63 protein-coding genes and 2 pseudogenes (2 of these 65 cut by a window edge) are annotated in these 56,407 nt (G+C 41.6%); 42 read left to right on the top strand and 23 right to left on the bottom strand.

The window, feature by feature from the left end; genetic code table 11:
* On the top strand, positions 1–1,449 hold the 3' portion of the coding sequence (locus A5886_RS12695; protein WP_086275469.1) for a glucose PTS transporter subunit IIA. It extends 378 nt beyond the left edge of the window; 1,449 of the gene's 1,827 nt are visible here — the last part of the coding sequence; its start codon lies off the left edge, out of view; the stop codon is at positions 1,447–1,449.
* Between the two features lie 58 nt (positions 1,450–1,507).
* Here the strand turns inward: A5886_RS12695 and A5886_RS12690 are convergent, their stop codons facing one another.
* The 3 genes from A5886_RS12690 to A5886_RS12680 all read right to left on the bottom strand — a co-directional run bounded on the left by A5886_RS12690 (position 1,508) and on the right by A5886_RS12680 (position 3,612).
* Positions 1,508–2,278, bottom strand: a complete 771-nt coding sequence (locus A5886_RS12690; RefSeq protein ID WP_086275468.1) for an ABC transporter permease — start codon at positions 2,276–2,278, stop codon at positions 1,508–1,510.
* Positions 2,271–3,206, bottom strand: coding sequence for an ABC transporter ATP-binding protein (locus tag A5886_RS12685; protein ID WP_086275467.1), 936 nt, complete (start codon positions 3,204–3,206; stop codon positions 2,271–2,273). Before A5886_RS12685 ends, A5886_RS12690 begins: the two co-directional genes overlap by 8 nt.
* A gap of 160 nt (positions 3,207–3,366) precedes the next feature.
* The gene (locus A5886_RS12680) at positions 3,367–3,612 is read right to left on the bottom strand and encodes a helix-turn-helix domain-containing protein (RefSeq protein WP_086275466.1); all 246 of its coding nucleotides are present in this window, start codon (positions 3,610–3,612) and stop codon (positions 3,367–3,369) included.
* A gap of 191 nt (positions 3,613–3,803) precedes the next feature.
* Here A5886_RS12680 and A5886_RS12675 point away from each other — a divergent pair, with 191 nt between their 5' ends.
* Together A5886_RS12675 and A5886_RS12670 are read left to right on the top strand one after the other, a co-directional pair.
* Entirely contained in the window at positions 3,804–4,067 is a 264-nt protein-coding gene (locus tag A5886_RS12675; protein WP_086275465.1) for a hypothetical protein, read from the top strand.
* A 13-nt stretch (positions 4,068–4,080) separates the two neighbouring features.
* Positions 4,081–5,004 carry a LacI family DNA-binding transcriptional regulator gene (locus A5886_RS12670; RefSeq protein WP_086275464.1) on the top strand — a complete coding sequence of 308 codons (924 nt, stop codon included), beginning with the start codon at positions 4,081–4,083 and terminating at the stop codon, positions 5,002–5,004.
* Positions 5,005–5,070: 66 nt separating this feature from the next.
* Here the strand turns inward: A5886_RS12670 and A5886_RS12665 are convergent, their stop codons facing one another.
* Entirely contained in the window at positions 5,071–5,838 is a 768-nt protein-coding gene (locus A5886_RS12665) for a MerR family transcriptional regulator (RefSeq protein ID WP_086275463.1), read from the bottom strand.
* A 111-nt stretch (positions 5,839–5,949) separates the two neighbouring features.
* Here A5886_RS12665 and A5886_RS12660 point away from each other — a divergent pair, with 111 nt between their 5' ends.
* The 5 genes from A5886_RS12660 (at position 5,950) to A5886_RS12640 (ending at position 11,705) form a co-directional block, all read left to right on the top strand.
* Entirely contained in the window at positions 5,950–6,804 is an 855-nt protein-coding gene (locus tag A5886_RS12660) for an HAD-IIB family hydrolase (RefSeq protein ID WP_086275462.1), read from the top strand.
* Positions 6,805–6,817: 13 nt separating this feature from the next.
* Positions 6,818–7,168, top strand: a complete 351-nt coding sequence (locus A5886_RS12655) for a DUF1827 family protein (protein WP_086275461.1) — start codon at positions 6,818–6,820, stop codon at positions 7,166–7,168.
* Between the two features lie 126 nt (positions 7,169–7,294).
* Positions 7,295–8,761 carry a nicotinate phosphoribosyltransferase gene (locus tag A5886_RS12650; protein ID WP_086275460.1) on the top strand — a complete coding sequence of 489 codons (1,467 nt, stop codon included), beginning with the start codon at positions 7,295–7,297 and terminating at the stop codon, positions 8,759–8,761.
* A gap of 65 nt (positions 8,762–8,826) precedes the next feature.
* Positions 8,827–9,651, top strand: coding sequence for an NAD(+) synthase (gene nadE / locus A5886_RS12645; protein ID WP_086275459.1), 825 nt, complete (start codon positions 8,827–8,829; stop codon positions 9,649–9,651).
* A gap of 230 nt (positions 9,652–9,881) precedes the next feature.
* A complete protein-coding gene (locus A5886_RS12640; protein WP_086275458.1) occupies positions 9,882–11,705 on the top strand; it encodes an LTA synthase family protein in 1,824 nt (607 codons plus the stop codon).
* A gap of 46 nt (positions 11,706–11,751) precedes the next feature.
* Here the strand turns inward: A5886_RS12640 and A5886_RS12635 are convergent, their stop codons facing one another.
* Together A5886_RS12635 and nrdI are read right to left on the bottom strand one after the other, a co-directional pair.
* Positions 11,752–13,398, bottom strand: a complete 1,647-nt coding sequence (locus A5886_RS12635; RefSeq protein ID WP_086275457.1) for a MutS-related protein — start codon at positions 13,396–13,398, stop codon at positions 11,752–11,754.
* Between the two features lie 45 nt (positions 13,399–13,443).
* A complete protein-coding gene (gene nrdI / locus A5886_RS12630; protein WP_086275456.1) occupies positions 13,444–13,887 on the bottom strand; it encodes a class Ib ribonucleoside-diphosphate reductase assembly flavoprotein NrdI in 444 nt (147 codons plus the stop codon).
* 129 nt (positions 13,888–14,016) lie between these two features.
* Between nrdI and gloA2 the strand changes: the two genes are divergently transcribed.
* Entirely contained in the window at positions 14,017–14,394 is a 378-nt protein-coding gene (gene gloA2, locus A5886_RS12625; protein WP_086275455.1) for an SMU1112c/YaeR family gloxylase I-like metalloprotein, read from the top strand.
* Positions 14,395–14,492: 98 nt separating this feature from the next.
* Positions 14,493–15,059: a GNAT family N-acetyltransferase gene (locus A5886_RS12620; RefSeq protein WP_086275454.1), complete on the top strand. Its 567-nt coding sequence runs from the start codon at positions 14,493–14,495 to the stop codon at positions 15,057–15,059.
* Positions 15,060–15,063: 4 nt separating this feature from the next.
* Here the strand turns inward: A5886_RS12620 and A5886_RS12615 are convergent, their stop codons facing one another.
* Both A5886_RS12615 and A5886_RS12610 read right to left on the bottom strand, forming a co-directional pair.
* Positions 15,064–15,585 (bottom strand): LURP-one-related/scramblase family protein, encoded by a 522-nt coding sequence (locus A5886_RS12615; RefSeq protein WP_086275453.1) that lies wholly within the window; start codon positions 15,583–15,585, stop codon positions 15,064–15,066.
* A 39-nt stretch (positions 15,586–15,624) separates the two neighbouring features.
* Positions 15,625–16,494 carry a Cof-type HAD-IIB family hydrolase gene (locus tag A5886_RS12610; RefSeq protein WP_086275452.1) on the bottom strand — a complete coding sequence of 290 codons (870 nt, stop codon included), beginning with the start codon at positions 16,492–16,494 and terminating at the stop codon, positions 15,625–15,627.
* A gap of 128 nt (positions 16,495–16,622) precedes the next feature.
* Here A5886_RS12610 and A5886_RS12605 point away from each other — a divergent pair, with 128 nt between their 5' ends.
* From A5886_RS12605 to A5886_RS12575, 7 genes and pseudogenes are all read left to right on the top strand, one after another.
* Positions 16,623–17,288 carry a uracil-DNA glycosylase gene (locus tag A5886_RS12605; protein WP_086275451.1) on the top strand — a complete coding sequence of 222 codons (666 nt, stop codon included), beginning with the start codon at positions 16,623–16,625 and terminating at the stop codon, positions 17,286–17,288.
* Between the two features lie 163 nt (positions 17,289–17,451).
* Positions 17,452–18,435, top strand: coding sequence for a phosphate acetyltransferase (gene pta / locus A5886_RS12600; RefSeq protein ID WP_086275450.1), 984 nt, complete (start codon positions 17,452–17,454; stop codon positions 18,433–18,435).
* A gap of 132 nt (positions 18,436–18,567) precedes the next feature.
* Positions 18,568–19,038: a tRNA (adenosine(37)-N6)-threonylcarbamoyltransferase complex ATPase subunit type 1 TsaE gene (gene tsaE, locus A5886_RS12595; protein ID WP_086275449.1), complete on the top strand. Its 471-nt coding sequence runs from the start codon at positions 18,568–18,570 to the stop codon at positions 19,036–19,038.
* The gene (locus tag A5886_RS12590) at positions 19,031–19,549 is read left to right on the top strand and encodes a GNAT family N-acetyltransferase (RefSeq protein ID WP_086275448.1); all 519 of its coding nucleotides are present in this window, start codon (positions 19,031–19,033) and stop codon (positions 19,547–19,549) included. The genes tsaE and A5886_RS12590 overlap by 8 nt, the downstream gene beginning before the upstream one ends.
* Positions 19,550–19,571: 22 nt before the next feature.
* A complete protein-coding gene (locus A5886_RS12585; RefSeq protein ID WP_086275447.1) occupies positions 19,572–20,087 on the top strand; it encodes a GNAT family N-acetyltransferase in 516 nt (171 codons plus the stop codon).
* A gap of 165 nt (positions 20,088–20,252) precedes the next feature.
* The gene (locus A5886_RS12580) at positions 20,253–20,486 is read left to right on the top strand and encodes an AbrB/MazE/SpoVT family DNA-binding domain-containing protein (RefSeq protein WP_086275446.1); all 234 of its coding nucleotides are present in this window, start codon (positions 20,253–20,255) and stop codon (positions 20,484–20,486) included.
* Position 20,487: 1 nt separating this feature from the next.
* Positions 20,488–20,818: pseudogene (locus tag A5886_RS12575) on the top strand (type II toxin-antitoxin system PemK/MazF family toxin).
* A 109-nt stretch (positions 20,819–20,927) separates the two neighbouring features.
* Here the strand turns inward: A5886_RS12575 and A5886_RS12570 are convergent.
* Positions 20,928–21,461, bottom strand: a complete 534-nt coding sequence (locus A5886_RS12570) for a 3'-5' exonuclease (RefSeq protein ID WP_086275445.1) — start codon at positions 21,459–21,461, stop codon at positions 20,928–20,930.
* A gap of 135 nt (positions 21,462–21,596) precedes the next feature.
* Complete coding sequence (locus A5886_RS12565; protein ID WP_086275444.1) at positions 21,597–22,349, bottom strand: exodeoxyribonuclease III; 753 nt, start codon at positions 22,347–22,349, stop codon at positions 21,597–21,599.
* Positions 22,350–22,540: 191 nt separating this feature from the next.
* Between A5886_RS12565 and A5886_RS12560 the strand changes: the two genes are divergently transcribed.
* The 4 genes from A5886_RS12560 to A5886_RS12545 all read left to right on the top strand — a co-directional run bounded on the left by A5886_RS12560 (position 22,541) and on the right by A5886_RS12545 (position 25,476).
* Positions 22,541–22,816: an AbrB/MazE/SpoVT family DNA-binding domain-containing protein gene (locus A5886_RS12560; RefSeq protein ID WP_086275443.1), complete on the top strand. Its 276-nt coding sequence runs from the start codon at positions 22,541–22,543 to the stop codon at positions 22,814–22,816.
* A complete protein-coding gene (locus A5886_RS12555) occupies positions 22,810–23,160 on the top strand; it encodes a type II toxin-antitoxin system PemK/MazF family toxin (RefSeq protein ID WP_086275442.1) in 351 nt (116 codons plus the stop codon). Before A5886_RS12560 ends, A5886_RS12555 begins: the two co-directional genes overlap by 7 nt.
* Before the next feature lie 125 nt (positions 23,161–23,285).
* Complete coding sequence (gene murB / locus A5886_RS12550) at positions 23,286–24,170, top strand: UDP-N-acetylmuramate dehydrogenase (protein ID WP_086276057.1); 885 nt, start codon at positions 23,286–23,288, stop codon at positions 24,168–24,170.
* A 133-nt stretch (positions 24,171–24,303) separates the two neighbouring features.
* Positions 24,304–25,476 carry a hypothetical protein gene (locus A5886_RS12545; RefSeq protein WP_086275441.1) on the top strand — a complete coding sequence of 391 codons (1,173 nt, stop codon included), beginning with the start codon at positions 24,304–24,306 and terminating at the stop codon, positions 25,474–25,476.
* 47 nt (positions 25,477–25,523) lie between these two features.
* On the opposite strand, the gene A5886_RS12540 is transcribed toward A5886_RS12545, so the two are convergent.
* The 4 genes from A5886_RS12540 to A5886_RS12525 are packed head-to-tail and all read right to left on the bottom strand — an operon-like array spanning position 25,524 to position 28,488.
* Entirely contained in the window at positions 25,524–26,165 is a 642-nt protein-coding gene (locus A5886_RS12540; RefSeq protein ID WP_086275440.1) for an ECF transporter S component, read from the bottom strand.
* Position 26,166: 1 nt separating this feature from the next.
* Complete coding sequence (gene coaC, locus A5886_RS12535; protein WP_086275439.1) at positions 26,167–26,724, bottom strand: phosphopantothenoylcysteine decarboxylase; 558 nt, start codon at positions 26,722–26,724, stop codon at positions 26,167–26,169.
* A 13-nt stretch (positions 26,725–26,737) separates the two neighbouring features.
* A complete protein-coding gene (coaB, locus tag A5886_RS12530) occupies positions 26,738–27,502 on the bottom strand; it encodes a phosphopantothenate--cysteine ligase (RefSeq protein ID WP_086275438.1) in 765 nt (254 codons plus the stop codon).
* Positions 27,499–28,488: an acrylyl-CoA reductase family protein gene (locus A5886_RS12525; protein ID WP_086275437.1), complete on the bottom strand. Its 990-nt coding sequence runs from the start codon at positions 28,486–28,488 to the stop codon at positions 27,499–27,501. Before A5886_RS12525 ends, coaB begins: the two co-directional genes overlap by 4 nt.
* A gap of 346 nt (positions 28,489–28,834) precedes the next feature.
* Here A5886_RS12525 and A5886_RS12520 point away from each other — a divergent pair, with 346 nt between their 5' ends.
* The 7 genes from A5886_RS12520 to A5886_RS12490 all read left to right on the top strand — a co-directional run bounded on the left by A5886_RS12520 (position 28,835) and on the right by A5886_RS12490 (position 34,160).
* Positions 28,835–29,377, top strand: a complete 543-nt coding sequence (locus A5886_RS12520; RefSeq protein WP_086275436.1) for a helix-turn-helix domain-containing protein — start codon at positions 28,835–28,837, stop codon at positions 29,375–29,377.
* Between the two features lie 17 nt (positions 29,378–29,394).
* Positions 29,395–30,483, top strand: a complete 1,089-nt coding sequence (locus tag A5886_RS12515) for an ABC transporter ATP-binding protein (RefSeq protein WP_086275435.1) — start codon at positions 29,395–29,397, stop codon at positions 30,481–30,483.
* Between the two features lie 12 nt (positions 30,484–30,495).
* The gene (locus tag A5886_RS12510) at positions 30,496–31,305 is read left to right on the top strand and encodes an ABC transporter permease (protein ID WP_086275434.1); all 810 of its coding nucleotides are present in this window, start codon (positions 30,496–30,498) and stop codon (positions 31,303–31,305) included.
* The gene (locus tag A5886_RS12505; protein ID WP_086275433.1) at positions 31,302–32,144 is read left to right on the top strand and encodes an ABC transporter permease; all 843 of its coding nucleotides are present in this window, start codon (positions 31,302–31,304) and stop codon (positions 32,142–32,144) included. Before A5886_RS12510 ends, A5886_RS12505 begins: the two co-directional genes overlap by 4 nt.
* Positions 32,141–33,214 carry an ABC transporter substrate-binding protein gene (locus A5886_RS12500; protein WP_086275432.1) on the top strand — a complete coding sequence of 358 codons (1,074 nt, stop codon included), beginning with the start codon at positions 32,141–32,143 and terminating at the stop codon, positions 33,212–33,214. The genes A5886_RS12505 and A5886_RS12500 overlap by 4 nt, the downstream gene beginning before the upstream one ends.
* Positions 33,215–33,651: 437 nt before the next feature.
* Positions 33,652–33,840 (top strand): AbrB/MazE/SpoVT family DNA-binding domain-containing protein, encoded by a 189-nt coding sequence (locus tag A5886_RS12495; RefSeq protein WP_256926218.1) that lies wholly within the window; start codon positions 33,652–33,654, stop codon positions 33,838–33,840.
* Positions 33,834–34,160: a type II toxin-antitoxin system PemK/MazF family toxin gene (locus tag A5886_RS12490; protein WP_086275430.1), complete on the top strand. Its 327-nt coding sequence runs from the start codon at positions 33,834–33,836 to the stop codon at positions 34,158–34,160. Before A5886_RS12495 ends, A5886_RS12490 begins: the two co-directional genes overlap by 7 nt.
* Before the next feature lie 285 nt (positions 34,161–34,445).
* Here the strand turns inward: A5886_RS12490 and add are convergent, their stop codons facing one another.
* The 4 genes from add to A5886_RS12470 form a co-directional block, all read right to left on the bottom strand.
* On the bottom strand, positions 34,446–35,477 hold the full coding sequence (gene add / locus A5886_RS12485) for an adenosine deaminase (protein ID WP_086275429.1): 1,032 nt from the start codon (positions 35,475–35,477) through the stop codon (positions 34,446–34,448).
* A gap of 151 nt (positions 35,478–35,628) precedes the next feature.
* Positions 35,629–36,735, bottom strand: coding sequence for an alanine dehydrogenase (gene ald, locus A5886_RS12480; RefSeq protein ID WP_086275428.1), 1,107 nt, complete (start codon positions 36,733–36,735; stop codon positions 35,629–35,631).
* A gap of 136 nt (positions 36,736–36,871) precedes the next feature.
* Positions 36,872–37,600, bottom strand: a complete 729-nt coding sequence (locus A5886_RS12475) for a C39 family peptidase (RefSeq protein WP_086275427.1) — start codon at positions 37,598–37,600, stop codon at positions 36,872–36,874.
* Positions 37,601–37,682: 82 nt separating this feature from the next.
* The gene (locus tag A5886_RS12470) at positions 37,683–39,620 is read right to left on the bottom strand and encodes an ABC-F family ATP-binding cassette domain-containing protein (RefSeq protein WP_086275426.1); all 1,938 of its coding nucleotides are present in this window, start codon (positions 39,618–39,620) and stop codon (positions 37,683–37,685) included.
* A 218-nt stretch (positions 39,621–39,838) separates the two neighbouring features.
* Here A5886_RS12470 and A5886_RS12465 point away from each other — a divergent pair, with 218 nt between their 5' ends.
* Positions 39,839–40,513: a redox-sensing transcriptional repressor Rex gene (locus tag A5886_RS12465; RefSeq protein ID WP_086275425.1), complete on the top strand. Its 675-nt coding sequence runs from the start codon at positions 39,839–39,841 to the stop codon at positions 40,511–40,513.
* A 44-nt stretch (positions 40,514–40,557) separates the two neighbouring features.
* On the opposite strand, the gene A5886_RS12460 is transcribed toward A5886_RS12465, so the two are convergent.
* On the bottom strand, positions 40,558–40,932 hold the full coding sequence (locus tag A5886_RS12460; RefSeq protein ID WP_086275424.1) for a thioredoxin family protein: 375 nt from the start codon (positions 40,930–40,932) through the stop codon (positions 40,558–40,560).
* 214 nt (positions 40,933–41,146) lie between these two features.
* Between A5886_RS12460 and A5886_RS12455 the strand changes: the two genes are divergently transcribed.
* From A5886_RS12455 to A5886_RS12435, 5 genes are all read left to right on the top strand, one after another.
* A complete protein-coding gene (locus A5886_RS12455; RefSeq protein ID WP_086275423.1) occupies positions 41,147–42,064 on the top strand; it encodes a permease in 918 nt (305 codons plus the stop codon).
* A gap of 3 nt (positions 42,065–42,067) precedes the next feature.
* Positions 42,068–42,898: a TIGR03943 family putative permease subunit gene (locus A5886_RS12450; RefSeq protein WP_086275422.1), complete on the top strand. Its 831-nt coding sequence runs from the start codon at positions 42,068–42,070 to the stop codon at positions 42,896–42,898.
* 145 nt (positions 42,899–43,043) lie between these two features.
* The gene (locus A5886_RS12445) at positions 43,044–43,310 is read left to right on the top strand and encodes an IreB family regulatory phosphoprotein (protein WP_005228556.1); all 267 of its coding nucleotides are present in this window, start codon (positions 43,044–43,046) and stop codon (positions 43,308–43,310) included.
* Positions 43,310–43,744, top strand: coding sequence for a Holliday junction resolvase RuvX (ruvX, locus tag A5886_RS12440; RefSeq protein ID WP_086275421.1), 435 nt, complete (start codon positions 43,310–43,312; stop codon positions 43,742–43,744). The genes A5886_RS12445 and ruvX overlap by 1 nt, the downstream gene beginning before the upstream one ends.
* A gap of 21 nt (positions 43,745–43,765) precedes the next feature.
* Positions 43,766–44,083, top strand: a complete 318-nt coding sequence (locus A5886_RS12435) for a DUF1292 domain-containing protein (protein WP_086275420.1) — start codon at positions 43,766–43,768, stop codon at positions 44,081–44,083.
* Between the two features lie 82 nt (positions 44,084–44,165).
* On the opposite strand, the pseudogene A5886_RS12430 reads toward A5886_RS12435, so the two are convergent.
* Positions 44,166–45,456, bottom strand: a pseudogene (locus tag A5886_RS12430) (ISL3 family transposase).
* A 261-nt stretch (positions 45,457–45,717) separates the two neighbouring features.
* Positions 45,718–47,985 carry an ATP-binding cassette domain-containing protein gene (locus A5886_RS12425; protein ID WP_086275419.1) on the bottom strand — a complete coding sequence of 756 codons (2,268 nt, stop codon included), beginning with the start codon at positions 47,983–47,985 and terminating at the stop codon, positions 45,718–45,720.
* 168 nt (positions 47,986–48,153) lie between these two features.
* Here A5886_RS12425 and A5886_RS12420 point away from each other — a divergent pair, with 168 nt between their 5' ends.
* The 6 genes from A5886_RS12420 (at position 48,154) to A5886_RS12395 (ending at position 52,328) form a co-directional block, all read left to right on the top strand.
* The gene (locus A5886_RS12420; RefSeq protein ID WP_218776643.1) at positions 48,154–48,414 is read left to right on the top strand and encodes a transposase; all 261 of its coding nucleotides are present in this window, start codon (positions 48,154–48,156) and stop codon (positions 48,412–48,414) included.
* A gap of 80 nt (positions 48,415–48,494) precedes the next feature.
* Positions 48,495–49,025 carry an IS3 family transposase gene (locus A5886_RS12415; RefSeq protein ID WP_218776642.1) on the top strand — a complete coding sequence of 177 codons (531 nt, stop codon included), beginning with the start codon at positions 48,495–48,497 and terminating at the stop codon, positions 49,023–49,025.
* Positions 49,026–49,099: 74 nt separating this feature from the next.
* Positions 49,100–50,959 carry a heavy metal translocating P-type ATPase gene (locus tag A5886_RS12410; protein ID WP_086275417.1) on the top strand — a complete coding sequence of 620 codons (1,860 nt, stop codon included), beginning with the start codon at positions 49,100–49,102 and terminating at the stop codon, positions 50,957–50,959.
* Positions 50,960–51,078: 119 nt separating this feature from the next.
* A complete protein-coding gene (locus A5886_RS12405) occupies positions 51,079–51,363 on the top strand; it encodes an iron-sulfur cluster repair di-iron protein, ric (RefSeq protein WP_086275416.1) in 285 nt (94 codons plus the stop codon).
* A gap of 16 nt (positions 51,364–51,379) precedes the next feature.
* Complete coding sequence (locus A5886_RS12400; protein WP_086275415.1) at positions 51,380–51,616, top strand: heavy-metal-associated domain-containing protein; 237 nt, start codon at positions 51,380–51,382, stop codon at positions 51,614–51,616.
* Between the two features lie 52 nt (positions 51,617–51,668).
* Positions 51,669–52,328, top strand: coding sequence for a Crp/Fnr family transcriptional regulator (locus tag A5886_RS12395; protein ID WP_086275414.1), 660 nt, complete (start codon positions 51,669–51,671; stop codon positions 52,326–52,328).
* A 435-nt stretch (positions 52,329–52,763) separates the two neighbouring features.
* Here A5886_RS12395 and A5886_RS12390 read toward each other — a convergent pair whose 3' ends face one another.
* On the bottom strand, positions 52,764–54,059 hold the full coding sequence (locus tag A5886_RS12390) for an ISL3 family transposase (protein WP_086275413.1): 1,296 nt from the start codon (positions 54,057–54,059) through the stop codon (positions 52,764–52,766).
* A gap of 478 nt (positions 54,060–54,537) precedes the next feature.
* Here A5886_RS12390 and A5886_RS12385 point away from each other — a divergent pair, with 478 nt between their 5' ends.
* A complete protein-coding gene (locus A5886_RS12385; RefSeq protein ID WP_086275412.1) occupies positions 54,538–55,131 on the top strand; it encodes a hypothetical protein in 594 nt (197 codons plus the stop codon).
* A 185-nt stretch (positions 55,132–55,316) separates the two neighbouring features.
* Here the strand turns inward: A5886_RS12385 and A5886_RS12380 are convergent, their stop codons facing one another.
* Entirely contained in the window at positions 55,317–55,616 is a 300-nt protein-coding gene (locus A5886_RS12380; protein ID WP_086275411.1) for a DUF2316 family protein, read from the bottom strand.
* A gap of 219 nt (positions 55,617–55,835) precedes the next feature.
* Between A5886_RS12380 and A5886_RS12375 the strand changes: the two genes are divergently transcribed.
* Positions 55,836–56,407: the 5' portion of an alpha-hydroxy-acid oxidizing protein gene (locus A5886_RS12375; RefSeq protein WP_086275410.1), read on the top strand. 532 nt of this gene lie beyond the right edge of the window; 572 of the gene's 1,104 nt are visible here — the first part of the coding sequence; it begins with the start codon at positions 55,836–55,838; its stop codon lies off the right edge, out of view.

Below are 56,407 nucleotides of genomic sequence, written 5' to 3'. Positions count from 1 at the left end.
GGATTGGTTGCTTTGAACGTCATTTCAAATCAAACCGACACGTATTTAGTCATTGATATGATTGCCAGCGGTGTTTTTACATTCTTGCCATTTTTCGTTGCTGCTTCTGCTGCCCGTATTTTCAAAACCAATCAATATCTTGCGATTGCAATTGCTGCTACGCTGCAATTTCCAACCATGACAAATGCAGTAGCTGAAGGCAGCATATCTGCCTTCAGATTATTCGGTGTTTTACCAGTACCCATCTTTAATTACGCTGGAACCGTGATTCCAATCATCTTTGCCGTTTTAGCGCTTAGTTATATTTATCGTTGGGTCGACAAAATTTTACCTCAAGTATTAAGAACAGTTTTTACACCAACGATTTCCTTGTTTCTAGCAGGATTAGTCACATTGACGATCATTGGACCAATCAGTATTCACTTAGGAAATCTACTAGCTGATGGTGTGGCCGGATTGTTTACAATCTCGCCTGTGTTAGCTGGTATCGTCGTAGGTGCGATTCGACCAATTGCCATTTTTACAGGGTTGCATCATGCGATGACGCCAATTGCTTTACAAAACTTTGCAAATCAAGGATACGATATGTTGATGCCGATGATGTTTATGGCTAACATGGCTATCACTGGTGCTACGGCAGCAATATACTTCAAAGTGAAAACAAAGGAAGAAAAGTCGATTGTTTTATCTTCAGCAGTTTCAGGTATTTTAGGTATTACGGAACCGGCATTATTTGGTATCTTGTCAAAATATAAGAAAGCCTTTTTAGCTGCGACGATAGGTAGTTCGATTGCTTCAGCTTTTATCAGCTTTTTCGGTGTACGTATCTATGGCTATATTCTTTCAAGTATCTTTAGTTTGCCAGCTTATATCGGAGAATATTTTATATTTGCGATACTGGGTATTATCATTGCGATTGCTTCTTCTTTTGCTATAACGTATTTCCTTGTGCCCAAACAAGAAGATCAGGACGATTATACCAATGAAATCGATTTGCATGCCGTGACGAAAGGCACTTATATTCCTTTGGATAATGTACCTGATGAAGTATTTTCTACAAAATTGATGGGTGAAGGGTATGCGATTCAATCAGAGACAGGTACCGTATTTTCACCAGTTACTGGAGAAGTTACTTCTGTGTTTCCTTCAAAACATGCTATAGGCATCAAGACCATGAATGGTGCAGAGGTATTGGTTCATATGGGCATCGATACAGTATCACTTGATGGAAAAGGATTTGACGTCTTCGTCAAATCGGGAGACCATGTGACCGCACAAACCAAATTGGCGCAAATGGACTTGGACTATATCAAAAATCAAGGCAAAGAAACCATGGTCATCGTATTGGTTACCAATATGGAACGTGTACAACAGTTTTCTGGTGTAACCAATCTTGAAGGTGATCATCAAGCAGGGACTGTGTTGGAGAAAGTGATTTTGAATGCGTAAATAAAATGATAAAGAAAGGCGCGACTCAAAAAAGTCGCGCCTTTTATCTTTTGTTCGATCAACTCCGCAATCCCCGACCATTCTCAATCAAATACCAGCAGACGCCGTAAAGCACGGCAATGAAGAGGACCAAAATGCTGATAGATAAGAGAATCGGTACATCGATGGTTCCCAAGAATCCGTAACGAAAACCTGAGATCATATACACGATCGGATTGACTTTGGAGATGGCTTGCCAAATAGGTGGCAACATACTGATTGAGTAAAAGACACCGCCTAAGTAAGTCAGCGGCTGCAGAACAAACGTTGGTACGATCGAAACGTCATCAAAAGACTGGGCAAAGATACCGTTCAATAAACCAGCTAGTGAGAAGAGAATCGCCGTCATGAGTAGTGTCAGGACAACGATGGTCCAAGAAAATACGTGTAATGGCACAAAAAATAGTGAAATGATCGTGACCAAAATCCCTACCAACACACTACGTCCCAAACCGCCAAAAACAAAGCCCCAGATAATTACGTGGGTTGGCACAGGTGCAACGAGCAATTCTTCAATATTCTTTTGAAACTTCTGAGAAAAGAAGGAAGAAGACACGTTGGAATAAGAGCTGGTGATCGTGGACATCATAATCAGTCCGGGCACGATAAATTCCATATATGAAAAACCACCCATATCACCAATGCGGCTGCCAATCATTTTCCCGAAAATAATAAAGTAAAGGGAGGTAGTGATGACTGGGGGCACCAGGGTTTGGACCCAAATCCGTAAATAGCGATTGGTTTCTTTGACGGCTAAACTTTTTAACGCTGTAAAATAAAGACTAAACATGTTTTTCCCCCGCTTCATGTGCTTCTTCTGTAATTTTTAAAAATAGTTCTTCTAAGCGATTGGATTTATTGCGCATCGATAAAACTGTCACATCCTGTTCACTGAATTGACGAAACAAGTCATTGACGCCTTGGTCGCGGGCTACTTCCACAGATATTGTTTGCGGGTCTTCCATTTGGCTGACATAGCCTGTAATGACGGGTGCTTCAGTCACTGGCGCAATGTCGAATAAGAAGGTCTCAAATTGTAATTTTGCCAGCAATTCTTTCATGCTGGTATTTTCAATCAGTGTCCCTGATTGGATAATACCGATATTGCGGCACAGCATTTCTGCTTCTTCTAAGTAATGGGTCGTCAGAATAATCGTGGTTCCTTGCTGATTCAACTCACGCAAAAAGGTCCACATTTCACGACGCAGTTCAATATCGACACCCGCAGTCGGTTCATCCAAAATCAACAGGCGCGGTTCATGCATCAGTGCGCGGGCGATCATCAGACGTCGCTTCATGCCGCCAGACAACATGCGGGCGCGGACATGTCGTTTTTCCCATAGATTGGCTTGTTTCAAGTAGGTTTCGCTGCGTTCCATTGCTTCTTTGCGGGACACACCGTAATAGCCGGCTTGGTTGACGACGATTTGTTGAACTGTTTCGAAAGGGTTGAAGTTGAATTCTTGCGGTACTAACCCGATTTGTTGCTTGACTTGCACCAATTCTTTATCTAAGTCGTAGCCAAATACTCGAACGATACCGGAAGATTTGTTGACGAGAGAGGTAATGATCCCAATCGTGGTTGATTTCCCCGCACCGTTTGGTCCAAGTAGGGCATAGAAGTCACCTTCTTCCACTGACAGATCGATCCCCCGCAAGGCTTCGACCCCAGTGGCATAGACTTTGCGTAAATCTTTTATTTCTAAGGCATAGGTCATTTTATCAAAAGCTCCTTATGTAAATGATGCTTTATTTTAACATTACATCGGCAACATGACCGAATAGTTTGATTTTTCTTAGATTTTTTCGGCAAAATCGATTTGTATACAAAAAAAACGATCGATAAGATCGTCTGAGGTGCAAATATCAAGTCACGGGTCAAAAGTCCCGATGAGGTGTTTCGGTTTGTCCTAAGAGGTAGTCAACAGATACTTTATATAAGGCTGCGGCGTGCAAAATGGTCAACACATCTGGTAGATGTTCTCCTTCTTCATATAAGAGATAATCAGTGAATGGTACGTCCAAGTGATGGGCTGCTTCTTGTTGCGTCAACCCACTATCTTCTCGTAAATATTTGAAGCGACAGCGTAAAGTATCTAACAAAAAGGCTTCTTCTAACGTCACGTTGTGCATCCTCCTTTATCCAAACGACATGATAGGTAACTTCTCATTCTATTGTACCAACAATCATCCGATTTGCGAAATAATTCACATGAGGTATTGAACGCAAACGAAGAAAATCAAACAAAAGACTTGCTCTGGGACGCGTTTCATAACGTATGCTTAGTATACAAAAAAGGAAAGGGTTGGTAGAAATGAACACATACATGAAAAAAAACGGAGAAGAATGTTGTTATGTTTCTTTGCACTTTGACGGAACACAATTGATTTTGACGAAACCCAAAGGATTTTTTCAAGGTGAAAAAAGAGTCCTTTCTTTAGCAGATATTTCTCACCTACAATTTGATGAGCATTTCGGTGCCCAAAGAATTGGCTTTGTCCACAAAAATGACTACTATCAATTTTATACTTGTGGATTAAGTGTGATAGAATACATGAAAGAAGAATTAATGGTCTAAGGAGAAAAATTGGATGGCAAATATTCGGGATATTGCAAAAATGACTGGCTATTCGGTATCGACCGTTTCACGGGTCATTAACAACAACCCTTACGTCAGTGAAGAAAAGCGGCGTGAGATTTTAGCGGCGATGCAAGCAGTCAACTATATCCCCAACCATACGGCGCGAGTGTTGAGCGTCGGTAAAACCAAGCATATTGGTGTCATTTTGCCCTTTGTCAATCAGCATTACTTTGATACGTTGTTGAGCGGCATTACTACAGCCGCTTTTTCCCGTGGGTATAAGGTTACTTTGCTACCGACCAACTATGATCCGCACGTAGAAGAAGCGTATTTAAAAGAATTTGCAGCCAAAAGTTTTGATGCGATGATCGTCACTTCTCGCGCCAATCCAATCGAGGTGCTGTTGCCCTATCTAGCCTATGGCCGCATCATCTTTTGTGAAAAGATCGATGCAGTGCCAGATGGATGCACGTACATTGACCGGGAAGGGTCGATTCGCGAAGTATTTTCGTATTTGAAAAACCAAGGTATTGAACACATAGGGTTGACATTGGGCCGAAGCCGCACGTTGAGTAGCAACTCCAAAATCACTGTACGCTTGGCTAAGGACTATTTTCCTGCTTTTTCGGAAGACTTAATTTTTTGGGACAGCCTATCTGAAGAAGACGGCAAAGAAGCGGCTGCTTTTTTTGCAGATAAAGAGGTGGAGGCGATTTTTACCAATGGGGATTCAGTCGCTGCGGGGGTTTATTTAGCCAATCCGACTGACTGGCTAGTGATTGGTCGTGACCATTTGTTCATTAGCGATGTGCTGCAATTTTCAACGATCGATTATCATTTGCAACAATGCGGCGAAACGGCTGTGCAGCTGGCAGTCAAAGAGAAGCAGGGCAGCATTCGCATCCCGTACCAGTTTATTCAACGTACGGCGTAAAGTTCATAAAAGTCCTCATCACGAAACGTTCTGTGATGAGGACTTTTATGTGTGCGGATATTTTGCTTATGTTTGTGTGTAATGCTCAATTACTTGTTTCAAAATGGCTGTGGCGCCGGCGCCGGCTTTCTGATCATAATAATCGGTAAACCGTGAATCGCTGACATACATTTCTACCAGAGTGCGATGATAGGCATCAGAGTAAAAAGGTGCTGCACCCGCTAACCAATTTTTGTGGGCGCTAAAGGCTGCCTCCGCTTTGGTAGAAGGGATAGCTGCAGCGGGATTGTTTAGTAACTCAGATAATAGTTGCAAAAGGTGCTCTTCTTCTGCAGCTAGCTGAATATACGTCTCTTCGGGCATCGCCCGCCACATTTGCTGATTCTTTGCAACTAGATCTGCCCCATACTGTTCTTTGGCTTCAGCGCCATATAATGCTTCACTTTCTGGCAAGGAATGGGTTTTGAAATAGCTGAATTTTTCCTGATCGGTCATTTTTTTCTCTCCTCTATAAGATGCCAATGTATCTGCCAATACATGAAGCATCTCATCTAATTCTTTTTGCTGCAGTAATAGTTGTTGGTAATGTTGTTGTAATAGGGCCTGCACGTTCTCTTCTGATTGTGCCAAGATGGACATAATGGTATCTAAAGGCAGTCCCAATGATTTGAAATACAAAATTTGCTGCAGACGATCAGCTTCTCGTGGCCCATAGAGGCGGTACCCTTTATCAGAGACGGCGGCGGGGTTCAACAAACCAATCTCATCATAATAGCGTAAGGTTCGACTACTGACACCAGATAACTGAGCGAAAGCACTGATGGTATATTCCATTGTGATCCCTCCTATGCCTATATCTTATAGATTGACGTTGCGTCAAGGTCAAGAAAAATGTTTTTCTGTTTTTTTGTTGTGTTATAATTATAGCAAAGAAAGGAAGATACCATGCAAATAGTTTTTTCTGATATTGATGGCACATTTCAAGAGATGGGGCACCCAATCCCTGCAATCAACAAAGAAGCCATCCGTGCTTTACAAGACCAAGGAGACCACTTTGTCTTTGTGACTGGCCGCGGGGTGGCCTTGGTCCAAGAGATGATGAGAGACGAAGAAATCGATTGTGACGTTATTTTTGGCAATGGTGCTGGCATGATGCTGAAGGGACAAGAACCAGTGTTGACCCATACAGTGCCTTTAGAGACCTTGGCGCGCGTCATCGACATTCTAGAAGCACAGCAAGTGTTTTATTTTTTGCACACGGATCAAGGGATTCTTTCTCCTGAAGCCCATCGTTATGAAGCACAGTTTAAAGCCAGTCGGACAGCGTTGATCGATGAACTGGGTGATCGAGGGGCTATGATCGCAGATTACAAATACAACTTTTTCTATCATGAGTGTATCCAACATGAGAATGTGCTGGCCTATATGCAAACAAACCCGACCATTAAGGTTATGAAAATCGAATTAATGGAAGCTTCTGATGAAAAACGTGCCACATTACGCAGATTGATTCAAGGCGCTGATGCAGCTATTTTCCAATCTTTCGTACAAACCTTAGAAATTGTTGATCCGCTCGCGACCAAGGGTGCCGCGATTCGGGCCTTTTTGGAAACATTCCCAGATGCCATGAGTTATGGAATCGGTGATGGTGAGAATGACCTGGCTATGTTTGAGGCAGTTGATATATCGATCGCTGTTTCGAATGCAAGCGAAGAGATCCAAGCTGTGTGCGATCGAATCGTTGACAGTGCGGAAAGCGGCGGTGTCGGCAAATTTATTCTAGGAGAATTGATTTCCTGAGAGGATGATAGCGATGAAACTGATTGAGACCCCTGTAAACCACAACTTGAATATGGAGAGTTTTTATCCGAATATCTCTACATTTATTTTTGACAAAACAGCAATCAAGTTTTACAAAATTTATGCACTGGACCGTACCCAAATTTTGTATGTGGATACGTATGATCAGATTTCTTTGGTATTGATCAACAACAAAAAGAAAATCAGCCGTGATGAAGTGGATACAGCGATTCATCGGTTACTAAAGACAGATCGAGATCATGTTACAGTCAATGTGACGATCCGCAAAGAAATGGAAGCCATAGGAATTGTCTTTTCACAACCGCGAAAAGATATCATCTTGGTGCAATTGCCGGTGGCATAATTAAACATCATTCAAAGAAAGAGGAAGATCCAACAGGACTTTCTCTTTTTAGAATAAACAAGATTTTCTGCGTTTTTTGTTTTTTTTGCTATAATGAGAAGAAGTAAGTTAAAGGGAGTAAGACACATGCAGAAATTATTTAAAGATGATACCTTAACGTTGCACACGGATCTATACCAAATCAATATGATGCAGACGTATTGGGCACTTGGGCGGGCCGAATTGAATGCGGTCTTTGAATGCTATTTTCGCGATATGCCATTTGAAAACGGCTATGCGATTTTTGCAGGTTTAGAACGTTTGATTGATTACTTGAATGATCTATCATTTTCGGACTCGGATATCGCGTATCTTCGAGAAATCGGTGGGTATCCGGAAGCTTTTTTGGATTATTTAAAAGAATTCAAGTTTGCTTGTACGGTTCGTTCTGCCTTGGAAGGTGACTTGGTATTCAATAATGAACCGATCATTCAGGTGGAAGGACCGTTGGCACAAGCCCAATTGGTGGAAACAGCTTTATTGAATATGGTCAATTTCCAAACGCTGATTGCTACCAAAGCTGCGCGGATCAAATCAGTGATCGGCACAGATCCATTATTGGAGTTTGGTTCCCGTCGTGCCCAAGAAATGGATGCGGCGATTTGGGGCACTCGTGCTGCCTTTATTGGCGGGGCAGATGCAACCAGCAATGTCCGCGCTGGCAAAATCTTCGGTATCCCAGCAAGCGGCACTCATGCGCATTCATTGGTCCAATCGTATGGCAATGATTACGATGCGTTTATGGCCTATGCGAAGACCCATAAAGATTGTGTTTTCTTAGTCGATACCTATGATACGTTGGCTTTGGGCGTGCCTAATGCTATTCGCGTGGCTAAAGAAATGGGCGACAAAATCAATTTCCTTGGTGTCCGTATCGATAGTGGCGATATGGCCTATATTTCAAAGAAAGTCCGTGAACAATTGGATGAAGCTGGCTTTACCGAAGCCAAAATATATGCCTCAAATGATTTAGATGAAAATACGATTCTGAGCCTGAAAATGCAAAAAGCCAAAATCGATGTCTGGGGTGTAGGGACAAAACTGATCACGGCTTACGATCAACCAGCATTGGGCGCGGTCTATAAATTGGTTTCGATAGAGAATGAACAAGGGGAAATGATCGACACGATCAAATTATCCAGCAATGCCGAAAAAGTATCGACACCAGGCAAAAAACAAGTGTGGCGGATCACCCGCAAATCAGATGGGAAATCTGAAGGGGATTATGTGACGTTGTGGGAAGAAACACCGCAAAAGGAAAAAGAACTGTTTATGTTCCACCCAGTGCACACATTTATCAACAAAACAGTGACGGACTTCGATGCCCGGCCATTGCTGCAAGATATTTTTGTGGAAGGCAAGCAAGTCTATGATGTACCAGACTTGGAACATATCAAAGCGTATGCTACGAATTGTTTAGATTCCTTGTGGGATGAATACAAACGTGATTTGAATCCGCAGAAATATCCAGTCGATCTTTCACAAGAATGCTGGGACCACAAAATGCGGACGATTGACAAAGTACGCAAACAAACAAAAGGTCAAATAGTATAAACACACAATAGATGTAGCGCCATCTAGAGAGAGTGAACCGACTAAAATTCAAGGGGGCATTTTTTATGACATTGCAACAAGAGATTATTCAGGAGTTAGGGGTTTTACCAACGATCGATGCAAAGGAAGAAGTCCGAAAAAGCATCGATTTCCTCAAAGCGTATTTGCAAAAGAATCCGTTTTTGCATACATTTGTTTTAGGCATCAGTGGTGGTCAAGATTCGTCTTTGGCGGGTCGGATCGCACAGTTGACGATGGAAGAAATGCGCAGTGAAACCAATAACCCCAATTATCAATTTATCGCAGTACGTTTACCTTATGGTGAACAAGCTGATGAAGAAGATGCAAAGCGTGCGCTTGATTTTATCAAACCTGATATCTCATTGCGGGTCAATATCAAAGGGCCTGTTGATGCGGAAGTTGCCGCAGTGGAAGAGGCAGGGTTAGCGATCTCTGACTTCAACAAAGGCAATATCAAAGCCCGCCAACGGATGATCACACAATATGCGATCGCCGGCGAAAAAGCTGGCGCAGTGATCGGAACCGATCATGCGGCAGAAAATATTACTGGTTTCTTTACAAAGTATGGTGATGGTGGTGCGGATATTTTGCCACTGTTCCGTTTGAACAAACGCCAAGGACGTCAGTTATTGGTCTATCTAGGTGCGCCAGAAGCATTGTATACCAAGGTACCTACGGCTGATTTAGAAGATGGCAAACCATTGGTGGCGGATGAAGCCGCATTGGGTGTTACGTATAGTGACATCGATGATTATTTGGAAGGCAAGACAGTTGACGCACAAGCGCAGCAAACGATTGAAAACTGGTGGAACAAGACCCATCACAAACGGCATTTGCCAGTCACGATTTTTGATGACTTCTGGAAATAACAAGTCGTACTAAATAAGGATAAACGATCCTCAAGGTGAACAATGAGTATTTTCAACAGGCTAGATGCATGCTTGCACCGACCGCTCATTGTTACACGTTGGGGATTTTTGGCATGTGCTGGATGTAATCATGATGCCAAGCGCCAGGCAACGCCTTTACATTATATCGGGGAAAGCATAAAATACGTAGGGGACTAAAAATGGTCAGGGTACAAGGAGGAACATTCTAAATGAAACAAAAATACCCGCTTTATGGGAAGATCGCCTTAAAAGTGGTTGCCGTGATTGGCTTGATCATTTTCAGCAATCTGTTTTTACAATGGTGCCAAAACAATCTATCTGTCAGTCTAGCCCTCAAGTTTGCCTTTTCTTGGCATACTGAGAAGTTTTTCTTAGCGTGTTTGGTGCTTGCGCTGGTATATGGACTCTTTGCCAGCATAGCAGGGTCCTTGCGGATCGGTGCTGTTTTTTATAGTGTGGTGATTGGTATTTTGGGATATGCCAATTATACGAAAATGGTCTATCGGCAAGAACCGATTTATCCAGATGATCTCAAAATGGTGACGCAATTCACCTTGCTGCGAACGATGATTGGTAATGGGCCTTTCTTGTTGGCGATGGTTTTGGTCATCGCAGCGATTGGAGCTATTGGCTGGAGTATCTATCGCAGCCGTAAATTGAAGAGAGGCCAACAGCTCTCCCGCGGGGTAGTAGTGCTCCTTTGTTCATTGGGCTTAGTCTATGTCTCGCATTTCAATGACAGCACAAATTTACTGCGTAAAGCCTACAATCGGACGGCTCTTTGGATTCCTTACTCGCAAAAGATGAATTATTACAACACGGGCTTTATTGGGGGCTTTTTGTTTAATTTGCGGGTCGATGCAATGGACAAACCAGAAGGGTACAGCGAAGAAGCCATTGAAGCCATTGCTAAAAAATATAGTGAGTTGGCGCAAGAAAAGAATCAAACGCGAGAAAGTGAAGCGCCGAATATCGTTTATGTCATGAGTGAAAGTTTTTCTGATCCGAGTCATTTGAATGGTATCACGATCACCGGGGACCCTTTAAAGGATTATTATCAGGTAGCGGATCAAACCATTAGCGGCAAAATGCTTTCGCAAAACTACGGTGGTGGGACAGCCAATATCGAGTTTGAAGCATTGACTAGTTTTTCGATGGGCTTGATGAATCCGCAAATGACCACACCTTATACGATGTTGGTACCGAAACTGACGCAACTGCCTTCTTTGGTTTCTTTTTTAAGCCAGGACGGCTACCAAGCTACAGCCATTCATCCGTACGATACGTCGATGTACAAGCGTAAAGATGTCTATGATGTCATGGGTTTTGACGAATTTTTGGATCAAGATACCATGACGTATACAGACAAAATCGAAGACAATCCCTATATATCGGATGCATCAGCTTATCAAGAAGTGATGTCTGTTCTTTCGGATGATACACAACCACAATTCGTTCATTTGGTGACCATGCAGACCCACATGCCGTATGTTGGTAAATATGATACGCTGGATTATCAAGCAACGGGCGATGGAAATATGGATTCACTGGAAAACTATTTGCAAGATGTATCGTATAGTAGTACCGCATTGAAAGCATTTATCTCTGAATTGTCCACATTGGACCGGCGTACATTGGTGGTTTTCTGGGGAGATCATTTGCCGGGAATCTATTCAGATACGATCAAAGACCAAAACGATACAGCCACACTCCATGAAACACAATTTTTGATGGTTGATTCTGATGGAGATTTCCAACAGCAAGACGTTGAAGTGACGAGTCCATTTTACTTTGCGCCGACCCTTATAGAGGAGAGTCAGCAACCGACAAATGGTTTTTATGAGATGTTGTTGGCCTTGCAAGAGGAACTGCCGGCTTTTGAAACAGGGCAATATTATATCGGCGGACAATGGCAAACGCAATTGTCCTTGAATAAGGAAACGCAGGAAATCTATGATGCCTATCAAATGATTCAATATGATATTTTGCAAGGTAATCAGTATAGCCTAGATACCGATTTGTTCGGAGAGTAAAAAAAGAATCACTTCGCTGGAGGCCAGCTGAAGTGATTCTTTTTGATTACATATCAGACCATGTTCGGGTTTCATCAAAGATGGCTGCTGCTTCCTTGGCATCATCAACGATGTCTTTTGGATAGCCTAGTACACCAAGTAGGGCGATCGCATTACGGCTTTTGGCAGGGCCGGATTTCACTTTGTAATCGAAGGAAATCCCGTCATCAGGTGTAACTTGTTCAGAGAAATGGATATTGCGGCAATCCTGTTTCAGTATCTCGGTTAGTTCGATATCGTGGGTCGCAACAAATGCAAGACTTGGATAGCGGCTGAGCCAGTGGATGATACTTGAAGATGCAGCGATCCGCTCCACCGTATTGGTTCCTTTAAGAATCTCGTCCACAAAACAATAACAGCGTTCCTTGGTAGCTACCTGGTCCAACAAGCGCTTGATCGATTTGATCTCAGCTACAAAATAACTATCACCTTTAAAGAGATCATCTTCGACAGCCATTGAGGTGATCACATGTGCAGGTGCCAAGGTGAATGTTTCAGCGACTGCTGTTTGAATGGTTTGCGATAGCCAACAGTTGATGGCGATGCTTTTGACATAAGTGGATTTACCGGAAGCATTTGCACCAGTCACTAGCGTATTGTGTCCCCACGCAACATCATTCATGACAGCTTCTTTCAGCAACGGGTGATAGGAACCACTGGATGTGACAGGTCCTTCCTTGAACGCTGGCGTGCAAGTGATCGGCATATAGGTCCGGAAATTCAGGATAGCTGCAGCGACTTCTAATTTGCCTAACAAGTTCCACAACTGAACAGCAGCATCACGATGCTTGGCAAGGGTGTGATTGACGTACTGATAGGAGATAAAAGGCAGCATAAAGAAAATATTGATATATTCGAACAGCATATCGCCGTCGCTGCCGTTTTTCGATCGAAAGGAAATGGCAAACCGCGGGATGTTTTTTAAGGGTTTCAACGCGTCTTTGATTTCTTGCTGCAAGGGTGTGTTGATTTTAGCGATTTGATTCCCGCTAGCGATCGTCTGTACCAAATAGCGCATACTATTCAGTTCCGTTTCTAAACGGGCTTTCTTGATCGAATAGTAGATCGTGTTGAACAAAATACTGATCAACGTCAAAATCAATCCTTGAGGAATATCAATCAGAAATAACAGCAAGCCGATAATCGGCAACAAGCCTAGACAGATAAATAATGGCAGAGAGCCAATCGAAGGAGAAGCATCTGCAGCCAAATAAGACTTGGAAAAATTGTGATCTTGTTTGCCTAAACGAGCAAAGGTATATTGTGACTGTTCTCTGGCAGCACTGTTTTGATCAAAAAAATCGATCAAAGAGGTCAATTGGGTATCTTTTTCAAATTGGTAATTGCGTAATTGCTGATACAATGCTTCTGAGCCAACACTCGAGTAGGTCAGATTCACTGCTTCAAACAAGGCAAAGCCATCGAGATCATACCAAGTGATGTCGTCAATCTCACTGTCGTAATGATGAAAATTTTTTTCGATCAACCAGGCTTTTTTTAGGCTATCTTCTTTATCAAAACGCGGTTGACGCGGCAATTTTCCCCAAGCGCGCTGGACATAGCGCCGAAGTTTGATCCGATTCCATATATCTAATGCGATGATCACTGCTATTACGATGACAATAAGGGCAATCACGGTGAGTTGTGGTGTCATGAGCTTTCTCCAATCTTTCGTTAAACTACATATATAGAATCAAGCTTACTTTGCGGATGTGTCGACTTCTTTCAAAATCGAATAGATGGTTTCTATGTCTTGATTGGTGCCACGCAATTCAAAGTCAGCCAGAAACGGTACATCAAATTGAGCAGCATATTGTTTGGCTGTCAGACAGTATTGATAGTTGAAGTTTTTGTTGCCACTGCCAATGACCCCTAAACAATGGGTCGCATTGTCGCCAAAATCAATATATTCTCGCAAGGTTTCGGTCAAAATCTCTTGGTCACCATTGTCGACGCCGTTGCCGCCTTCTAAATAAGTCGGCACAAAAGCCACAAATGGTTCTGTTTCTGCTTCAAAGATACTGTTGTCATGAATTTCCTTGACAGACCATGTATGCTTGGCTGGTTGGTCAGCAGCGTAAGCGTGCAACCGATTGACAAACGCCCGTGTATTTCCTGATATAGATATATAGAGTAGATTCATATTTTATCACCTTCCCTTATTCAGTATACCAGAAACCCATTGGTAAAAATCTAAAAATCTGGTGAAGCTTTTTCTAGTCAAACAGGCGTATAGGCGATACACTGATAGAGAAACGAGAGGAGTGAGCCGATGTTTGAACAAATGCATCATATCGCCATCATTGCAAGCGATTATCAACAAACAAAAACATTTTATGTGGAGAAACTAGGATTTGAGGTGATTCGGGAACATCATCGCCCAGATAAAGGGGATATCAAGATCGATTTTCGTTTTGGTGATGGAGAGATTGAATTATTTATCAATGAACATGCGCCGGCCAGACCAAGTTTTCCAGAAGCGGCTGGATTGCGTCACTTGGCGTTTCATGTGACCCATATTGAAGAAGTAGTAGCCACTTTGGCGGAGAAGGGCATTACGTGTGAGCCGATTCGCTATGATACCTTTACAAATAAAAAAATGACTTTTTTTCAAGATCCGGATGGTTTGCCATTGGAGTTGCATGAATAAAGCGTCTCAGATCAATTTGTGGGAGCAGCATAGATAAAACATGCTTGGTTTTTATGTGAAAAATTGTTATGCTAAAAGAAGAACGAGGAGGGATAAACGTGATAAGATTTGCAAAAAAAGAAGATCGATTCGCAATGGCTGATTTAGTCTTAGTGATTTTAAAAGATATGGAATTGCCGTTTGTCAAAGAAATTGGTGAAGCCAAAACGCTTGAGATTTTGGCAGATGCGATGCTGGAGCCTAGTTACCGTTATGGCTATACGAGAGCGTTGGTCAATGAAATCGATGGTGCAATAGCTGGTGTTGCTTTTGGCTATCCGGATAAAGAAGAAGCAACGATCGATCAACCGTTAGATCGTGTACTAGAGCAATACGGGTTAAGCAAGGAAATGAAATTATTTGTTGATGAAGAAACCATGCCCAACGAATGGTACCTAGACACGATTTGTGTTGCAGAAGACTTCCGGGGACATGGTGTGGGCTCCGCATTATTGGAAGCTTTGCCAAAAATCGCGCACCGAGATGGATATGATGTGATTGGATTAAGCGTCGACCGCGCCAATCCCAATGCCAAACGCTTATATGAAAAACATGGGTTTGCAGTCGTTGCCCAACGGGAAATCAGCGGACATCTCTATGATCATATGCAAAAGAAAACCAGCTGAGCAATCAGCTGGTTTCGTTGTGCAGTCGTAATTCTAAAGGATGATCGCTCTTTTTTTGCCGATTGTACAGCCAATAATCCATCACTGCGGCAATGCAGATGCAAACGGGCGCATCTTGATCATCTGTGACGTTCAGGACATAATAATCGCCGGTCAGCAGTGTTGCTTTGTCCATCTCCATGATTTTTTTGTTAAAATGGTGGATACCATAGCGATGATGATAGATATCGCCATGGACAGCCCAGTGCAGTTGCTGGATGTAATAAAAATCTCCCGGCCAATTAAAAATTTTCTGCAGCGTGCCGACTTTCTCAAAGTCTTTGTAGATTTCAAAGCGGGTCCCAAATGTGAAACTGATTTGCTTGATACTGGCCAAAAGTTCACCATTCAAACAATAGAGGGATAAGGCATCCCCTTTGGTTCCCCAGCGGCCAACCATCAAAAACAGCGATTTGCCCTTTTCGTCTTTGACGATCGTTCGCGTGATTTTACTCAGTTGTTTGTCTTGAATGAAAAATTCGGACATACCTCCGCCTCCTTTGTATCCCCAAAAAGCAGTGTATACTTACAAGTTTTCCGCTATTGCCCGCATGATTGCTTTTCCTACACCAGATTCGATATTGGTATTGGTCAAATATTTGGCAGCTTCTTTGACTTCCAGTTCACCGTTGCCCATAGCAAAACTGACACCAGCTGCTTGCAGCATGCTCAAATCATTTAAGTTATCACCGATTGTTAAAACATCAGATAGATCGATCCCGCGTTCTTTGGCAACATGGGCCACGGCGATACCTTTTTGGGCATTGCGATGATTGATCTCGATATTGTTTTGACCAGAAGAAGTGACCACCAAATCGCCATAGCCGTCAATCACTTGCGTGATCGGCGCCAATACGCTGGCACCATCTGGATGAAAACAAATGATTTTTAAGAATTCCAGCTCTTCTAGCAAAAACAATTCGGAAAAATCACCTACATAATTGATCGGCAAAAATTCTAAGCGAGCAGCAGTCATGGCAATCGCCATTTTATGCGTCAAATGGGGCATTGCTTCCGCAGTATGGATCGCGAAGTTTTCGATCCGGCGGGTTTGACTTTCTGAATAGATGCCATTGCTCGTGGAGATTTCAAAATAGATTTGATGTTCTTTCAATAGATCCATGATCGAACGGGTTTTCTCACGGTCAATAGGTACAGTGAACAACGATTGCCCGCTGGCATCAAAGACTTGTGCGCCATTCAAGGTGATCATGGCACAATCCAGACCCGCTTCTTCTAATGGCGGCAAAGCTTCTTTGCGGTTACGCCCAGTGGCCACCATGAACTCGATTCCTTTTGATTGCGCATATTTGATAGCTTGGATATTTTCTTCTGAAATCTGCATGCTGGCATTGAGTAATGTGCCATCCATATCAGAAGCGATTAATTTTATCATATTCAGCGTCCTTTCTGATTGTTTCTACTAACTAGTGTACCACAAAATGGGTTAGAATTTTCTGTTGAAGAGTAAATCTTGCGTCGCCTGATCATAGTTTGTTATGATGAAGAAAAAAGGAGGATCTCATGAATCCATCATTACCGCAGGACTGGCAAGAGCGGTTGGCTACTAGTTTTGCCCAGCCTTATTATCAAAAATTGCAACAGTTTTTGGCAAAAGAATATCAAGAATATACGGTATATCCTGAACGATCGCATATCTTTCAAGCATTACAGCTGACACCTTATCAAGAGGTGAAAGTGGTGATTTTGGGGCAAGATCCTTATCACGGACCCAATCAAGCCCATGGCCTGGCGTTTTCAGTTCAGCCAGGGGTCAAAATCCCTCCTTCGTTACGGAATATCTATCAGGAACTTAGTGCGGATCTACAAATTGCACCGCCAAACGATGGGTATTTGGTGCCTTGGGCCAAACAGGGTGTTTTTTTGCTGAATACAGTTTTGACTGTTCGCGCAGGAGAGGCCAATAGTCATCATGGTCAGGGCTGGGAGCGATTGACAGATACAATCATCGAGACATTGAATCAGCGAGAGAAACCAATGATTTTTGTGTTATGGGGGAAACCTGCACAAAAGAAAATTCCTTTGATCAACTCGGATAAGCATTTGATCTTAACAGCACCGCATCCAAGCCCTTTGTCGGCCTATCGCGGCTTCTTTGGTTCCAAACCATTTTCTGCGATCAATGATGCGTTGACACGGATGGGGGAAACGCCAATCAAGTGGGCATAGATGATAAATAATACAGTGTCAGAACTGTATTGTTTTCTCAAGCTATATTTGTGAATTCATTAACTAATTGTAAATAATTAGACTGGTACAGGATTTTTATCTGTTCTTTTTTTTACTTCTATTGTACAATGTAAGGGTATAAAAAAACTGGAGGTCATTATCCGTGGAATTATTCGAAAGCTTAAAATTTAAAATCGTGCGTCGTCATATCAAAATCGTCTTTCCTGAAGCAACTGATCCTCGTATCCTAGGTGCTGCGAGCCGTTTACGTTCAGAAGAATTGATCGAACCTGTCTTGGTTGGTAATCCTGCAGAAATTGAAAAGGCTGCGGAAGCCCGTGGAATCAATATTGCCAACTTCGAGATCGTTGATCCATCTTCTTATGATCGTTGGGATGAAATGGTTGAAGCTTTCGTTGCCCGACGTAATGGCAAAGTAACCAAAGAACAAGCGGAAGAAATTTTGAAAGATGTCAACTATTTCGGTACAATGCTTACTTACATGGGCATTACTGATGGGATGGTATCTGGCGCAATCCATTCAACTGGTGACACTGTTCGTCCAGCATTGCAAATCATCAAAACCAAACCAGGTGTCAGCCGTACCAGCGGTGCCTTCTTGATGGTACGTGGCCGGGATCAAGAAAAATACTTATTCTCAGACTGTGCAATCAATGTGAACCCAACCGCTCAAGAGTTAGCAGAAATTGCTGTTGATTCTGCAAAAACAGCAGAATTGTTTGAAATCGATCCTAAAGTAGCGATGTTGAGCTTTTCTACTAAAGGTTCAGCGAAAGCACCAGAAGTGGATAAAGTGGCTGAAGCAACTAAGATTGCCCAAGAATTAGCCCCTGAATATGAAATCGATGGTGAATTGCAATTTGATGCTGCTTACGTATCATCTGTTGCACACTTAAAAGCACCGGATTCTGAAGTAGCAGGGAAAGCAACTGTCTTTATTTTCCCAGATTTGCAATCAGGGAATATTGGCTACAAAATTGCCCAACGTTTTGGTAATTTTGAAGCAATTGGCCCTATCTTGCAAGGCTTGAACAAACCAATCTCTGACCTTTCTCGCGGGTCAAATGAAGAAGATGTCTACAAGTTATCAATCATCACTGCAGCACAAACATTGATGGAAAAATAAAGCGTATTTTTAGCCGGTCCTTCAAAGGGCTGGCTTTTTTGTACTTCTGAGAGGATAGGCACTTCATCTTTACAATGCACTGGCAAACAAGCTATACTAACACAAAGCAAATGAGAATAAAGGGTGATAGATATGATAACCATTGAGAATACAACGGCAACTGAAGCTTTGGCGATCCTGATAGGTCAGGTGGCGCAACCTGGGGACAATCTAGTGTTAACAGGCGATCTCGGTGCTGGCAAAACGACATTGACCAAAGGGATCGCCAAAGGACTAGAGATTGACCAATTGATCAAAAGTCCAACTTATACAATCATCCGTGAATACAATGGACGCATTCCTTTGTACCACATGGATGTTTATCGTGTATCTGGAGATGCCGATGCTTTAGGTTTGGATGAATACTTTGAAGGAGATGGTCTGTCCGTGATCGAATGGGGCAACCAACTTGCAGAAACGTTACCGCAAGATTATTTAGAACTGATTATCGAAAAAGATGATACAGATTTGGATAAACGAATTGTGAATTTTCGTGCATACGGGGTACAAGCAACAGCATTTTTAGATCGTATCCAGCAGCGATGGGCTACAGCCCATGACTGAGATCCAATTGGAGATACGACAAGCACAAGCAACAGATGCTGCCGCTGTCTTAGCGGCAAGTCAACAACTGGCTACCGAAACGGATTTTTTGTTGATGGATGAAGAAGGTCTGGCTTTGCCAGAAACCTTGTTGGCACAAGAACTGGCTGCATTGGCAGCGCAAGACAACTATCTGCTTTTGTTGGCTTTCGATGGTGATCGAGTCATTGGAATGGCTTCAATCAAAGGCAATAATGAATGGCAACTGAGTCATGTTGGAGAGATCGGCATCTCGATTCTCAAAGCGTATTGGGGTTTAGGATTAGGCTCGATTTTGCTGGAAGAATTGTTGGATTGGGTCAGCGCAACCAATCTGCTGACTCGCATCGAATTGACCGTACAAGTGAGAAACGAGCGGGCCATTGGATTGTATCAGAAATTTGGATTTGTCACTGAAGGGTGTATGAAGCAAGCCGTGCAGACAAAAGACGGTGAGAAAGTTGATGTTTGGATGATGGCACGATATTTTTAATGACAGACGAGAGGTGTTTTGCGTGGAATTTAGAGAAGTATCACTACAAGATCAAGCACAGGTGCAGGTCTATCGGGATGCGTTTATCGCCTGCAATGAAGTCATCCATGGCGGAGCAGGATTGGCGCAAGCTGCATCGGTTGCCCAGTGGCTAAATGATCTGACCTTATTTGCCTCTGAAACGACTGTTCCAGCTGGTTACGTTCAAGCCAAAACCTATGTGGCGATTGAAGACGGCTTGATTGTTGGTTTATTGAATCTGCGTTTGTCTCTCAATGATTTCTTGCGGCATTATGGCGGCCATATTGGCTACTCAGTCAAACCTGATCATCGTCAGAAAGGGATCGGTGCAGCGATGCTCAAAGCAGGGTTGCAACAGGCTAAAGCAGAAGGCTTAACAAACGTGCTGCTGATGTGCAATCAAGAAAACAGTGCTTCGGCAAAAGTGATCGAAGCAAATGGTGGGCAATTTGCTGATCAAATCATCGATCCTAGTGATGGCGCTTTGTTGCGTCGGTATTGGATTGATGTGACGTGACAAAGAATTTCTTGCTGCTAAAATTCATTAACAATGCTTGATTTTACATCTGGAAATTAGAGGAGAGACATTTTTATATTGTAAACAAATACGGAGCATTCAAGGTTTGACAGTATATTTACTTGATATTGAACTTGATTTAACTCAAGAGGGAGATGATTCCACATGGAAATAAAAGCAAGAAAAATAGGCAATTCAATAGGTGCAATTTTTCCAAAAGACATTTCTCCAGAAATTGGCGAAACATTTACCATTTTAAAAGTGGAAGATACATATATATTGAAACCTAAAAAGAAAGATATTTTCAGTGACCCAAATGATTGGCAAGGGTTTAGAAATAGTATCTCTTCTGATGATAGAGAATGGAACAATATGAAATCAGAAGGGGAGGAAAGTTAAGTTGAATTATCCTAGACAAAGAGATATTGTTTGGATAGACTTCGACTCTTCTAAAGGAAAAGAGATGCGAAAAAGAAGGCCTGCACTAGTAGTCAGTAAGGACTCTTTTAATCCACTGACCGGATTTTGCTTGGTGTGCCCCATTACATCGACAAAAAGAGGTTTTGCTACTTATATCGAAATCAAAGATCCGCAACTAGTGTCAGGTGAGATTGTAACACATCAGATGCGGGCCATGGATTATATAAGTAGGAATGAATATCGAGAAAATCGAAGAATGTGATCTATTGACTTGGATTGAAGTGGTTGAAGTGGTTGGTATGTTTATCTAAAGTAAAATATGAAGCTGGATACCAAAACAGGAACAACTGCAAAACTGCCCAATACGTGCGTTTGCGATTGTTCCTGTTTTAGTAAGCCAATGCACTAGCTGAGTGTACTTTATTTGACTAAGACGAGTTTCTTCAGTGGTTCTATACCAAAGTCGTGTTCTTGCCGCAGCAAAATCTGCGCACAGGCGCGGCTGTCTTCAAGGGCGTCATGGTGATTCAATAGGGGAATCTGCAATTGCTCACAGACGGTATTCAATTTATGGTTGGTAAATTCTGGATACAGTTTACGGCTGGTTCTTACCGTACACAAAGACATGAAGTTGGGTTGAGTCAATCCATAATAATCTAAGCAGCCAGCAAGCACCCCATTATCAAAGCCAGCATTATGAGCCACCACTAGACTATTCAAATGATAGTATTGTTGGATTTTCTGCCAGACTTCTGGAAATTTTGGTGCATCCTGGACATCCTCTGGATGAATCCCGTGGATTTGAATATTTTTCCAAAAAAAGTCTGTTTCTGGTTGGATCAATGTATAATATTCCCCAACGATCTTGCTGTCTCTGACCATGACCAATGCCAAAGAACAAGCACTATGCTTTTGATAATTCGCCGTTTCGAAGTCCATTGCGATAAAATTCATTGTGTTCACCTCATCTAATAGTGTAGCATAATTCTTTTTATAAGAACGAATCATAGCTGTAATTTTAGGTAAATTTTAGCAATGAGCATTGAGTTGAATGCAAATCAAAAAAGCAGCTGCAGCTGCTTTTTTTGATCAAGACAATTGTAATTCCACGGGACAGTGATCACTGCCCAAAATATCAGTATGGATCTTGGCATCAACTAAGCGACCTTGCAGATCATCGGAAACCACGAAGTAATCGATGCGCCAACCGGCATTGTTTTTGCGGGCATTGAAGCGATAGCTCCACCAAGAATAGACGCCTTCAAGTTCGGGATAAAAGTAGCGGAAGGTATCTGTATAACCAGCTGCCAAAAGAGTCGAAAACTTTTCCCGTTCTTCTGGTGTAAAACCGGCATTTTTTTGATTTGTTTTCCAGTTTTTGATGTCGATATTTTGATGGGCGACATTTAAATCACCACAGAGAATGACTGGTTTTTGTTGTTTCAACTCAGCCAAGTAAGCCCGAAATGCATCTTCCCAAGTCATACGATAATCCAAACGGCGCAATTCATTCTGGGCATTTGGGGTATAACAAGTAATCAAATAAAATTCAGGATACTCCAACGTAATGACACGACCTTCGGTATCATGTTCTTCGATCCCTATTCCGTAATGGGCCGATAGTGCTGGTTCTTTTGCAAAAATCGCTGTGCCAGAATAGCCTTTCTTTTCGGCATAGTTCCAATATTGATGATAGCCTGGCAAATCCAATTCAATCTGACCTTCTTGCAGTTTGGTTTCTTGTAAACAAAAGAAATCAGCATCAAATGCTGCGAATGCTTCATAAAAATTTTTTTTGACAATAGCACGTAATCCATTGACGTTCCAAGAAATAAATTTCATTATTGGCCTCCTTATATTTCACTACGTCTTCCATTTTACCTAATAAAGACAGAAGTGCAAAGCAAGTGATTAAAATGGGGAGGATTGCGTTTGGAAGCAGGATCATTTGTGTGTTGAATGGAAATAAAATAAGGTTTCCTTACTTTTCCTTACTTTTGTGGTACAATCAATTTGAAAAGGGGGCTGTTAGCATGACGAGCAAAGCACAAGTTTCAGCAAAAATGACTTCGAAAAATCAAATAACAATTCCAAAAAGTGTGCGACAAAAGCTAGGATTAAAAGAGAATCAGAGAGTGATTTTTGAATTCACCCCAGAAGGCGAAATCAAGGTAACAGGGGAAAAAGCCGCACCTTCTTTTGAAGATTTTTGGGAACAAGAATTAGCAATTGTAGAAGAAACCGGCAAATTTGATAGTGGTGAGATATTTTTTGGAGAAGATCTAGGTGAGGAGAATATTGAATGGTAAGACAAGGAGATATTCTTTTTATTGATTTGAATCCGACTAAAGGAAACGAAATGGCGAAAAAAAGACCTTGTGTGGTGGTTAGTAATGATTATTACAACAAAAGTTTCAATACTGTTTTAGTGATGCCAATCAGTAGCTCAAAAAAATATTTAGAAGAAAAATTTGTTCGATCAAATGCATTCCAAACAGTGACTGAAACACAAAAAAGTAAAGTTCAAGGGACGATTCTTTGTCAGCATATTCGTAGTGTCGATCTTTTGCATCGCAGCAATTTAGAAGTAGTTGATACAGTCACTGCAGAAATGAAAGAAAGGTTATCCGAAATAACAAAATACTTTTTTTGAAGCTTATGGATCATTCGATCAATGTGCTTTTCTTACGTTTACTAAAGGTAGCAACTTTGATGCGAACATGCTAAAATAAAGCAGAAAGTGAAAGCGAAAGGAACTTTTTTGTGAATAAAGAACGAATGATTGCGCAATTTCCTGAAATTGCTTTATTAAAAGATGAACCTTTGATGAACTATACGTATACCAAGACTGGGGGACCTGCGGATGTTTTGGCTTTCCCCAAGAGAGCAGCGGAGGTCAAACAACTTGTCGATTACTGTCGAGCATCAGATATCCCTTGGCTTGTATTGGGCAATGCCAGTAATTTGATTGTACGTGATGGCGGTATTCGCGGACTTGTGATTATGTTGGCAGAAATGAATGAGATTGCAGTGGATGGGACTACGATCACTGTCGCAGCTGGTGCCAAGTTGATCGATACGACCTATGTGGCGCTGCATGAATCGTTGACTGGGTTTGAATTTGCATGCGGGATTCCCGGCAGTGTCGGTGGTGCCGTCTTTATGAATGCCGGTGCCTATGAAGGGGAGATCCAAGATGTTTTTGCTTCTTGCGATGTATTGTTGGCAGATGGACAAATCGTGACCTACAAAAAAGAGGAAATGGACTTTGCCTACCGTCATAGCGCATTACAAGATCAACATGCGGTGATCCTCAGTGCACGTTTTGAGTTAGCTGAAGGACCGCAAGAACATATCAAAAAACGGATGGATGAATTAACGGCATTGCGCCAAGACAAACAACCATTGGAATATCCCTCTTGCGGCAGTGTCTTCAAGCGGCCAAAAGGCCACTTTACAGGTCAATTGATTCAAGAAGCTGGTTTACAGGGCATGACTTGGGGTGGTGCGCAAATTTCTGAAAAGCATGCTGGTTTTATTGTCAATGTCGATCATGCCACAGCAACAGACTATGTTGAATTGATTGCCCATATCCAACAGGTAATCAAAGAAACATTTGATGTGACCTTAGAAACGGAAGTCAGAATCATCGGTGAAAATTAATCCATAGAGAAGATGACAAAGAAGGCGGACAGTATCATGCTGTTTGCTTTCTTTGTTATGCACTGCCCTAAGTGCTATCGATTGTAAGGCTTATTGGAGTTCGGTACAATGATGAAGAAGGGAAGTGAGTAGAATGAAAAAGTGGCGTAGCGTACTTTTATTTGTTGGATTGATTTTTGTATTAGGGGCTTGTACCAAATTGCCGCAAGAACAATTTTCAGAAGCTTTGACAGCCAAACAGGCGTTTCATGCAGGAGATTTTTCGATGACGATCGATTCATTTGAGATGGGGGAAGGTCAAACCTCTGATGAGGAAGCCAATATCTACGCATCAATGATCATGTCACAAATCGTTGGGACCAAAGTATCCGGAACATTTGTCCAAGACCAAGAAACCGAAGCTGTATCGTTAGACATGACCATTGGTTTTGCTGGACAAGATCTTCCAGTTTCACTGATCATGGACACACAATCAAATACGGCATATGTATCTGCAGATATTTATGAAACCCTCATGGGCTATGTACTGGCGTACGGGGACAATAGCTACCAAACGACCCCAGGGGCGACAGATCTTGAAGGGAAATTTATTCGTTTAGACGACACTGATTTGGCGGATTATCTAGAAGAGGATACAACTGAGACAAGTGAAGCAGAAGATGCAACTATTTTCCCGATGCTGGGCACGCTAAACAGTGATACGTTTGCAGACTACCTCAACACGTTGGATAGAGATTCATTTGAAAAAGATGGCGATGAGATCAGCCATACCTTCACTAAAGCGGAATTGACGGATTATCTAGCTTATGCCAAAGAGCAAGACCCGGATGCAGATTTAGATGGGCTGCAATCAATGTTGGATTCTGTGTCAGAGATCACGATTGCAACCACCGTCAATGCCACGACCAATAAACAAACTATGGTGGTTGATTTGGTACAAGATGATGCTGCGCAAGTGGCGTTAGGTATGACGTTTACATTTACTGGTAAGGAAAGTGATCAGTCTGTCACCATTCCTGCAGCAGAAGATGTGATTGATGCAGAAGAATTGTTTTCGACCTATGATAGTTGGGAGGACAGCGATGACGATAGCTACGATGATGCAGAGACATCGTCATCAGAAGATTGGACGTCATTTATGCTGACGGATGATGAGTTTGCTGCATTACTTGATGAAGTCATGAGCATGTCAGGTCAATGGAGTCAGGAAGACATTGATTTTTACCTCAGTTTTTATCAAGACTATCTGACTGAAGCGCAATATCAACAACTGGTTGAAGCGTTGCAAGTGAGTCAGACACTATAACAAAAAGGCGACTTATTATCCTTTCGATGATAATAAGTCGTCTTTTTTTATATACGATTTTTGTTGCGATTGGCGACAAGTCTTAGCAGAACACTGGCAACAGCCATCGTCGCGATCCCTGCCACCATGGCTTCTGGGATCCCTTGTGTGAAGATCACACCCAAGATTGCTGCATAAATGGCACTGCCAGCTTCACCGATGACATTGGCATATTCTTGATGGAACAAGAAATAAATCAGGTTCATGACGAGGATCGTGTTGGTTAAGCCGCCCGCAACCCCAGCCAGTAGCAATGACAATCCTTGTTTGTTTTTCCACATTTTTTGACAACCTTTAAAGACAAAATAAGGCACAACACCAATCAAAATACGAGGGATCAATGCCACAATGATGGCTTTCCAACTGCCTTGATCGCTGCCATATAAAGGCACAAATGGAGAAAAGACAAAGGACAATGGAGAGATGATCAGTGTCGAACGGATCATACTGATTATGCCAAAGGCCCCGCCCAAGAAAGCACCGATCCTAGGCCCCAGAATAATCGAGGCAATGATGACTGGAATATGCATGGTGGTCGCATTGATGGGCCCCAGTGGAATGAAACCCAGAAAGGGAACTGATGCAAGTAAGATCAAGATTCCTAAAAAGAAAGCGGTCAAGACTAAATCAAAAGTGGATCGTTTTTTCATATTAGACACTCCGTGTTTCCAAAGCTGCGACAGCTTTTTCTAGAATCGTTTCAGTCGCTGCAAGGGCCCCTTTGCCAAAATCACCGCAAGCCAGCAACGCTTCTCGCGGATCGATTTCTTCAAAGCCGACTTCTTGCAAAATAGCTAGATTGCGTTGCACGATTGGATTTTGATACATCACAGTGTTCATAGCCGGTGCAATCAAGCGCGGTACGGATATAGGCAATGCCAAAGCCACAGTCGAAATCAAATCATCCGCCAAACCATGGGCTAATTTGCCAATAAGGTTGGCACTAGCAGGTGCCAATAAGAAAAGGTCCGCTTGCTTGGCCAACTCGATATGATTGATTCGATCGGGTTGTTTTTCTTGCATGACATCCACGTGGATCGCGCGTTTTGACAATGATTGCAACGTTAACGGGGTAATGAATTGGGTGCTGTTTTTTGTCATCAACACATCGACTGCATAGCCTTTTTTGGTTAATTCATTGGTAAGGTCCGCGGCTTTATAGGCAGAAATACTACCGCTGATACCAAGTAGTACGTGTTTTTGTTTCATTGTTGTTTCTCCTTTACTTAGAGGGCTGAATATGTTGCAAATCCTGCTGCAACGTTGTGACGATCAAGGCAGCCAGTTCAGCTTTGGTTTTCCCTTGGCCAACTTCACCTGATTGATTCAAAAGATAGCCAATATGTTGGGTACCGTCGATTTGCTGCAAGTCGTTGGCCAACACATAATCAGCCTGGCTTTTGCGCAAACTAGATTGGGCAACTTCAAATAACGTTTCTTTGCTGACATCCGTCAATAATTTGAAACCTACCAGCAACGTCCCAGGTTGTAATTGTTTAATGATTTGAATCACTTTGGGCGTTTTTTCTAAAACCACAAATAAATGATCTGTATCTGAAGAAATTTTTCCAGCTTCAGGATCATGCGTTGCCAGCACTTGTTCAATCAACGCCGGCGACACTTGATGACCAAAATCCGGTAATGCTTGGTTCAACGCGTGAAAAAAAGCACTTTCAGAAAAACTGGCCGCTGGTGTGAAATCACTGACGGCCATACTGTGGATGACCGCATCGAATGTTTTGGTTAATAAGAGCCGATGCAACGTATGAGCCAGATCATCCGTTCCTTCAATGATATGCCGCGTGATTCGGGCATTGTCTTCTGGTTGTTTGGCTGTTTTCGTTGTCACATAATCGATATGACAAGTGGGGTCTGCCAGCCAGGCGTGGGCCAATGCCTGACCCAAAGCCCCGGTCGAGTGATTAGTGATTGCTCGGACATCATCGATTCGTTCAGATGTGCCGCCTGCAGTAATCAAAATATTCATGCCTTTGCAGCCACCTCCACAATGGTTCGCCCTTGGTGGGTACCAGCTATCAAAGCGGCCAATGTCGTTGGCAACTGATCCAAGGTAATCGATTGCGTATGCAATTGGTCGGTGACTGACCAATCGCCAGCCAATTTATCCCACAAAGCTGTTCGCACCTCGTGAGAAACATTGACAGAATCGATACCCACCACACGAATCCCTCGTAATATAAAGGGCAGTACAGTTGTTTCCATTTTGATTCCACCGGCATTGCCGCAAAGGAACGCACCGCCACCATAGGTAATCTGCGGCAGTAAGGCACTGATCAAATCCCCACCAACCGTATCGATGACTGCCGAAAATTGCTGTTTGGCTAAAGGTTTGATTTTTTCAGGAACGACTTCATCAGGTGTCATGATGGTTTCTGCACCTAAATCAATCAACCATTGGGCATCCTTTTTGCGAGAAAGCGCAATAATATTTTGGTAGCCTAATTTCTTCAATAAAGCGATACTGACACTGCCTACACCACCACTGGCACCCGTCACCAAAATAGCCGCTGATTTTTCGAGGTGCAGGTCTTCTAAAGCTTGCACAGCCAAGGCTGCTGTAAAACCGGCAGTACCATAGATCATACTGTCTTTCGCCGATAAGGCCGCTGGTCGTTTGATTAGCCATTCGGCAGGAACACGTTGATAGTGGCTATAACCGCCAGGATGAGACACGCCTAAGCCATAGCCTGTCAACAACACTTGATCTCCCGGGACAAAAGCTGCTGATTGACTTTCCACCACTTCGCCAGCTAAATCGATCCCCGGCGTCATTGGGTAGCTGCGAATCACACCGCCGTTTTCTTTTGCTGCTAAGGCATCTTTGTAATTGACATCAGAATAGGCAACCCGAATCAAGACATCTCCTTCAGGTAAATCATTGAGCGTGGTAGTGGTGATTGCTGCCGTAAATGCAGGTTCATTGGTTACGCGAAAAACGGAAAAACTGGTCATAACTGACCCTCCTTTGGTTGTTTGTACCCATGATACCACAAGCGCCAACATTTTTGATTCTTGAAGTGGAGAAAAGCGCTGATTTGGACACAGATATTGATAGGAGAAACAGATATTTGTTCAAATCACCGATTCTTCGATACACTAATAAGAGGAGTTTCAGCCATTATCCGAAAATAAACGTATTTGATTCAGTGAAAGACTGAAAGAAAAAACAGTGATTTTTAAGAAAAAATACTTGTTTTTTTTATAATTATTTGTATACTGAAAAAGGTGAAATTAAACATGAAGTTTACTTATAGCAAACTTTTGTCTAAATCATCCATGTTCAGGAGGGATTTGACCTATGGAAATCGGCGAGAAGCTGCGCAATCTGCGCGTACAAAAAAATCTGACCCAAGAAGAGTTGGGGGAGCGGACGGATTTGACGAAGGGATATATCTCGCAATTGGAACGGGATTTAAGTTCGCCTTCAATGGAAACTTTTTTCACGATTTTAGAGGTGCTAGGCGTTACGCCGGAAGAATTTTTCCGAGAAGATCATGCCCATCACCAAATCGTTTATCGTGAAGAGGACAGTACACGCTACTTGGATGAAGAAAACGGCTATGAACTCAAATGGTTGATTCCTGATTCGAATGAGAAAGAAATGGAACCTATTTTGTTGACGTTCGAAAAAGATGGTGAATATAAGACCTTTGAACCGTCACTGGCTGAAACCTTTATCTATGTCCTAGATGGTACGATTTCATTGACTTTAGGGGAGACAACGTACAAAGCGCGTAAAGGACAATCTGTTTATTATCAGGCCTCAGAGCCGCATCAATTAAAAAATATTGGACGTCAAAAAAGCCGTGTGCTGGTTGTCGTCACAGATTCTTATTTATAAGTACAGGGGGAAGAAGTGTGGGAAAAACAATTATTTCATTCAATAATGTCGTCAAACGATTTGATGATGATGAGACCGTATTGAAACGTGTGAGTTTTGATATCGAAGAAGGGCGTTTCTATACGCTGCTTGGCCCTTCAGGCTGTGGGAAAACGACTATTTTGCGGATTATCGCAGGGTTTTCTGAAGCAACGGAAGGCGATGTTTATTTTGATGGGCAGAGAATCAATGATGTACCGGCCAATCAACGTCAAGTCAACACAGTCTTCCAAGATTATGCCTTGTTTCCGCATATGAATGTCTTCGAAAATGTGGCTTTTGGGCTGCGGATCAAAAAGTTGCCAAAAGATGAAATCAAACAAAAAGTATTAGATGCTTTGCGATTGGTACAATTGCCTGGATACGAAAACCGGGAAATCAGTGAAATGTCTGGCGGACAACGACAACGGGTAGCGATCGCGCGGGCGATTGTCAATGAACCGAAAGTGTTGTTGCTGGATGAACCATTGTCTGCCTTGGACTTGAAGTTGCGGACGGATATGCAATATGAATTACGAGAGTTGCAACAACGATTAGGCATCACCTTTATCTTTGTGACTCATGACCAAGAAGAAGCCTTGGCAATGAGTGATGAAATTTTCGTCATGAACAAAGGGAAAATCGTGCAAAGTGGTACCCCTGTGGATATTTATGATGAGCCAATCAATCATTTTGTTGCTGACTTTGTGGGTGAGAGCAATATCGTCAACGGCACGATGATCGAAGACAATGTGGTGGAATTTGTTGGGAAACGGTTTGAGTGTGTGGACAGTGGGATGCGTCCGAATGAAGCGGTTGAGATCGTGATCCGACCAGAAGACTTGAGCTTAACAACACTGGACAAAGGAAAGCTAGTGGTTGAAGTTGATACCCAATTATTCCGTGGTGTCCATTATGAAATCATTTGCTACGATGAACAAGGCAATGAATGGATGGTCCATTCGACACGTAAAGCCGTTGAAGGCAGCAAAATCGGTTTGTCCTTTGAACCAGAAGATATTCATGTCATGCGGTTCAATGAGTCTGAAGAAGATTTTGATGCTCGTTTAGAGAGCTATGAAGATTAGGAGGGAAGCACATTGACGAAAATGCGTCGTTTCTACGCGATACCCTATATCTTTTGGTTATTGCTGTTTGTTATCGCACCAGTATTGTTGATCGTTTATCAATCCTTTTTTGATATGAATGGCAACTTTTCACTGGTCAATTATCAAAGTTACCTAGGATCAGGTAAATATCTGATCATGACCTTGAATTCGGTCTGGTATGCCTTTTTGATCACGGTCATCACATTGGTGATCAGTTATCCAACCGCGTACTTTTTGACCAAGTTGCGGCACAAAGACTTATGGCTGTTATTGATTATTTTACCGACCTGGGTCAATTTGCTGCTCAAGGCCTATGCTTTTATTGGCATTTTTGGCATCCACGGCAGCGTCAACAGCTTTTTGGAAATCATGGGTGTTGGGCCAAAACAAATTTTGTTTACCGATTTCAGTTTCTTAACAGTAGCCGTTTATATCGAATTGCCCTTTATGATCATGCCGATATTTAACGCGTTGGAAGAACTGAATCCTTCTTTGATCAGTGCCAGTCGTGACTTAGGGGCAAATAGTGTGGAAACATTCCGCCGAGTGATTTTACCCTTGTCATTAAATGGGGTCAAAAGCGGTGTGCAAGCGGTCTTCATCCCGTCACTTTCCCTATTCATGCTGACCCGTCTGATTGGTGGCAATCGTGTGATCACACTTGGAACAGCGATTGAGCAGCATTTTCTTGTCACACAAAATTGGGGCATGGGCTCCACCATCGGTGTGATCTTGATCATTGCGATGTTTATCGTGATGTTGCTGACAGGAGAGAAAAAGAATGGGGGACAACGTAAATGAAATCATTTCGCTGGTCGAATCTTTATCTGATCTTGGTCTTTATCTTATTGTATGTCCCAATTTTTTACTTGATATTCTATTCATTCAATGCGGGGGGAACGATGAATGCTTTTACGGGTTTCACCTTTGAGCATTATCAATCCGTCTTTCAAGATACCCGCTTGATGATCATTGTATTGAATACATTCATGTTGGCTTTCTTATCTGCATTGTTGGCTACCGCCATTGGTACCTTTGGCGCAATGGGCATCTATTATACAAAAAAACGGCGGACCCGTACTGCTTTGTTGAGTTTGAATAACATCTTGCTGGTATCACCAGATGTTATCATCGGTGCTAGTTTCTTGATTTTCTTCACCATGGTGGGTAGTTTGTTCCGCGGCTTTAGTTTGGGTTTCTTTAGCGTCTTGCTTTCCCACGTTGCCTTTAGTATTCCAATCGTGGTATTGATGGTCTTGCCGAAGCTGCAAGAGATGAATGATTCCATGATCGATGCCGCCCGTGATCTAGGCGCGAATAATCTGCAAGTCATCAAAAATATCATTTTGCCATTCTTAACGCCGGGCATCATTGCCGGATATTTTATGGCATTCACTTATTCATTAGATGATTTTGCGGTGACCTTCTTCGTAACTGGGAACGGCTTTAGTACACTATCCGTTGAAATCTATTCCCGTGCGCGCCAAGGAATTAGTTTGGAAATCAATGCATTGAGTACATTGGTCTTCTTATTCTCTATGATCCTTGTGGTTGGCTATTACTTTATCAGTAAGGAAAATGTCTCGAAAAAATTGCGGAAAAACCGCCGGAATCAAGTGGAGGTGGCAAATCTGCGATGAAACGACTACAATCTCTGCTTATCGGCATTGTTGCGATCGTCCTTATTTTGCTCTTCGGTGTCCGTGAACTAGAACATTCCTCGGGTATGGCGGGTGCCAAAGTATTGAATATCTACAACTGGGGCGATTACATCGATCCGGAGCTATTAACCAAATTTGAAGAAGAAACAGGCTACAAAGTCAATTACGAAACGTTTGATTCCAATGAAGCAATGTTTACAAAGATCCAACAAGGCGGTACGTCTTATGATATCGCCATCCCAAGTGAATACATGATCCAAAAGATGATGGAAGAAAACTTGCTGAAACCGTTGGATCACAACAAAATCAATGGGTTAGACAACATTGATGCGCGTTTCTTGGATCTGAGTTTTGATCCTGGCAATCAATATTCGATCCCTTATTTCTGGGGAACATTGGGTATTGTGTATAATGACAAGTTCTTTGACGAAGGAGAAATCACCGAATGGGATGACCTCTGGAAGCCAGAACTAAAAGACAGCATCATGTTGATCGACGGTGCTCGTGAAGTGATTGGCTTGGGCTTAGATAGCTTAGGGTATTCATTGAATAGCAAAAATGAAGATGAGTTGCAAGAAGCCTTCAATAAATTACGCACCATGACGCCAAACATCAAAGCAATCGTTGCTGATGAAATCAAAATGTATATGGCCAATGAAGAAGCATCCGTCGCTGTGACTTTCTCAGGTGAAGCAGCCGATATGATGTATGAGAACGAGCATATCCATTATGTGATTCCTTCTGAAGGATCGAATCTTTGGTTTGATAACATGGTCATTCCCAAAACATCACAAAATGAAGAAGGCGCCTATGCATTCTTGAATTTCATGTTGGAGCCTGAGAATGCTGCGCAAAATGCGGAGTACATTGGTTATTCGACACCGAATGAAGCGGCTATGGCCTTACTGCCTGATGACATTACGGAAGATGAGCAGTTTTATCCGTCTGATGAATTGATGCAGCATTTGGAGGTCTATGAGAATCTAGGTTCTGAGTATTTGGGGATTTATAATGATTTGTTTCTGGAGTTGAAGATGTATAGGAAATAAGAGAGGACGAAAGTGATTGGTTGGAACCAATTCTTTCGTCCTTTTTTATTTGTTCTTCTGTAAATTATACGTGAAGTATAGTACGGTATTTTAGGAGGATGATTTATATGGTGAGTGTTAAACCGGTATCGGATTTGCGGAAATATACTCAAATTTTGAAAGAAGTAACAAATGATCATCTAGCCTTTTAAACGAAAAAACGATTAAAGAAAATGAACTTGTTGCATTACATGGACTTTATATGAAATTGACTGGGTAGGGCATGATTCTACCAGTGATAAAATAAGTTGTTGATCTTTTCTTTCAAATAATTCGAAAGATATGATTTGTATATCTTTTGATGTTTAATAAAATCAAAGAAAGGTGGGTTTGCAATGGAAAAAATTAAAATTGGTTCCTAGGGCAATACGAGTGCGATACGACTTTCAAAAACGATTATGGCCGCATTAGGTGCTGAAAAAGGCGAACAGCTTAATGTCGTGATTGAGGGGAATCGAGTATTTTTAGAAAAAACACCAATTGCCGAAGAAGAATTGACGTTTGAAGCATTGTTCAAAGATTATAATGGCGAATCTTTCCAAGCAACGCCACATGAATTTGAACCAATAGGAAATGAGCAATGGTAAAACAAGGAGATATTATCAAAATCAATTTAGACCCTAAACAAGGACAGGAGCAACAAGGCTATCGACCGTATATTTGTTTGAGTTATAAAGGAGTCATTCAATATTCCAACGTAGCGGTTTTTGCGCCAATAAGTAACACCACACGAAACTACCCATTATATGACCCGCTAAAAGACACAGAAACCACTGGTAAAGCATTATTAGACCAGTTGGTAACGATTGATTTCAATGCTCGGGAGTATCGATACGTTGAAACAGTCAGTGAGAATTTTATTGGACAACTATTGAAGATCACCAAAGTGAACTTCGAAAAAGACTGATCTTTTTGATTGGTCTTTTTTATCTGAAGTTAGGTCTAAACCAAAGGATCCAAGAGAATCTTATCCTTATCTCATCAGAGAGGGCATTGCGAAGATACATACGAAAATATTTTCAACAGCTGAAAAGCGTATTGGTGCTAAGCCGGATGAATGATTGTATGTCGGTGAATCGTATCAAAACGATAGGATCGATGAATCGCAAGATCGTTTGCTCCAGAAAATAAGGACGTTCATCCTAGGATGAACGCCTGTTTCCTAAATAATCAATCACTAATTTACCTACTATTACTTCATCGCCTCTTCACCAGAAAACAACGCCAATTGTGCCAATAACACATCTTTGTCTTCCTCTGTAGCAAAAGAATGTTGAACTGCATATACCATGATTGTTTCAAACTCCGTCTTAGTCAATCCACAGTGCTGGACCATTTGCCAGTATTCATTGGTCAATGTCGTATTCGATACCGTCCGATTGTCCGTATTCAAGCAAAAGTGCACGCGGTTTTGCAACCATTCACGCAAAGGATAATCTGCGTAGGCATCAATTGCGCGGGTATGCATATTGCTTGTGGGACAGCCTTCAATCAGTATTTCGTGTTCCCGTACGAAAGCTTGCCCCTGTTGATCCCCTTTTAAGACGATGCCATGTCCGATCCGTTGGGCGCCGCTCTCAATAGCTTGGTAAATATTATGCACGCATCCGCATTCGCCAGCGTGCAATGTCAATTGGATCGATTGTCCATCCACAAATAATCGATAACTTTCTGCCAGAGCAGGGACATAACCATCGATTTCAGGACCAGCCAAATCTAAGCCAACCACTTTGGCTTCAGCTAACGCAGTTGCTTCTGCAAAAATCGAGGCAATCGCCGCGCGTTCTTCTTGGCGCATACCGATGATCAAGATATTGCCTTTGATCGGGTATTGGGCTTCCGCCAAGGCGATGCCTTTGGCAACGGCCTGGATTGTTTCTTGGCAAGTTAAGCCCTTCTTCATTGAGAGACTCGGCGCAAAGCGGATCTCGATGTAGGCAACACCATCTTCAGCAGCTTGTTCCATCACATCAAATGCCGCTCGTACAAGCGCTTGTTCAGTTTGTAAATAAGGCAACACAAAATCAAAGCAGTCTAAATAATCAGTGAGATCGTGACAATCGATAGGAGCTTGCATGTGCTTTCTGACAATAGTTATATCTTGTTCAATCGTCATTTCTTGTTGATTGGCTATCTCGATCAAAGTTTCTGGACGAATCGATCCGTCAAGATGACAATGTAGTTCGATTTTGGGAAAGGATTGGATTTGATGTTTGGTGAGCACGTTGTTCCTCCTAGTGGCGATTTTTTTAAAAATGAATATAACATAATTCGCTTTTGTCTGCCATATCAAAAATCAAATTCTCATAATTATCACAAAAAAGCTGTTTTACCCGAACGTTGTTAGGGAAGACAGCTTTTTTTGTGAAGGAAAATCAGATCAGTTCGGTTAAAGCGACATAAGGAAGTGACAAATCTTGCGCAGCTTCTTTTAAGGTGAACTGACCGTCATAGGTAATGACCCCTCTAGCAAGCGCTTGGTTGCTGCGCAGGGCTTTTTCGGGATTGCTGGCTAATTCTTTAGCAAACGGTAAGGTCGCAATACTCAGCGCAATGGTCGCTGTTTGCGGCACAGCACCAGGCATATTTGCAACGGCATAGTGAATCACGTCTTCTCGGATATAGGTCGGATCATCGTGGGTCGTTACTTTATCGACTGTTTCAAAGATGCCGCCTTGATCGATGGCAATGTCAACGATCACTGATTTTTCTGGCATGTTTTTGACCATATCCGTTGTCACCAAGCGAGGGGCCTTTTGCCCAGGGAGAAGCACTGCGCCAATTGCCAAATCTGTGGTTTTTAATGCAGTTTCGATATTCAAGCGATTGGAGTACAAGGTTTGGACTTGACCAGCAAATTGCCGATCCAATGTCTGTAGGCGTGGAATTGACACATCCAAAATCGTTACTTGCGCGCCAAGCCCAACGGCAACTTTGGCTGCATTCTCACCAGCAACACCGCCGCCAATGATCGTCACGCGTCCTTGTCTTACACCGGGAACCCCTGATAGCAAAATACCTTTGCCACCATAGATTTTCTCTAGAAATTGGGCACCTAATTGAACGGACATCCGGCCGGCGATTTCACTCATAGGGGAGAGCAAGGGCAGCGTGCTGTCGTCTAACTGAACGTTTTCATAGGCAATCGCCGTTACTTTGGCTGCCATTAAGGCCTCTGCTAATTCGTTGTTGGCTGCTACATGAAAATAGGTGAACAAAATCAGTCCTTCGTGAAGACGTGGATATTCTTCTGGCAATGGTTCTTTGACTTTCAGCACCATATCAACCGCCCAGACGTCATCAACAGTAACAATGGTGGCCCCAACGGCTCGATAAGCCTCGTCAGCAAAAGTAGAGCCTAGACCAGCACCTGTTTCCACATAGACCTCATGACCATCTTGCACCAATTCGTACACGCCAGCTGGTGGTAAAGCGACGCGGTTTTCATTGTTTTTGATTTCTTTCGGTAAACCGATTTTCATTTTTATCACACCTCTCTTGTACTTATTATATCGAGGAAGCGGATTCTTGTGGGTAAGTATGCAAATAAAAATATCTTTTGTACAAAAAAGGTACTATTCATCTTAGATAGAGAATAGTACCTGACCACAAATCAAGTTAAATCGATGTGTTTGACAATGCCCAAAAACGAACGCTTTGCATCGCAATGTCATCTAATGTGTAATAAGAATCATAGTGCTGCTTCTCAGGGGAATCATTTGGATCCAAGACAATGACTTGGTCTTCCCGCATACCGGCGAGGACCATGATGTGTCCTGTTTCAGTGAATTCTCCTGCTGAGACAGAAACAATCACTGGCTGATCATCAGACAGGTAGTCGGCGACCAAATCAATATCTGTCCCAAGATCCTGATATTGATAACCAAAGGCATTCGCATAATCAGAAAAAATCCGCCAATCTGTTCCTTGACCGGCTGAATAGTAGCTGTCACCAGCCCAATCCAATACTTCAGTTGGCAGGACTTCGTATCCGGTGATTGCGGAAGCAACCATGGCTATTGAGGCAATCGCACAGCCATTTTCAGCGATGGTTTGATCGCCGTCAAAGCCATAATTATCATAGGCCCAGCGTTCGTTGGTTTGTAAATATAAAGGGGTATCGATACCCATGTCCTGCAAATATAGCGACGCATCATCATTAAACAAAGCATAATCATCAGTCATATCTGAATCAATCATTGACACTGAAATCGTACTTTCTTCAAAACTGCTCATATGCTCCACTTGGACATCAGTTATGCCTCGCACAAAAGCAACCAACAATAATACAATCCCAAGCAATACCAATAATGGTTGTCTTTTCCGATATGTTTTGACCGATAGCATCAAATCTCCTCCTTTTAACATGTTTCTCTTTATTCCAGTAAAACAAAGGAAGAGGGCGCTGTCATCGGACTAGAGGCGGATTCTAATTTTGTGCTTGGGCTTCTTCTAAAGCAAGGCTGCTGTCTTCCCAAGCTTCCAATAATTGTTCTTGTTGCTGATGGGCTGCCTCTAGTTGTTGATTGAATGCTGTCAGCTTGATATGGTCATTCAATACATCAGGTTCAGTCATCGCCTGTTCTAATGTAGCGATGCTTGTTTCAATCGTTGCCAAATCACTTTCAATTTGGTCAACTTTACGCTGTAAACTGCGCACAGCTTTTTGTTGTTCTTTGCTTTGGACGAAGTTCTTTTTACCAGTCGATTGTTGTTTTTCTGTTGTGTCAGTCGTTAATAATGCTGCGATTTCAGCTTCTTCTAATTTCTTTTCAACATAATAATCATAATCCCCTAAGTACAATTTGCTGCCGGTTTCTGACAACTCGATGACTTTTGTGGCGATACGATTGATAAAGTAGCGGTCATGAGATACAAAGAATAGGGTGCCTTCGTAGTCGATCAAGGCGTTTTCTAACACTTCTTTGCTGTCGATATCCAAGTGGTTTGTCGGTTCATCTAAGATCAGGAAGTTGTCATGATCCATTGCCAACTTGGCCAATGCGACACGGGCCTTTTCACCGCCGCTAAGTAATGTGATGGGTTTTTCAACATCTTCACCAGAGAACAAGAAGCTGCCCAAGATCGAACGAATCTCAACTTCGGGTGTTGTTGGATGATCATCCCAAAGCTCATGTAAAATCGTCTTGGTGGAATGCAGATCGGATTGTGTTTGATCATAATACCCAATCGACACATTGGCACCTAGATGGACGTCTCCTTTAAGCAAGGGCAATTTGTGAATCAAAGATTTCAGTAAAGTCGACTTGCCACTTCCGTTTGGACCAACCAATGCAATGGCATCTTTACGCCGGACATCCAAATTGATTGGACTGGATAAAACAGCCTCAGATGCATAGCCAATCGCCCCGTCTTCTAACTGCATCACGACATTTCCAGAAGGTTTTTCGATTGAAAAGAGGAAATGGGCTGATTTTTCATCCCCTTGCGGCCGGTCAAGGCGTTCCATCTTCTCTAATTGTTTGCGGCGGCTTTGCGCCCGTTTGGTGGTAGAGGCACGGACCAAGTTGCGGGCAACAAAATCTTCTAATTTATTGATTTCTTCTTGCTGTTTTTCAAAGGCTTTCCAGTCACTTTGCAGCTGCTCGGCTTTGAGGTCTAAGTAACGGCTGTAATTGCCCTTATAGTGACGCATTTTTTGGCGGCTCAATTCGTAGACCTCGTTGACGACTTTATCCAAAAAGTAACGGTCATGGGATACGATCAGCAGCGCGCCTGCATAGCCTTGAAGGTAGGATTCCAACCATGATAAGGTGTCGATATCTAAATGGTTGGTTGGTTCATCCAAAATCAAGATGTCTGGTTTTTGTAAAAGCATTTTTGCCAATGCCAGACGGGTTTTTTGCCCACCAGAAAGGGTCGCAATCGATTGTGGGTAGAATGAAGGATCAAATTGAAAGCCATGCAATACGGAACGAATCTCATTTTCGTAGCCATAGCCATTTTTTTCGGCAAATTCGTGTTGTAATTGATCATATTCTTTCAATAATGAAGAAGAGTCCGCTTGCGGATCAGCTTCTGAAATCGCTTGCTCAAGGGTGCGCATACGCTGCTCCATTGTTCGCACGATCGCAAAGGCATCGAGCATTTCTTCCCAAACAGTTGCTTGACTATTCAGGCCGGTATCTTGTGCGAGGTAGCCCATTGTAGCTGTTTTGTTTTTGGCGATCGTCCCTTTGTCTGGACTTTCAAGACCAGCAATGATTTTTAATAAGGTGGATTTTCCAGCGCCGTTTCGACCCACGAGGGCTAGACGGGATTGGCTGGCAATCTCAAGTTGGATATTCTCAAATAAAACCTCAGCGCCGAAAAGACGGGCGATTTGGTTGGCTTGTAATAGAATCATGAATGTGTCATTCCTATCTGTAAGAAACTTGGTGGATCAAGACTGCAATCGCCTCATTTTATCATAAATCGATGAAAACAGCGATTACTGAAAATTTTGATTTTAACATTTTTAAAAATAAATTTCAATTTATGAGCATTCAAATTGATTTTTGAACAATGTATTTGATATGATAGCTACATCACACGTGAATTTTTCACAATGGGGGAGTAATATCTTTGAAAGATCATCAAATTCCAAAGGCGACTGCAAAGCGCTTGCCTTTATATTACCGTTATTTACGCATTTTGCACAATGCTGGCAAATTAAAAGTTTCATCAACTGAATTAAGCGAAGCCGTTCAAGTCGATAGCGCGACGATTCGTCGTGATTTCTCTTATTTTGGAGAATTAGGAAAACGCGGCTATGGCTATGATGTTGAAAGTTTGATGCAATTTTTTGCTAAAACATTGAACGAAGACCATATGACGAACGTGGCATTGGTGGGTGTCGGAAATCTGGGCAGTGCCTTATTAAAATACAAATTCCACCAAAGCAATAGCATTCGGATCAGCGCGGCATTTGATGTTAGTGAAGATCTAGTGGGTCGCATCGTGGACGGTGTCCCTGTCTATCCAATGGATGATATGAAGGAACAAGTCAAAATTCAACAGATTGATGTGGCGATCCTCACGGTACCGGCACAACATTCCCAAGATTTGGTCAATGACCTGGTTGAGGCAGGAATCAAAGGCATCTTGAACTTTACACCAGCCCGCATCACAGCACCAAAAGGCGTATTGATCCAAAACGTTGACTTGACCAACGAATTGCAGACATTAATCTATTTCTTGCACTCAGGTAACGTCTTATCACACGAAGAACCCGTCGAGGAATTGACAGGGGAAGAATAACCATCAACAAAGCACCTGATGCCTGTAGCGCATCAGGTGCTTTGTTATTGTTTCGGATCTAATTGGTCAAATAAAGAAGCATAGGACATTCTTTTCGACTCAACAGTCAAAGCTGTTCGGTATCGTTCTAGTTGTTTTTCTAATCGTCGAAAATCAATGATCCGCGCTTCGCGATGCACTTCTTTGCCATTGGCGATCACCAAAACGACCGGCACCGTCATTACTGAAAAATACGCTGCAGTTGCGGGCTCTTCTACAGTATCAATGGTTAAGAAAGGGACGTTATACTTTTCAGCAAGCTGTCTGGCTCGCGGTTTATCTGCCACGCAAATACTGCAATTTGGTTGAGAAAAATAGACAAGCGCTAACGGATGTTCTTTCCCGATGGCCTTGATCTTTCCGTCGTTGTTCAGTTCCATGTTTATCACACTCCCTCCAAAATGTACGTGGTATATGCTTTTTTGTCAAAGATTAGAGAGTTAGGAACAGACCAATCAAACAAATACTAGGCGAGAAATGTAAAGCTATCGTTAAAAAATAAACCGGAGAGACGAAAACCATTGTGTTCACCAAAGAAAAAACGTATAGTAATTCCAGCAAACAGATATTATAGACAAAGAAGGTTAAAGGAATATGTTCCAATCATTGCCAAATTCAGTCTTGCAAATGAGTGTGATTTTTTTATCGATCGTCATTGAGGCATTGCCGTTCGTTTTGTTAGGCTGCTTGATTTCAGGTGCGCTGCAAGTGTTTTTGACACCAGAGCGTGTCACCAAGATTTTGCCAAAAAACAAATTGGCTTCAATCGCATTCGGTTGCGGGTTAGGTGTGTTTTTTCCTTCCTGCGAATGTGGGATCGTGCCGATCGTCAATCAATTTGTCAAAAAAGATGTGCCAGTCCATACAGCCTTTGCATTTATGCTGACGGCACCAATCGTCAATCCAATCGTGATTTTTTCAACGTTTATCGCCTTTGGCAATTCTGCGAAATTTGCCTTTTTGCGGGTCATGGGCAGCTTGATCGTTGCAATGATCGTTGGGATTTGGTTGGCCTATTTCAATCAGCACGCGGTGCTAAAACAACGGTTGACTGCTGCACCCCATACAGATGACCACCATGGCCATCATCACCACGGTCATGCGCATGATCACAGCAAAGGTCAGCCATTCAAAGCGTTGCTGCAACACAGTTTGGATGAGTTTTTTGATACCGGACGCTATCTGATTATCGGCGGGTTGATTGCCTCGGCCATGCAGACCTATTTGCCAACGGGATTGATGCTGACATTGGGCTCAACCAAATTATTGGCAGTATTGGTGATGTTGCTGTTGGCTTTGACTTTGTCCTTGTGCTCTGAAGCAGATGCCTTTATCGGTTCCTCATTATTGAGTTTGTTTGGTGCCGGTCCAGTGGTTGGTTTTCTGGTATTTGGTCCAATGGTCGATATCAAGAATCTGCTGATGATGAAGCGATATTTCAGTGGCCGTTTTATTGCCTCATTGGTCGGCTTGGTTGCTGTCGTTGTGTCGATTTATGCATGGGTGGTGTAGAGAATGATACGTTTTTTGATATTATCCGGCTATTTTGAGTTGATGATGTATTTGCAAGTATCTGGAAAACTCAATCAGTTTATCAATGTCCATTACCGTTATTTAGCTATTTTATCAATGGTGATCTCATTGTGTTTAGCATTAGTCCAACTTTATTTTTGGGTCAAACAAGAGCCAACGCATCACCATGATGACGAGCATCAACACGGTTTGGAAAAAAAGCATCAACGCTTGATCGCCTATCTATTGTTGGCACTGCCAATCATCGTAGGGTTGTTTTTTCCGACCGTCAGTCTAGATACCACGATCGTTGAAGCGAAAGGGTTTAACTTTCCGCTCAGCGAAGAATCCGTTGGCGATCCTGAGATGACGACACAGTATCTCAAGCCGGATACGAGCTTGTATTTTAATAAAGATGATTACAATACGCAGATGCAAACCTCGCTGGCTCGTTATGCGGATCAATCCACGATCAACATTACAGATGAGAACTACCTAGAAGTGATGGAATTGATTTATACCTATCCAAGTGAATTTATTGGAAAGAAGGTCACATATGAAGGGTTTGTCTACCATCAAGCGCAAGATGATGCCAACGAAATCTTCTTGTTCCGTTTTGGAATCATCCATTGTGTGGCAGACTCTGGCGTCTTTGGTCTTAGAGTGAGCTTGCCTGAAGAAACCGCAGCCGAAAACAATCAGTGGTTGCAAGTGTCAGGTACGATCCAATCACAATACTATGCGCCTTTCAAACGAGACTTGCCGATGGTTGCCGTAGATCAAGTGACAACGGTTGAGGCACCTGACAATCAGTATGTTTATCGGGCATTTTAACTTTTTTCGATAAACTTCATAAAAACATCATAAAGCTTTGGTATAATAAAGAAAAGATAAGGCATATGTTTGTAGTTTTCGGCAACGTTTAGTACAATAAATAAGTAAAATATGCTAAAATCAACACAAAGAGAGGTGTCGTGAAATGGGTTTTACAGATGAAACAGTTCGTTTCGATTTTGATGATAGTCGAAAAAAAGAGGTTAGCGAAACCCTCGCTATTGTCTACCGCGCATTAGAAGAAAAAGGATACAATCCAATCAATCAAATCGTTGGGTATCTCCTTTCTGGCGACCCGGCTTACATTCCTCGTTATCGGGATGCCCGGAACTTGATTCGTCGCCACGAAAGAGACGAGATCATGGAAGTGCTGATCCGCTATTACTTAGGCAATCACGGGATAAACCTATAATGAGAGTCATGGGATTAGATGTTGGTTCGCGCACGGTCGGTGTGGCTGTGAGTGATCCGATGGGATGGACGGCGCAAGGGATTGAAATCATTCGCATCAATGAAGATGAAGATGATTTTGGTTATGAACGTTTGGCTGAATTGGTCAATACGTATGAAGTGACCCATTTTGTGGTCGGTCTTCCCAAAAATATGAACAATACCATTGGTCCTCGTGCAGAGGCGTCCATGGCTTATGGTCAGGCAATCGAAGAACAATTTGGTTTGCCTGTAACCTATCAAGATGAACGACTGACCACTGTACAAGCAGAGCGGATGCTCGTGGAACAAGGCAATGTTTCTCGCGCCAAGAGAAAGAAAGTCATCGATAAATTAGCAGCAGTCATGATTTTGCAGAACTTCTTAGATGGTCCTGGAAAACAACTGTTTAATTGAAGAAGAAAAGAGGAAAATAATATGGCAGAACATACACACGATCACAATCATGATCATGATCACGAAGGGCACGAACATATTACTTTAGTGGACGATCAAGGCAACGAAACATTATACGAAATTCTTTTAACAGTAGATGGTACGGAAGAATTCGGCCGCAACTATGTCTTGTTATACCCAGCTGGTGTACCGGAAGATGAAGATGTAGAATTACAAGCATATGCGTACATCGAAAACGAAGACGGCACTGAAGGCGATTTAGAACAAATCGAAACTGAAGCTGAATGGGATATGATTGAAGAAGTCTTCAATACGTTCATGGCTGAGGAAGAAGAATAGAATTGAAAGGCTCTTCGACATTTAGTGTTGGTGGAGATAAATTCAACTGAAAAATGAAGTCTGATCCAGTTAAACATATTGTTTAGCTGGATCTTATTTTTGCTGTAAAAATTAGTCCTTGCGTAATATAGATTCTGGCGCGAAAATTGATGAAGTTACGGTAGCCGTAGGCTACTCTTTTTATTACTTTGATTTTATTATTTGTTCCTTCTAAAGCACCATTATTATACTTTGTCTCAAAGGCATTTTGTATACCCTGTTTGTACTTGTTCAAGAAGGTGAGTTTCTTTCTAAACCCCTCAGGAAGGTTGGTATTCATACTGTTTATTGTATCAAAAAAAACTGACGGTATCCTTTTGTTTGAAATGATAAAGCAGGAGCTGACATATCTCATAGGCTTCGCTTAATTGATCATCATAGCTTAACAGGTCATCTATAATGGATTTTTCAGTCATTGGCCTTCTGAAAGATCGATTATATTTATCATTCGAACTGTCTAAATGATAGGCGTTTTTAAGGAACAGTTTCCAGAACCGCTTCAATCTTTTGTATTTGATTGAATCTGTTTTATGGTATTTATTCATCGTTTGAATACGTAGTTGATTTAGTGCACGAGTGATTTGTTGGATAATATGAAAACGATCAGTAACGATTTGAGCGTTTGGAAAAACTGTTTTGGCCAATTCAAAGTAAGGGGCGTTCATATCCATAACTATATACTTTACCTTCGCCCTTGTCTTACGGCTGAATTTTAGAAAATAGGCTTTTAGGAAGGCTAGTCTGCGGTTCTCTAGCACGCCAATCAATTTATTTGTATGACCGTCCATAAACACAAAGCTCATTTTTCCGCTACATGATTTCATTGACTTAAATTCATCAAAGCATAGAACTGATGGCAGATAGTTGAAGTTAGGCTTATAGGTTTCTTGGCACTTACGCATAACTCGAGTGACAGTAACATCAGAAACAAAATATCTTTCTGCTATATCTTTGATGCAGGTAACTTTTGCTAAATCTAAAGCCACTTGTTGTTTCAATTCTTTTGAGATAGCGCATCTTTCTTCTACCAGATTTGTTTGGGCGTTGAAAGTAGAATGACATTCTTTGCATAGGAATCGAGAACGGTCTAGTGACAGAACTGTTTTAGCCGAACGAAAAGGCAATAACTGAACTGTTGTATTATGTTTGCCATATTTAATGATTTGGCCTTCATTCTTAATACCGCATTTACGACAATAAGTTGGTGTATAGGTTAGTTTAGCACGGATGATATTTGTGGTAATGCCTCCTTCTTGTATAGAATCGAGCCAATCTTCTTCAAAGATTAAAATTTCATCTGTTAAACCTAAGCGTTTTTTAGTACAATTGTCCATGAGGGATATCCTTTCTTGGTGCAGATTTTGTTTTAGACGACTAAATTCTACCAATTGGATATCTCTTTTTCTATACTTTTTTATAAAAAAATAGTATAGAAAAGAAATCCTAAGATTTCTCACCAACACTAGATATTGTAGAGCCAAAACAAAAGGCACGACTCCCTGCGAATACAGGGAACATGCCTTAGCAGTTTAAAAATATTCAATTTTGTCTAACTTTTGTGTTGCACTTTAAATGAGGTGATCTTTTTGAATCTTTTAAGAAATTATAGCTGCTAATGCAGCACCAGTCCGAGAGTTTTTATCGTTTAGGCTATCTTTTGGATGACCTTCAAAACAAACTTGACCGCCGAATTTACCAGCATCAGGTCCCATATCGACTAACCAATCGGCTCGTGAAATTAATTTCAGATTATGTTCAATCAGAATTAATGTATTGCCCTTATCAACCAATCCTTCAAATAAATCGATCAATTGTTGAGTATCCTGTAAGTGCAATCCGGTTGTTGGTTCATCTAAGAAATAGATTCGGCCGGTATGATTCAATTCCATTGCTAACTTAACACGTTGCACTTCACCACCAGATAAAGTGGTCATCGACTGGCTAAGATTCAAATAACCAAGTCCAACTTGGTGGAGTAGACTAACCTTTTTGTAGATATCTGGCACATCTTTGAAAAACTCTAAAGTGTCGTTGATAGAAAGATTTAGAACCTCAGAAATATCTTTGCCATGATAAGTGTATTGTAGTGCTTCTTGGCTATAACGTTTCCCATGACACAACTCACATTCTTGAACGATTGGATCCATGAATGCCATCTCGGTGATCATCACACCTTTACCTTTGCAACGGGGACAAGCACCTTTACCGTTATAACTAAATAGTTGTGTTGAAACGCCATTGTTGGCTTTACTGAAAAGCTTTCGTAGAGGATTTAAAATGTTCAAGTAAGTTGCAGGTGTAGAACGAATATTCAAACCTACAGAATCCTGACTCAAATCAATATAGTCTTGATCAGAAACTTGTTGTTTGAAAGCTTGGACTAAAGTACTTTTTCCAGAACCTGCTGGTCCAGATATCACGGTCATTACACCTTGAGGGATTCTGGTAGATACGTCTTTTAAATTATGAGAAGTTACATGATTAACATTTAGCCAAGATTGAGGTTCACGAGGCTTTGGGAAAGTGATTTTTTCTCGTAACATTTTACCCGTAATCGTATCTGACCGTAATAGTTCGTCGTAGGTACCAGTGAAAGTTACTTGACCACCATTTTTGCCGGCTTGTGGTCCCATTTCCACGACATAATCTGCTGTCGAAATAATGGCAGGGTTGTGATCAACTAAGATAATGGTATTGCCATGTTCCTTGAGCTTTTTTAAGGATTGGGTAATTAATTTAATATCGTGAGGATGGAGTCCTACACTTGGTTCATCGAGTACGTAAACTAAATCGGATAGGGAACTCGTCAAATATTTGGCAATTTTAATTCGTTGAGCTTCTCCACCAGATAGAGTATCAGTTCCACGGCCAAGGGAAAGATAACCTAAACCGATGTCGATCAAAGCTTGAACTTTACTATGTAGTTCACGCACCATTGTTTTAGCCTTGGGGTCCGAGATATTATCCAAAAATTTTAGGACACTTACTAAATCCATATCGCTGACTTCTGCAATATTTTTGCCAGCAATTTTACCAGTTAGAGCCTTTTTGTTCAGACGTGTTCCATGACATACTGGGCAAGGTTTTCGAGTGACAATCTTTGATAAGGCAGCTTCATGATGACGACCTGAGGCACTATGAATAACAGAGCGAAGCATACGTGGAACTAGTCCTTCGTATAATGCCGTACGGCCCCAATTTGCCGGTGGATTTTTTAATTTTTGTTGCGGAGCGTGCATGAATAAATCATATTCTTCATCGGTGTAGTCTTTAATTTTTTTGTCTAAATCAAATAATCCACTGTTGCCATATTCCTTCCAACGCCAAGTTCCCGGTTGAAAACCGGCAAAAGTCATTGCACCTTCATTGAGTGATTTATTAGGATCAATTAATTGACGTTCATCTACGTCGTCAACAAAGCCTAATCCCTGACATTTTGGACACATTCCCTGAGGTAGGTTAAAGGAAAACCATTCAGAATACCCAACCCAAGGCTGTCCAATTCGAGAAAACATCAAACGTAAGACGGAATAGATGCCGGTGTAGGTTGCCAGAGTAGATCGAGGATTACGACCAATAGGCTTCTGTTCAACCACAATTGCCACTGGTAAGTTGTCGATTCGGTTCACTTCAGGTTGACCGTATTTAGGCAAATATTGTTGGGTGAAACTAGGAAAAGTTTCATTCAATTCACGTCGGGAAACAGCGGCTAATGTATCAAAAACTAAAGAGGATTTACCAGACCCAGAAAGACCAGCAAATACAGTTGTTTTATGCTTAGGAATATCTAAACTGACATCCTTTAAGTTATTTTCTTGAGCTCCATGGATAGAGATAGTCCCATCCGCAAATAAATCAGTCATAAAAACCTCCAACAGCAAATTTATAATTCCATTATATAATAGAAATCTCGTTTAACAAAAATAATCGGATCTAGAATTTTTGGTGTTGGAAAGTATTGCTCTTATGCTAGATTTACGGACAGATTTTCTTCTGCCCTGTAAACTAATAGCATAGGAGCATTTTTTAATATGATTCGATACAAAAAAGAATTTAAGCAGTCTCTTGTTGAGATGCACAATCAAGGCCGTTCATATACTGATCTACCCGCTGAATACGGACCTTCGGTCGACTCAATCCGTAACTGGGTCAAGTTGTACGCGGTCCACGAAGTGGACGGCGAAAAATGGACGCAAGCTGATGTAAACGCATTACAAAAGGAAAACGACAAACTTCGCGAAGAACTTGAGATTTTAAAACGAGCCGCGGCGTTACTTTCGAAGTACAACTAACGCAAAATCGCGAGTTAGGACTGGAAATCATTGACCGTTCGCTCGCAATGGGACACCGCATAACAAGCGTTTTATCAGCTTTGAATATAGCTCGAAGCACTTATTATCAATGGAAAAATTGGCATCCCAGCCAACAAGAGACGCGTCGCAACGCTCTAAAAACGGCAATCAAAGCCGTCTACAACACCAATCGTGGGATCTATGGCTACCGAAGCATCGCCGCATTTTTACGGTTCATTTTGAACACTGAATTTGGTGATCGTTTGGTTTGGGAGCTCATGAATGAGATGAGCCTTAAATCTCGCATGGTCAGGAAGTCATATAAGAAGCCGACGACGACCACTGACACACCAAAAAAGACCGATCTCATGAAGAATTTTGATGATTTGAGTGGAGTTCTAACGACTGACATAACGTACATCCAGCTGATGAATAGAGACTGTATTTACCTGGCGACGGTCTATGACCCAGAAAAACGCCGTGTTGTCTCATATGGACTGAGTTCAGAGATGACCAAAGAATTCGCAACATCTGTTGTCGTGAAGGCTCTAAGAGCCAACGATAAACCAAAGATGATGGCTAACTTAGCGGTGTTTTTTTTTTACGAATAAAATTAAAAGTTGATGGCAGTCAATTTCTTCTGGGGTGTTCCTCACTATACTAAAGGCGTAGAGGAGGAGTAACGATGGAAAAATATATTATGAGCCATAAAAATAAAATCGTCTTAGTGAATGGGATTTTGGTAATTGTAGGTTTTGGCGTACGTTTCTTACTGCAAAATGAGACCTTGGAGGTGTGGTCTTTTATTTTAGCTTCTATTCTCGGAGCCTTGCCCATTGCCTTACAAGCCTATCAAGCTATACGGGTTCGGGTGGTTAGTATCGATCTTTTGGTGACGATTGCGGTGCTTGGAGCTTTTGCCATCCAAGATTATGAAGAGTCGGCAGTAGTTACGTTTTTCTTTTTATTTGGAGCTTACTTAGAGCAGCGGACATTGACCCAAACTCGGTCTGCTATTAAAGAATTGATGGAATTGGTTCCAGAAAGTGCTTTACTACAAATTGCAAATGGCAAATACGAAGAAGTCGACGTAGATGATGTAGATGAAGGAGATGTACTGTTAGTCAAAACCGGTGCCAAGGTACCGGTGGATGGTCATGTCTTAAGAGGTGAAGGCCATATTAATGAAGCTAGTATCACCGGTGAATCACTACCGGTTACGAAAAGTATAGGCAGTGAAGTCTTCGCTGGCTCAATTTTGGAAAATGGCACCTTGGAAATACAAGCAGATAAAGTCGGGGAAGGCACGACCTTTGGAAAAATTATCGAATTAGTGGAAGAAGCCCAAGACTCGAAATCCGATGTGGAACGATTAATCGATCGTTTTGCTAAGTATTACACCCCAATTGTGTTGCTGTTGGCGGTGGTAGTTTGGGGATTTACACGAAATCTAGAATTAGCGATTACAATTCTAGTGTTAGGCTGTCCTGGTGCATTAGTTATTGGGATCCCTGTATCCAATGTCTCCGGGATAGGCAATGGTGCTCGCAACGGTATTTTATTAAAAGGTAGTGAAGTAATCAATCGTTTCAGTAAGGTACACACTATGGTTTTTGATAAAACGGGTACGCTGACATCAGGTAATCCAGAAGTAGCCGATTGGCAGTTTTATGGTAACGAGAAAGAAAAAAAACAGGTTTTCACTTATCTCGGCAGTATCGAAGCAGAGTCTGAGCATCCTTTAGGAAAAGCCATCCTAAATTGGCTAGGAGATTTTGACAAAGTGCCTGTGACGGAAACAAAAGTGGTTAAAGGTGGAGGTGTCACAGTGACGGTTTTCGGGCGTCAAATTGCTGTCGGGAATCTAGCTTTAATGGCGCAAACAGGTGTGACAGTATCGAGTGCTGTCAAGAAAGACGCCGCAGTTTTTGAAGCTAAGGGCAATTCCTTAGTATCATTGGCTATGGATGGAAAATTGGTACTATTACTAGGGATTCGAGATCAACTACGTCCAGGGGTTAAAGAAGTTCTTGGCCAATTGAAAGAACTTGGGGTTAAAAATCTTGTCTTACTTTCTGGTGATAATCAAGGAACGGTGAGCCTAGTGGCAAAGGAGTTAGATCTTACGGAAGCCAAAGGAAATATGCTACCGGAGGACAAGGCAAATTATATTGAAAAACTACAAAGTCAAGGACAAGTGGTAGCTTTTGTAGGAGACGGTATCAATGACAGCCCTTCCTTAGCTTTGTCGGATATCGGTATTGCCATGGGTAACGGCACCGATATAGCCATTGAAACCTCCGATATAGTCTTGATAAACTCAGATTTTGCTCGCTTGCCACATGCTCTTGGATTGAGCAAAGAAACAGCTCGGAATATGAAGGAAAACATCAGGATTGCCATCGTTGTAGTATTAGTATTGTTGGGTAGTCTAATTTACAGCAGTTGGATGAATATGACCATTGGGATGTTCGTTCATGAAGGCAGTATTTTAGTTGTTATTTTAAATGGAATGCGTCTGTTGCGTTACAAAGTGAAAAATTAGAAAAAACTTGATAAATATCAAGTACTTGCTGTTTTCCGATGACTATACTAAAGATGTCAAAGGGAGTTGACTTTTTATAGCAAGTCGACTTCCTTCAATAAAGAAAGAAGGAATTGATCATGTCAGCAGTTACTTATTTATCCGAAAACGAAGAAACCTTAGCTTTATACACCACGGCCATCACTAGAGCCCACGGGGACCATCATCCAGAAGTTTTTGAGGTTAAAAAAGTCTATAGTGAGTTATCCGACAAAATCGCTAAGCAAGGCGAAAAAGCTAATTTAAAACCAGAATTTAAGGAATTGCGTAAATTAACCGATGATTTTTCGATTCCCGCGGACGCTTGCCTTACGATGAAGAACACTTACGAAATGCTAGCTGAAGCGGCTCAATTGAATAACTAAAAAGGAGGAGTCCATCATGGAAAAAGCAATTTTAACATTAGAAACCTTGGCTTGCCCAACCTGTATGCAAAAAATCGAGAGCGGTGTCAAACGCATGACGGGAGTGGATAGCGATAGTGTCAAGGTGCTATTTAATGCTAGCAAATTGAAGGCTAATTTCAATGAAAAAGAAACCAGTTTAGCCTCTATTCAAAAAACGGTGGAAGACCTAGGTTATCCGGTTTTAAAAGCGGTGGCAAAAGCAGTATCCTAACATTTTTTAACAGATAATGATAGGATAAAGAAAAACGGTGGAGGTGAAGTCGATGACAGAAGAACATCTATGTGTTTCGCTAGTTCCTTTGTTTAATCACCTGGATGTAGAGGATCAGCGGAAAGTCAATGGGCTGACCAGTCATCGTGTAGCGTCAAAGGGTGAGCAGATATTTTCTCCTGGTAGGGAGAATCAGCTGGTCATTCTAGCCCGAGGCGCATTGAAAGTCTATCAGCTATCTACCAGTGGCAAGGAGCAGCTTTTACGCATCGTTGAACCTGGAGGATACGAAGGAGAGAATCAGCTTTTTGGAGCAGCTAATACCGCAATCTATGTGGAGGCGCTAGTGCCTAGTGAGGTTTGCATATTACGCCAAACGGATTTCACTAAGATGTTGGAAGAATATCCTGAAATAGCCTTGAAGTTATTAAAAATAAATGCGGAAAAAAGTTTGCGTACGGAGCAGCAAGCTCAGTTTTTAACCATGGAAAAAGTCGAAGAACGCTTGGGCACCTATTTATTGGACCTTAGCTTATTGGCTAATAGTGAGACAATTATCTTGCCCATGAAGATGAAAGAGTTGGCGGCGTTTTTAGGCACTACACCGGAGACCCTATCCAGAAAGTTCAAGATGTTAGAAGCACGAAACTTGATTGTCCGGGATAAAAAGAAGATTATGATTTTGGATCGAGATGCCATTGAAAATTTATAAAATGTCGAACATTTTATTGGGGTCTCGGTTCAGGCTGTAGACTTGAGCCATTATCGCGGCTTTGCCTACAGTCTTTTTTTATACATAAATAACTAATCAGTGTTGCAAAGATTAGATAACCTAATATAGTAGTGCTAAATTAAGAGAATCATTAAAATTGCTGGAGAAATTAAACAAGGTTTCATTCGAAATAAAATTAAAGTTTAAGAACCCTAGAATATATGTAAAATTCTTTGATTAAAAATCAAAAGTCCTGTTATTACTAGGATGAAATTAAAGAGACATAATCAGATTCTGTCACATTGGTTAAAATCGCTCCATCCTTAGAGGCTCTAACAGGAAATCACTTTTCTTGGCTCTTTGTCAATAAGGACTGATGGAAAAATCTAAGGGTAACCAAAACAGATATCTAATAAATCTGTTTTGGTTTTTTTGTTATTTCACTTCAATTAAATGATTGATCAAATAAATCCGTATTCTCATGTTCTCAAATGATTTGAATCCGTAGGATACTCTTTTCAATGTTTTGATATGTGTATTTTTCGCTTCGATTTTACCATTAGAATAAGGATAAATCATTGCATTACGTATGCCTTCTTCATATTTAAGTAATTTTTGTAGTTTCTTCCTAAATTCTTCGTCTAAACTTTCAGGGAGGTGTTCCAGTAATTCAAAAAATAGACTATGATCCTTATCTCTAAAGGCATCTGCTAAATCATGAAATGCTTCATACGCTTCCCTAAGGGAAGAAGAAAACGTAAGGAGTCTATCGATCATCATTGCCTCTGTAAGAAGTGGAAACTTAGGTGCACGAAAACTACGCCAAGACTTATATTCTGAGTGATTTATATTCTGTCTATTTTTTGTTAGGGAACGCCAATTTACTTTAAGCTTCTGTGCTTCATTTTTAAATCCTTTCTTCTGCAGCACCTTCATTGTTTTTACACGAAAGTCTTGAAATGCTTTATTCATGTGTTTAACGATATGAAATCGATCAATAAAGATTTTGGCATTTGGAAGTACTGTTTTTGTTAGTTGAAAATACGCAGCGTTCATATCTGTTACTAAAAATTTCACTTGATCATTGTTCGTACACTTTTCAAAATAGGCTGTTAATCGCGGTAACTTACGTGTAGGTAAAATATCAATCAACTGTCCACTTTCTCCATCTGCGCAAATAAAACTCATTTTGTCTTCAGATGAAGCATGTGACCGAAATTCATCAACCATCAATACTTCGGGAAGAATCTTTTTAGAATTGCTGGGTACATAGCTTTTTAGACTCCTTAGTATTCGAATAACCGTAGATAAAGAAACACTGCAATGCTTAGCAATGAAACTCAAAGAAACTTTATCTGTTAGAAAAGAAATGATTTTGTACCTTAAATGACTAGCAATGGAATGTTTTGGAAGAACAAAATAAGATTGTGCAGTCCAATATGTTCTGCAGTTTTTACATTTGTATCGCTGCTTTTTTAAATGCATAACCCTCGGCATATGATTAAATTCGTCAAAACGTATGGTAGTCATCTTTTTCCCGTTTTTTACAATGACTGTCTTACCAAATCCGTCTTTCACAGTAGATCCGCATGACCTACAGGCTTGTGGGCAAGGAGATAGTGTTGCATTTATTACTATGCGTTGCTTTTTGTTTACGGTCTCGTAAGAGACATCTGTAATCTCCAAATTTTTATCTGTAATTCTCAACAATTTTTTGATAGAATCATTCATATAGCATATCGTCCTCTCAGTTATTTATTTTGTCGTGATTTAATCATACTAGAGAACGATATGTTTTTTAATATCTAAAATGAAAATAGGACTGGTGAATCATTTTTTGATTCATCAGTCCTTTAAAGTATAGAGCCACAAAAGGAAGAGACTGAGAGACACACCGTCCGTGTTGTGTATCCCAGTCTCTCTTTTAATTTTATCCATCGTTGAAATTACGGCTAAATCAATGGGATTTGCAGCATGATCAGAAAAGGTGCACAGACTCATTTACAAGCTGAAACTAATAAATCAGTCGATGATTGACCCAAAAGATTATCCTCGTCGCCTTGTTATTCTTCACGTGTCCTAATAAAACGTGAAACCGTCTAATAACAGATTGATTTCGTCATTAAAATAGGAGAAAATTATTAAAAGTGAAAAAATATATGTTTTTGGGATAGTGCGAATAAATTATCTTAGCAGAAAGGATCAAGTGATGCCAGTGAACAACAACAATCAGCTAGACCGAGAGATGCGAATAGGCAGACTCTATTCCCATATTGACTATGTAGTGATGGCCGTGGCAATTATTGTTGAAAGGTACCATGCGTCTCCCATCTGGCCCTTACCAATGCGCGGGGCATATAGGGGAGATCCTACTTTGGGAGGTGGGTTAGTGACTGTGAGTGTAGTAGTATTTTTGTCAGCATGCTTCAAAACCTATGGATCAAATCAGCAAGTGCTTATACCTGAGCATAAGAAGCGTATCGCTGGAATCAATAGTTTCTTTCAATGCTTGGCTGGCTTTTTCCTATTGCTTTTCACATCAGGCCGCTTGACTAAAGTAATGTCTCGGCGAATCCCGCTTGAAACAGTCACATATCACTTGGAACGCTTATTTTTGCTGTACTTCTTTATGCTGATCTACACTTTATTGCGCTGTTTGTTTGCCTTTGATTATTATCAAGCCTTTTACTATGAAAATAGGAAATGCTATATGGGGCACATTTTTCTAGGAGGTACGGGCATTCTAATGATAGGTTTTACCCTTTATACCATTTTTTCGGTATTGATAAGTTTGTTTTCATAAGTCGATAATCGTTTTATATGCATGTAGGGTATCAGATGGACAAAGATCAGAAAAGACTGATCAAATATGTAAAAAAAGGATAGACCAAACAGCTGTTGTGCTAAGAAAATCGGCCTATAAAAGCACAAATTTAGCTAAAGACTGTTTGTTCTATCCTAAAACGTGTTGTGAATAGGCGTATTGAGTTATTGAAGCGTCCCTGCTTCAATACGTCGACTATCTAAAAACCAGTATTGATGATAATCTCCTTTCAATGCTGTGAAAGGGACCGATGTTTTTCCAATGGCATGGAGTTGCTGTTCAAGATAGTTTTTCAAGATCCATGGATCTTCAATGTGTGCAGCATCCAAATCGGCGACGGATTGTACATAAGTCGCGTTCGTTTGCAACGCTTGGGCGATTTCTTCGTAACTCTGGTTCAATAACGCCATATTTTGTTGGAATGAATTTCGCGTTGCTTGCATTTCTTGTGGATTCAATGACATATAGTATGCTCCTTTATAACGAGGTTGGTATAAGCAAGTTGAGCATAAACCCGATGGATAGATTCTGTCAATCAGTATGTCAGGAAAAAATCTTGTGGATAGTGGTGATTGAGCTAGTTATCTCAACCTGTTCAATGACAAGCGGATGATTTGCCCAACAAGCCAAAGAAGAGTAGGATGAAAATGTAAACGTTATCTTATTGGAGAGCAGGGATCGGAATGAACAAATTATATGAAGCAAGTACAGCAGAAGGATTCATCGATTTTATCAATATGCAAGATCTAGAGCAAGAAGCGGAAAAAGTGATTCCAAAAGGCGGCTATGGTTATATTAGCAGCGGTGCAGGGGATATTTTTACCTATCGTGAAAATGAACGGGCCTTCAATCACAAATTGATCATCCCGCATGTCTTGAAAGATATTGAGCTTCCAGATACAACAACTGAAATTTATGGGGAAACATTAACTGCCCCGATTATCATGGCGCCTGTTGCAGCACATGGGTTGGCCAATGTGGCTGCTGAGCGGGCATCCGCAAAAGGTGTAGCTGATTTTGGAACCGTATTCACAGCGAGTTCCTATGCCTCTTGTACATTAGAAGAGATTCGGGCGGCCGGGGGCGAAGCGGCACCGCAATGGTTCCAATTTTATATGAGTAAAGATGATGGTATCAACCGAGATATTTTGGCGATGGCCAAACGCAACGGAGCGCAAGCTATTGTATTGACGGCCGATGCAACTGTCGGTGGCAATCGTGAAACGGACCGTCGCAATGGCTTTACTTTCCCCTT

Source organism: Candidatus Enterococcus testudinis (assembly GCF_002140915.1).
In the GTDB taxonomy this organism is placed as follows: domain Bacteria; phylum Bacillota; class Bacilli; order Lactobacillales; family Enterococcaceae; genus Enterococcus_D; species Enterococcus_D testudinis.
This window is presented reverse-complemented; position numbering and strand designations above follow the sequence as displayed.

Excerpts from the sequence above, each read along its gene's own strand:
- A5886_RS12690 (WP_086275468.1), bottom strand. The coding sequence starts at position 2,278 with ATGTTTAGTCTTTATTTTACAGCGTTAAAAAGTTTAGCCGTCAAAGAA.
- A5886_RS12685 (WP_086275467.1), bottom strand. The coding sequence starts at position 3,206 with ATGACCTATGCCTTAGAAATAAAAGATTTACGCAAAGTCTATGCCACT.
- A5886_RS12675 (WP_086275465.1), top strand. The coding sequence starts at position 3,804 with ATGAACACATACATGAAAAAAAACGGAGAAGAATGTTGTTATGTTTCT.
- A5886_RS12670 (WP_086275464.1), top strand. The coding sequence starts at position 4,081 with ATGGCAAATATTCGGGATATTGCAAAAATGACTGGCTATTCGGTATCG.
- A5886_RS12665 (WP_086275463.1), bottom strand. The coding sequence starts at position 5,838 with ATGGAATATACCATCAGTGCTTTCGCTCAGTTATCTGGTGTCAGTAGT.
- A5886_RS12660 (WP_086275462.1), top strand. The coding sequence starts at position 5,950 with ATGCAAATAGTTTTTTCTGATATTGATGGCACATTTCAAGAGATGGGG.
- A5886_RS12655 (WP_086275461.1), top strand. The coding sequence starts at position 6,818 with ATGAAACTGATTGAGACCCCTGTAAACCACAACTTGAATATGGAGAGT.
- A5886_RS12650 (WP_086275460.1), top strand. The coding sequence starts at position 7,295 with ATGCAGAAATTATTTAAAGATGATACCTTAACGTTGCACACGGATCTA.
- nadE (WP_086275459.1), top strand. The coding sequence starts at position 8,827 with ATGACATTGCAACAAGAGATTATTCAGGAGTTAGGGGTTTTACCAACG.
- A5886_RS12640 (WP_086275458.1), top strand. The coding sequence starts at position 9,882 with ATGAAACAAAAATACCCGCTTTATGGGAAGATCGCCTTAAAAGTGGTT.
- A5886_RS12635 (WP_086275457.1), bottom strand. The coding sequence starts at position 13,398 with ATGACACCACAACTCACCGTGATTGCCCTTATTGTCATCGTAATAGCA.
- nrdI (WP_086275456.1), bottom strand. The coding sequence starts at position 13,887 with ATGAATCTACTCTATATATCTATATCAGGAAATACACGGGCGTTTGTC.
- gloA2 (WP_086275455.1), top strand. The coding sequence starts at position 14,017 with ATGTTTGAACAAATGCATCATATCGCCATCATTGCAAGCGATTATCAA.
- A5886_RS12615 (WP_086275453.1), bottom strand. The coding sequence starts at position 15,585 with ATGTCCGAATTTTTCATTCAAGACAAACAACTGAGTAAAATCACGCGA.
- A5886_RS12610 (WP_086275452.1), bottom strand. The coding sequence starts at position 16,494 with ATGATAAAATTAATCGCTTCTGATATGGATGGCACATTACTCAATGCC.
- A5886_RS12605 (WP_086275451.1), top strand. The coding sequence starts at position 16,623 with ATGAATCCATCATTACCGCAGGACTGGCAAGAGCGGTTGGCTACTAGT.
- tsaE (WP_086275449.1), top strand. The coding sequence starts at position 18,568 with ATGATAACCATTGAGAATACAACGGCAACTGAAGCTTTGGCGATCCTG.
- A5886_RS12590 (WP_086275448.1), top strand. The coding sequence starts at position 19,031 with ATGACTGAGATCCAATTGGAGATACGACAAGCACAAGCAACAGATGCT.
- A5886_RS12580 (WP_086275446.1), top strand. The coding sequence starts at position 20,253 with ATGGAAATAAAAGCAAGAAAAATAGGCAATTCAATAGGTGCAATTTTT.
- A5886_RS12570 (WP_086275445.1), bottom strand. The coding sequence starts at position 21,461 with ATGAATTTTATCGCAATGGACTTCGAAACGGCGAATTATCAAAAGCAT.
- A5886_RS12565 (WP_086275444.1), bottom strand. The coding sequence starts at position 22,349 with ATGAAATTTATTTCTTGGAACGTCAATGGATTACGTGCTATTGTCAAA.
- A5886_RS12560 (WP_086275443.1), top strand. The coding sequence starts at position 22,541 with ATGACGAGCAAAGCACAAGTTTCAGCAAAAATGACTTCGAAAAATCAA.
- A5886_RS12555 (WP_086275442.1), top strand. The coding sequence starts at position 22,810 with ATGGTAAGACAAGGAGATATTCTTTTTATTGATTTGAATCCGACTAAA.
- murB (WP_086276057.1), top strand. The coding sequence starts at position 23,286 with ATGATTGCGCAATTTCCTGAAATTGCTTTATTAAAAGATGAACCTTTG.
- A5886_RS12545 (WP_086275441.1), top strand. The coding sequence starts at position 24,304 with ATGAAAAAGTGGCGTAGCGTACTTTTATTTGTTGGATTGATTTTTGTA.
- A5886_RS12540 (WP_086275440.1), bottom strand. The coding sequence starts at position 26,165 with ATGAAAAAACGATCCACTTTTGATTTAGTCTTGACCGCTTTCTTTTTA.
- coaC (WP_086275439.1), bottom strand. The coding sequence starts at position 26,724 with ATGAAACAAAAACACGTACTACTTGGTATCAGCGGTAGTATTTCTGCC.
- coaB (WP_086275438.1), bottom strand. The coding sequence starts at position 27,502 with ATGAATATTTTGATTACTGCAGGCGGCACATCTGAACGAATCGATGAT.
- A5886_RS12525 (WP_086275437.1), bottom strand. The coding sequence starts at position 28,488 with ATGACCAGTTTTTCCGTTTTTCGCGTAACCAATGAACCTGCATTTACG.
- A5886_RS12520 (WP_086275436.1), top strand. The coding sequence starts at position 28,835 with ATGGAAATCGGCGAGAAGCTGCGCAATCTGCGCGTACAAAAAAATCTG.
- A5886_RS12505 (WP_086275433.1), top strand. The coding sequence starts at position 31,302 with ATGAAATCATTTCGCTGGTCGAATCTTTATCTGATCTTGGTCTTTATC.
- A5886_RS12500 (WP_086275432.1), top strand. The coding sequence starts at position 32,141 with ATGAAACGACTACAATCTCTGCTTATCGGCATTGTTGCGATCGTCCTT.
- A5886_RS12495 (WP_256926218.1), top strand. The coding sequence starts at position 33,652 with ATGGCCGCATTAGGTGCTGAAAAAGGCGAACAGCTTAATGTCGTGATT.
- A5886_RS12490 (WP_086275430.1), top strand. The coding sequence starts at position 33,834 with ATGGTAAAACAAGGAGATATTATCAAAATCAATTTAGACCCTAAACAA.
- ald (WP_086275428.1), bottom strand. The coding sequence starts at position 36,735 with ATGAAAATCGGTTTACCGAAAGAAATCAAAAACAATGAAAACCGCGTC.
- A5886_RS12475 (WP_086275427.1), bottom strand. The coding sequence starts at position 37,600 with ATGCTATCGGTCAAAACATATCGGAAAAGACAACCATTATTGGTATTG.
- A5886_RS12470 (WP_086275426.1), bottom strand. The coding sequence starts at position 39,620 with ATGATTCTATTACAAGCCAACCAAATCGCCCGTCTTTTCGGCGCTGAG.
- A5886_RS12460 (WP_086275424.1), bottom strand. The coding sequence starts at position 40,932 with ATGGAACTGAACAACGACGGAAAGATCAAGGCCATCGGGAAAGAACAT.
- A5886_RS12455 (WP_086275423.1), top strand. The coding sequence starts at position 41,147 with ATGTTCCAATCATTGCCAAATTCAGTCTTGCAAATGAGTGTGATTTTT.
- A5886_RS12450 (WP_086275422.1), top strand. The coding sequence starts at position 42,068 with ATGATACGTTTTTTGATATTATCCGGCTATTTTGAGTTGATGATGTAT.
- A5886_RS12445 (WP_005228556.1), top strand. The coding sequence starts at position 43,044 with ATGGGTTTTACAGATGAAACAGTTCGTTTCGATTTTGATGATAGTCGA.
- ruvX (WP_086275421.1), top strand. The coding sequence starts at position 43,310 with ATGAGAGTCATGGGATTAGATGTTGGTTCGCGCACGGTCGGTGTGGCT.
- A5886_RS12435 (WP_086275420.1), top strand. The coding sequence starts at position 43,766 with ATGGCAGAACATACACACGATCACAATCATGATCATGATCACGAAGGG.
- A5886_RS12425 (WP_086275419.1), bottom strand. The coding sequence starts at position 47,985 with ATGACTGATTTATTTGCGGATGGGACTATCTCTATCCATGGAGCTCAA.
- A5886_RS12420 (WP_218776643.1), top strand. The coding sequence starts at position 48,154 with ATGATTCGATACAAAAAAGAATTTAAGCAGTCTCTTGTTGAGATGCAC.
- A5886_RS12410 (WP_086275417.1), top strand. The coding sequence starts at position 49,100 with ATGGAAAAATATATTATGAGCCATAAAAATAAAATCGTCTTAGTGAAT.
- A5886_RS12405 (WP_086275416.1), top strand. The coding sequence starts at position 51,079 with ATGTCAGCAGTTACTTATTTATCCGAAAACGAAGAAACCTTAGCTTTA.
- A5886_RS12400 (WP_086275415.1), top strand. The coding sequence starts at position 51,380 with ATGGAAAAAGCAATTTTAACATTAGAAACCTTGGCTTGCCCAACCTGT.
- A5886_RS12395 (WP_086275414.1), top strand. The coding sequence starts at position 51,669 with ATGACAGAAGAACATCTATGTGTTTCGCTAGTTCCTTTGTTTAATCAC.
- A5886_RS12390 (WP_086275413.1), bottom strand. The coding sequence starts at position 54,059 with ATGAATGATTCTATCAAAAAATTGTTGAGAATTACAGATAAAAATTTG.
- A5886_RS12385 (WP_086275412.1), top strand. The coding sequence starts at position 54,538 with ATGCCAGTGAACAACAACAATCAGCTAGACCGAGAGATGCGAATAGGC.
- A5886_RS12380 (WP_086275411.1), bottom strand. The coding sequence starts at position 55,616 with ATGTCATTGAATCCACAAGAAATGCAAGCAACGCGAAATTCATTCCAA.